Here is a 57,671-nt window from a genome sequence, read left to right on the forward strand (position 1 = left end):
GCAGGGGTCCCACCTCTTCCCATCCCGAACAGAGAAGTTAAGCCCTGCAGCGCCGATGGTACTGGGGTTACACCCGGGAGAGTAGGTCGCCGCCATATTATTGCAAACCTTTTGGTTCATTCCAAAGGGTTTTTTGCGTTTAGACCTTTCTGGTAAGATTAGCTCAGCCTAATTCCGTGTCCAATAATTTTTGTCTTGACCGATCAATATTTTTTTTTAGAAAACGACTCGTCACCGGGAGAAATGTGTCCGGGTATTCCATGCCTTGTTAAAATGCTGTAAATCAAGGGGATAAACACATCATGGATTTTTTTTAAACGTGAATCGCGCACGAGAGCGATTTATGAGGGTGTGTCGCTTTTTTCTCTTGCTGTTTTTGAAGGGATCAGTTAACCTGATTTATATCATACTTCGGTACCCGCATCCGTCAGGACTCTTCGAGAAATCAAGATTTATTTTTGAGTATACTTTTGATCATGGAGCTGAATTCCCCCTACATCCAGAGGTTTGAACTTCCCGAGGCAGTGCTTGGGGAGTTTTATGGCAAGGAGGTGCCCGAACCCTTTGTCCCTTCATTTACTGAAAATAGGTTCACCGCTGGTGAAAGCCCCTCGCTTATTACAGCAGATCTATCTGGGACGCTCACTTGGCTCCAACAGCTTGAATTGCCCAAGCCATTTGAGCGTGAGGGTGGTGCCATACCGTTTCTCCTCTTTTCACCTCATTTTTCAACGGGCCACCTACTGTTCCATTACGACGGGACTTCCAACTCTACGGAGCTGATTAAGAATTTCATTAGGCTCTTTGGCAACTCGATCCAAGACAGTAAAGCGACGATTATTTCGCCGAGTTTTATTCCAAAATCAAAAATACGGGAGGAGCAGGAAGTCATTGAGCTTGTTGCTTCCTCGACGAAGGAGACGAGTTTTATCAAATTCAATTTTGTGAACATTGGAGATTTTTGCTCCTATGGAATCGACCATAATTGCACTCTCTTGGTCACAACCAAGAATTATCAGGCAGATCTAGCCGAGGTACTTTTCCAGTTTTCTAGAAGGAAAGTTTGGGATGTCGGAATGTCATTTTACCTATCCCCTTAAAGGATTGACAAAAATCTGCATGCCATCGCTAGTAACGCTTGTATAAATAGGTGTAAAAAACCTACTAAAAATGAACCCAGACTTTCACACACAGCTTCGATCCAAATGCTACCATTGCGGGGAAGACTGCGAGCTGGAGCTTGTCAGTTTTGCAGAAAAATCCTTTTGCTGTCAAGGTTGCAAGCTGGTGTATGAGGTGTTAGCACAAAATGACCTCTGTGAGTACTATCAACTGGAGAGCAGTCCCGGCAAGAGTCAGAAGGCAAAATCCAAATTAGCAAATAGACTCGACTACCTCGATGATCCGGATGTGATCAAACAACTCATGGATTTTAGAAATGAGCGGGAAAGTCACGTCACATTTTATATTCCACAGATCCATTGCGCATCGTGTATTTGGTTGCTGGAAAACCTCTTTCAAATTAATGCAACCATTGTAGGAAGTCGCGTTGATTTTGTCAGAAAGAAGGTTCAGCTCAAGTTCCTGCACGAAAAACTCAGCCTAAAAGAAACAGTCAATCTCCTTTCGCTGTTGGGTTATGAACCCAGCATCAGCCTTTCGGACCTTGACCAAAAGTCTAAAAACGCAGTACACAAGAAAACGCTCAGCAAGCTCGCTGTTGCCGGATTTTGCTTTGGCAATATGATGCTTTTCAGCATGCCGGAATACTTTTCAGAAGCGGAGTTATTGGGGGAAGGCTTCAAGGGACTTTTTGATTACCTCAACGTGCTTCTTTCGCTCCCGGTGGTTCTCTATGCTGCAAGCGACTACTATCTGTCTGCTTGGAACGCTGTCCGAAAACGGACGGCCAATATGGATGTGCCGATTGTGTTGGGGATAGCTGCTTTGTTTTTATACTCTCTTTGGGAAATTTTCATGCAGGGGAATGCCGGCTACATGGACAGTTTGGGCGGACTTCTCTTCTTTTTGCTTCTTGGGAAAATATACCAAGAAAAGGCTTTTGCCGCACTTGAGTTTGATAGAGATTACAAAGCGTATTTTCCGGTCGCGGTGACCCGTATTTCCAAAGACGGTGAAGAAGTGATCCCATTAATTAAACTACGGGTTGGCGATGTGGTCTTGGTAAGAGACGAGGAACTGATACCTGCCGATTCCATGCTTCTGAGCGCGAAAGCAAGTATTGACTACAGCTTCGTGACAGGCGAAGAAGTGCCAGTACCCAAGCGTAAGGGTGAACTGATCTATGCCGGAGGTAGACAGAAGGGCGACCCCATTAACTTGACCATTCAGAAATCGCCTTCTCAGAGCTATCTGACTGATCTTTGGAACAATGAATCTTTTGATAAGTCTCCAAAGCAACTCCTGGAACCCTTGGCCAATCGGATCTCAGGCGTGTTTACCTGGACCGTTTTAGCCATTGCTGTTGTTGCGTTCAGCTTCTGGATCGGCACAGACGTCTCTCTTGCGGTCAAGTCTTTTACCACCGTTTTGATCGTGGCTTGTCCCTGTGCGCTCTCGATGTCCACGCCATTTACCTTGGGGAATGCATTACGGATCTTCGGAAAAGGAAAGTTTTATCTAAAAAATGCCTCCGTGGTGGAGCGTCTTGCTTTGATCGATACGGTGGTTTTTGACAAAACAGGAACTTTGACCGATCCTGCGAATGCATCTATCCACTATCTGGGCGAGCCTCTCTTGGCGGAGACCAAAGCCGTTGTCAAGGGAATGGTCGAACGCTCCACTCACCCGCTGAGCAACCGAATCAGGCTTTGGCTATCCGATGTCAATTCGGCAGATCTGGAGCAAGTCCTTGAGATGAAAGGAGAGGGAATAGAAGCTGTGTACAAAGATCAGGTGTTTCGGCTGGGCTCGAGAGACTTTGCCTCGGCAAAGAAAATGGAACATGTGGAAAGCGGAAATTATGTTTTCTTGAGTACAGAACGAGTTGATCTGGGCTACTTCCATATCCAGTCGGGGCTGCGGAAGAGCGCTCCTGAAGTGGTAAAAAAGCTATCGGGAGATTTTGATCTCCACGTGCTGTCAGGTGATCAGGGACATGAACAGGAATCCTTGGGCCGACAGCTTTCTGCAGATCTTCATTTTAGTTTCGATCAAAGTCCCGTCGACAAACTTAATTACCTGAAAGAACTCAATCATCAAGGGCAAAATACGCTCATGCTTGGAGATGGACTCAACGATGCAGGTGCGCTGCAGGAAAGTCAGGTAGGGGTTGCGATCACGGACCGGGTCAGCCATTTTTCTCCGGCAAGCGACGCGATCTTGGATGCTGAGTCTTTCTCTAAAATCCCGGCTTTCCTTGGCTTTGCAAGAGACAGCAGACTGATCATCAAGGCGAGTTTTGGACTCAGCTTTTTATACAATATTCTGGGCTTAAGTCTGGCGATTCAAGGCCTTCTGAGTCCTGTTTTGTGTGCGATTCTGATGCCCCTGAGTAGTATTTCCGTAGTGGTTTTTACCACCTTGGCGACAAATTTCATGGGAATCCGCAAGGGACTCATTCATCTAAATCACCCTTAAAATGGAAGTCATTTTTCTTCTCATCGGAATCAGTCTGTTACTCGCTGTGACGTTTTTATTCCTCTTTTTCAGAGCGAACAAAAGCGGGCAGTTTGACGACGACTATACGCCATCAGTGCGGATACTATTTGAAAGCCAGCCAAAAAAGTCAATAAAAGATCAACCAAAAAAATCCAAATCACATGAATGATTCTACTTTGGAACGGTTCCAGTATGACAACAAAATTGTCAAATATTTCGGAGCGGCGACCATTATCTGGGGTCTGGTCGGAATGCTGGTGGGGCTCCTTGCCGCCACACAGTTGTTCTTGCCCGAAGCCAATCTCGGCAACCCCTACACGACGTTTGGCAGGATTCGACCACTGCATACGAACGCCGTCATCTTTGCTTTCGTAGGAAATTCCATCTTTGCGGGAGTCTACTACTCGATGCCGAGGTTGTTGAAGACGCCCATGTGGAACACCATGCTCAGCTGGGTTCATTTCTGGGGCTGGCAATTGATCATCGTTGCCGCGGCTATTACGCTGCCCCTCGGACTGACGACCTCCAAGGAATACGCCGAGTTGGAATGGCCGATTGACATAGCCATTGCACTGATTTGGGTTGCTTTCGGAGCGAATGTGATCGGGACATTGATCACTCGCAGAGAGCGGCACATGTACGTGGCGATCTGGTTTTACCTTGGATCGATCGTGACAGTTGCGGTGTTGCACATCTTCAATTCTTTCGAACTTCCTGTGACTTTCTTCAAAAGTTACTCTGCCTATGCAGGCGTCCAGGATGCACTGGTACAGTGGTGGTATGGGCACAATGCGGTTGCATTCTTTTTGACAACGCCATTTCTGGGGATGATGTACTACTTTCTTCCCAAAGCTGCCAACAGACCGGTTTACTCCTATAAGCTTTCGATTGTCCACTTTTGGTCTTTGATTTTCATCTACATGTGGGCAGGACCACACCATTTGCTCTATACGGCTCTGCCGGAGTGGGCACAGGTGCTGGGTACCGCGTTTTCGGTGATGCTGTTGGCCCCTTCTTGGGGTGGGATGGTCAATGGTCTTCTCACGCTCAGAGGAGCTTGGGACAAGGTGAGAGTAGATCCGGTATTGAAATTCATGGTTGTTGCGGTCACTGCCTATGGAATGGCAACTTTCGAAGGTCCTTTACTTTCGCTTAAAAATGTGAATGCCATTGCTCACTACACAGACTGGATCGTAGGTCACGTGCACATCGGAGGCTTGGGTTGGAATGGATTTTTCACCTTTGGGATGCTGTACTGGATGTGGCCTAGATTGTTTAAAACCACGATCTATTCGACCAAACTCGCCAATACACACTTTTGGCTTGGGACCTTGGGGATCGTCTTTTACGCGCTTCCGCTTTATGTTTCCGGTTTGACTCAGTTTCTGATGTTGAAAGAATTCAATGAAGCCGGCCGCCTAGCCTACCCTAATTTCCTCGAGACCGTCATTCAGATTGTTCCGATGTACATGCTCAGAGCCTTTGGTGGTCTGCTCTACCTGAGTGGTGCTGTGATCATGGTTTACAACATGTGGATGACTTCCAAGCAAGGGGTCTTTCAGGAAACGGAGGAAGATCAAGCTCCTGCTTTGGCAAAAGCCTACAATCCTTCCGGTGAATTTTGGCACAGAGCCTGGGAGAGAAAGCCGATCTTCTTTACCATTTTGGCTACGCTCGCCATCGCCATCGGTGGTGCCATCGAGATTATACCAACCATATTGATTAAGTCTAATGTACCGACAATCTCAGCAGTGAAGCCCTATACTCCACTCGAACTGGAGGGCAGAGATCTCTACATCGCCAATGGCTGCGTGGGTTGCCATTCTCAGATGATCCGGCCTTTCCGATCCGAAACTGAGCGCTATGGAGAATACTCCAAAGCCGGGGAATATGTCTACGACCGACCTTTTCTATGGGGATCGAAGCGAACTGGGCCGGATCTGCATCGAGTGGGAGGAAAGTATCCCGACAGCTGGCACTATCATCACATGACAGATCCCAGGTCTATGTCTCCCGGCTCTTTGATGCCTCCATATCCATGGATGACGACCAATGTGCTGGATATATCTGATTTGCCTGCCAAAATCAGAACCCTTCAAAAACTGGGAGTGCCCTATGCGGTCGGCTTCGATCAGCAGGCGACCGCTGACTATGAAAAACAGGCAGCCAAAGTTGTCGCAAACCTGAAAGATGCCGGGGTAGAAGTAGCTCCAAATACAGAAATAGTAGCTCTGATTGCCTATCTCCAGCGATTGGGGACTGATATCAAGCAAAAACCAACCGCCACTAACTGATAAATCCTGAAGCCATGTATAAAGAAATTCTAAGATCTATCGACAACATTGAGATCTATCCGATCCTCTCGCTGATCCTCTTTCTGCTATTCTTCGTGGGGATGTTTATCTGGGTAGTGAATACTCCCAAAGCGCACATCGAACACATGGAGTCTCTGCCATTGGATGACGACGATGCAAAAAAAAAAAAGCCATGAAAAAAGCATTTTCACTACTCGCCCTCTTCGGGTTGACGGTATTTCCGCTGTTTGCCCAATCTTCCGAAACCCATTGGTATGCCAAGTTACAGGCGATGGATTCCAGTCAGCTGACGCTGCTTGTCCTGTTGGGAGTCGTATTGTTGGTTATCGTACTGCTGCTGATTCTGATGGCGTATCTCATGTCATTCATGTCCGCGGTGCTTCGCAAAGAGAATCCAAGTCTCGCGAATGAGCCGTCTTGGTGGGACAGCTTCAAGGAACGTTATGTGACCGGTAAAGTAGATGAGGCAGGAGGAAAGGAAGAGAAAGCCAAATTGATGAGCGATCACTCGTATGACGGAATCACCGAGCTGGACAACTTCATGCCGCCTTGGCTGCAATGGGTGTTCGTGAGTACTGTCGTCGTTGCGGTGATCTATTTTGTTCACTTCACCGTCTTGGGAAATGGCCCTACGAGTGTGGAAGAGTACGAAGAGGAACTTCGTGTGGAAGCGATAGCTGCCGTCGAAAGAAAAGCTACTCAAGCCGCAGGTATAGATGAAAATACCGTGGTATTCGATGAGTCTGCAGGGGCAATCAGCGCAGGGAAGACGCTTTTCGAAACCAATTGCGTGGCCTGCCATGCCGCTGATGGAGGAGGGGGAGTCGGACCGAACCTGACAGATGACTATTGGATCCATGGCGGATCGATCAAGGATGTTTTCACAGTGGTCAAATTTGGAGTGATCGAAAAGGGGATGATTCCCTGGCAGGATCAGCTAAGTCCTGAGGAAATGCAGCAAGTGTCGTCTTATATCTTGACGCTGAAAGGTACCACGCCTGCCAATCCGAAAGCACCTCAGGGCGAACCCTATTCTGCGACTCCGGCCGAGCCGGCACCAGCATCAGATACTACTGCAGTCGTAGCGTCAATCTAATTAGGTTACTGTCCGGGAGTCATTCCCCGGCAGTATTTCGATTACCCCATGGCCAAGAAAAATCAAAACCCCCATCTGAATCCGGAAACATTTCGGGACGCCTTAGCGAGCGTCGGCGACGACGGCAAGCGAAACTGGGTTTATCCGAAAAAGGTCAAAGGCTTTTACTTTCGCTATCGGACGTACCTTTCTTGGGTGCTGCTTGCGGTGTTGTTTGCTGGGCCCTTCATCCGAATCGATGGTCGGCCGTACATGCTGTTCAATATTTTCGAGAGGAAATTCATCATCTTCGGAGCGGTTTTTTGGCCTCAGGATACGATCCTTTTGATCTTTCTGCTTCTAATTTTGTTTGTCTTCGTGATCCTCTTTACAGTGGTTTTTGGAAGAGTGTGGTGCGGTTGGGCGTGTCCGCAGACGCTGTTTATGGAGATGGTTTTTCGAAAAATCGAATACCTGATCGAAGGCGATGCTAATCAACAACGCACGTTGAATGAGGCTCCCTGGACTGGAGAAAAGATTTGGAAGAAAGGTCTCAAAACGACCGTGTTTGCATTTATCTCCTTGCTTATCGGCCATTTGGTGATGGCTTATCTGATAGGAGTGGATGAGGTGAGAGAGATCGTGACGCGCCCGCCCTCGGAAAACATCGCCGGGTTCACGGGTGTGCTGGCGTTTTCGGGAATCTTCATGTTTGTATTCGCGTGGTTTCGGGAACAGGCTTGCATCGTCGTTTGTCCGTACGGCCGCCTTCAAGGCGTCCTTCTGGATGACAACAGTATCAACGTCATATATGACTATATCCGGGGAGAACCCAGAGGGCCGATACGAAAAAATGTAGTTGAAGAGCCAGCCAAGGGCGATTGTGTGGATTGTGGACTCTGCGTCCAAGTCTGCCCAACCGGAATCGATATCCGAAATGGTACCCAAATGGAATGCGTGAACTGTACCGCCTGCATCGATGCCTGTGACGAAGTCATGGTCAAGGTGGAGCGACCTACCGGTCTGATCCGATATGCCTCGGAAAACAGTGTGAAGGGCGGGGTTCAAAAGTTGTTCACCGGACGAGTCAGGGGATTCAGCCTAGTGCTGGTCGTATTGCTGGGCGCGTTTGTCGCACTGATCGCCACGAGAGATGAGTTGGCGGGAACGGTCACCCGTTTTCCAGGCATGACGTATCAGGAAAGAGAGGCTGGCAGGGTTTCAAATCTCTATAACATTACGCTGATCAACAAGACTTTCGAGCAGCAGCGGGTAGAAATTGACGTGCTGGCGGACGGAATGGATGTTGAGATTGTGGGAGCCAAGGAATGGGTATTGGCGCCGCAGACCAAGTTTGAAGGCCGTTTTTTTCTCGTGAGAAACCAAGCTGATGTAAAGGTGCCTCAAGAGAAAGTCACGCTGCAACTCTTGAATCACGGAGAGGAATTTGACGAAATAGAAACAAACTTCATGGCTCCGGTGGGAGCTCTAAAACAGTAAGACAGGATGGATTGGGGAAAGGGAATTTTGATAACGATCATTGCTTTCGTAGGGTTTATGATCACGTTGGTGGTGATATCAGTGAGGCAGGATGATATTCATTTGGTCGCTGAGAATTATTATGAGAAGGAGATCAAATATCAAGATCAAATCGAGCGCGAAAAGGCAACTGCAGGATTGGAGCGGGAAGTTTTGGTTTTTGATGCCCAGGGGAAGGCTCTACTGTTGGATTTGCCAGTAGGCACCAAAGGGAATATCCAGCTTTTTCGACCTTCGGATGCAAGATTGGATCAGGAGTTCCTGTTGGATATTACGGATGAAGGGAAGACGACCATCCCGCTTGATAAGTTGAAGTCCGGATACTGGAGAGTTCAGATGACTTGGGCCGAAAATGGAGTAGAGTTTTACCAAGAGAAGAAAATCGACCTCTGATGATCTGGACAGCTTTGGCTCTGGGATTTTTGAGTTCATTCCATTGCGTTGGAATGTGCGGCCCCATTGCGCTGGCTGTCGGAGGAAAGGGAGGTCAAACCTTTCTTTTCAACAAAATAATCTACAATCTGGGTCGAAGTCTCACTTACGCGGGACTGGGACTGCTGGTGGGGAGTATTGGGTTCTCGCTCTCACTGGCGGGAGTTCAGCAGGGTGTCTCAATTGTGGCGGGGCTGTTGATTGTACTTTTTTCGCTGAGCTACCAGAAGGCAGACAGAATATTGACGATTTCTGCGCTTTCAGGAGCAGTGACTTGGATCAAAAGAAAGCTTGCCCAGTACCTCAAGTCGGGAAGTAAGTTCGCTTTTTTCTCCACCGGACTGGTCAATGGACTCCTTCCCTGCGGGCTGGTCTATATGGCACTGGTGGTAGCGATAGGGATGCAGAGCCCAGTTTTGGGTGCCGCCTACATGTTTTTCTTTGGACTTGGTACGATTCCGATGCTGCTTGGATTGATGGTGTCTGGAAACTTATTACCGGCAATTCGTCGTCAACAAGTTCAGAAAATCATTCCCTATCTCGGGGTTTTCATTGGAGTGTTGATGGTCTTCCGTGGGCTGGGACTGGGTATTCCCGGGTTTAGTCCTGAGTTGGCTGTGTTTGATTACGGTACGCAGCAAGTGGAAATCACCATGTGCCACTGATCAAATCGCATTGCTGAAGAACGCTTTTTGCGCCTTAGAGGCATTCATTCTGAGGTCAAACTGTGAACAGATGTTTCGGACCAGTGCTTTGCCTTCGGCGGTCACCGTCAGCACAGATCCGGTCTTGGTGATCAGACCATCTTCCTCCAATAGGACAAGATTTTGAAGGTTTTCTGGAAGAAGTTCATCTAGGATAGGGTCGGGAATTTCTGCTTTTTCCCGGCAGATCAACTCCATGATCAGTTTTCTCGCGGCCCGGTCCATCTCAGTCTGGACATGTCCCCGGACGATGGGGAGATGGCGTTTCTGGATAAGCTCGAGGTAGGATTCGATGTTTTTTTCGTTTTGGGCAAAAGCAAGTCCGATGTCGCTAATGCTGCTAGCTCCCAATCCAATCAACATCTCTGAAGGTGAGGTCGTGTAGCCCATGAAGTTTCGGTGGAGATTTCCATCACGTTTCGCTGCGCAAAGCGGGTCATCTGCCAAAGCAAAATGATCCATTCCCACCTCCTCGTAGCCCATTTGGATCAGCATTTCCTTACCCGATTCATAGAGCGCCCTCTTCTCCTGATCTTTGGGAAGGTGGGATTCGAACCCTCGCTGAGCAGGAAATGCTGCCGGTAAATGCGCATAGCTATAGAAGGCAATCCGCTCTGGGCGCAGTTGGCCCACTCTATCAAAAGTTGCTGCCAGCGAAGTCAGGGTCTGATGAGGCAGTCCATAAATCAGGTCAAAATTGATCGATGAGTAGCCCAGTTTTCGGGCATTGTCTGTCGCTTCTTTGACTTTTTCGAAGGGCTGAATCCGGTGGATGGCCTGCTGGACACGCGGATCAAAATCCTGGATGCCGTAGCTCACCCGGTCAAATCCTAATTTGGCCAGTTGGTCAAGATGGTCAAACGTCGTATTGTTGGGGTGTCCCTCAAAACTAAACTCGGCATCAGGAAGGACCTCAGCTGAGCTCAGGATTTCGGAAATTAGAAGAGAAAGATTTTGGGGTGAAAAAAACGTCGGAGTGCCTCCGCCAAAGTGGATGCCTGAGATTTTTGGACTTTCCCCAAATAGCTCCAAGTAGTGCGACCACTCCCCGAGGACAGCCTCAAGATAGGGGACTTCTACGCTGTGATTTTTCGTAATTCGCTTGGTGCAGCCGCAATAGGTGCAGAGACTTTCGCAGAAAGGCAAATGAATGTACAGCGTCAGACCGTTCTTTTTGCCGGTCAGGTTGAAAGCCTTTTTGACCAAATACTCCCAGTTAGAAGGATCGAGGTTGTTTTCCCAGTACGGAACGGTCGGATAGGAGGTATATCGCGGAACGGGCTGATTGTACTTGCGGATAAGATCTGGAGAAAGCATCACTGGCGGGGATTTTCCCAAAAGTGACGTTCTTTCACTGGACTTTTTGTGACATTTTTATCGTGGAATCCTGATTTATGTCAGCCATTTCCTGATAGTTTTGGCATTCTGGATTTGGCTAGTCCAACAGGAAGTTATTGAAGAAAGTACTCTTCAGACCCATCCAGACTAAGAAAAACAACATGGCCCAGAACAGGTATACCCGGTAATAGTCTGCGGTTTCCTTGTATCTGTTTTCCAAGATCTCCGCTTTTTCCAAGGTGTTGATTCGCTCAAAAATCTGCTCCAACGTGCCTCCGTCCGATGCTCGGTAAAATTCCCCGTTTCCCACCCGGGCGATTTCCCGCAGGGTTGTTTCGTCCAGATAGCTTTCTACCATCTGCGGCCTTCCAAAGAAGTCGGTGCCGTAGGGAACCATCCCGTCTTTCCCGACGGCGATCGTGTAGATTTTGATGTTAAAGGCAGAAGCTAATTGTGCCGCGAAGAGCGGATCTACGTTTCCGGCATTGCTTTCCCCGTCAGAGAGCAAAATCATGACTTTGGACGGCGTGTCGCTCTCCTTCATCCGGTTGGTGCCGGCGGCAATTGCCGAGCCGATGGCAGTACCTTTTGGCTCGATCATATCAAAGGAGATCTCCGCGATCATCGAGGTCAGCAGCTCGTAGTCGTTGGTCAGTGGAGCTAGCGAATAAGCTTCTCCGGCAAAGATTATCATCCCGATGCGGTCTCCAAATCGCCCGTTTATGAAGTCGATTGCCGTGCTCTTCGCGGCTTCGAGACGATTGGGAGTGAAATCCTGCAGATCCATGGACTCCGAGATGTCAAGCACCAGAAGGATATCGATGCCTTCGGTGTATTGCTCTACGCGCTCGTTGCTGCGCTGTGGACGGGCGAGGGCGACGACGATCAGGATCAAAGCCAGGAAGAAAAAGCCCGTTGGGATCAGACGCAGGTAGGTCCAGGGGTTTCCCTTTGCAATGCGTTTAGGCAGGGAAAGCTCCAGAACAGGGTTTTTAAGGAATTTGATGCCCTTTCGGATCAGGATCAAAACCGAGATCATCCAAAGTAAATTAAGCAGGATTGGGTTTTCCCATTCGTAGGTTTTGAATGTCTCCGGCAAAAACCAAGACCAGCTAAAGAACTCAGCGAGTTGCTCTCTCATTTCTGATTTGGGTTAGTTTTTCCTGATATTTTGTCCTGGCCACTTCCAGCAGGTAGTTGGTCGTCTCTTCCGTTTTGGCTTCTTTGCCAGCATAGATGATCATATCGATCGCCCGCAGTGCTTTGAAGACTTCCTGATCATGCAATGCCTCGGCGATTTCGCTGGAAGTCCACTCTTGAACAGGAAGATCTGTGATCGATTCCATGTACCCTTTCCACAGGCCAATGACCTCATCGGCCAGCCCGAGAGCAGGGTTCTGCGCCAGGAGCCCGGACATTTTTTTGAATTTCCGTTCAAACTGAATCCAACGGAGTTTTTCGCGGTTTTTCTTGAAAATACCTTTGATGCGCTTCGCAAAAAGCAGGACCAAGCCTCCAAGCAGGATGATCACTCCTCCGGCAATCAAGGATGCCAAGAGCCAGTTGAAATTGCGCTCAATCGGCTGATAGATATTGTTGTCCTGAAATACCGGCTGCTCGGGAATCGAGTCTAGCGTCAGTTTCAATTTCAGTTCCGCTTCATTGGAAAAGTGCGTGACGCTGTCGTATCGGCTGAGCTCGTAGACAGGGAGGGAAAGATAAATGTTCGGCTCCAGGGAGAAGTTGGATACGAAATAGATGGTGCTGTCGAGCGTGACTCCTTCGCTTGTCTGGGAAATGAAGGTTTTCTTTTCCAGCAAAACCAAGGGGGAAAAGTCATAAGTTGAGTCGGGAAAGACCAACTGGGTGGCTTCCGGATAGCGGGCCTTCAGGACAAACCCGACCCGCTCACCCAGCCGTGCAGAATCTTGGCTGAAATAGCCTTCTATCTGTACACTTTGAGCCAAGGACGAGAAGCTCAATCCCAGAAAAAGAAGTAAAATACCGATTTTACCCACGCTTCATTCGTTTGTTTCGGTACTTGAATAGGTCAATTAATGGCGAGACAATGTCCTGAGTCGTGTCCAACGCTAGGTAGTTGATCTGGTTCTTTTTGCAAAGCTCCTTTAGATATTCCCGCTCGATGGTAAAGGTCTCTGATATTTTTTTGGAAAAGCTTCCAAAAGCTGTATTGACCCAAGTCGTCTTGCCTCGTTCCTTATCGAAGATTGGAATGATCCCCAGGGCCGGGAGGGCCGATTCTCTGGGGTCGGTAAGCTGAATGGCCACCAAGTCATGCCGCTCCGCCAAGGCGCGGAAGGACCGCTCGTAGTCCTGATCGATAAAGTCAGAGATGACGATGATGATGCTTCGCTTTTTGATCAGATTGAGGGCAAATGAGAACATTCCGTTTAGGTCTGTTTTCAGACTCTTGTTGGCGTGGTCAAAGATTCCCCGAATGATCTTGACACCCTGTTTGCTTCCTTTTGCAGGCAGGACCAATTTTTCCTGTTGATCAGAATAAGAAATCAGTCCGATCTGGCTTCCCTCATAGACTGCTGCTAGAGTCAATACTCCCGCAATGAGCTTGCCTTGGTCGATTTTTTTGTTGCCTTGCTGGCCGATGTCCTGACTGCCTGAAATATCCAGCAGAAAATAGACCGATTGCTCTTTGTCCTCTCTAAAGGTCTTGACAAATGTTCCGTGGCCTTTTGCAGACACTTTCCACTCGATCGTCCGCACGTCATCCCCGTATTGATAGGGCCTGAGGTCATCAAATTCGAGACCGGATCCTTTGAAAAGAGACTGGTATTCTCCTTGCAGGTGGTTATTGGCCACCTTTCTGATCATAATTTCGTACTTCCTAAGCTTACTGAACAGCTGATCCATGCGGGAGATTTGAATCGGCTAAGTTAAAGTCTTGAACCGAATTATAAAATTTGGGTTTGCTAATCGGTTCGGGCATTATCAGTTAAAAAAACCTAATTTTGACACGTGAAACGAATTCTTGTCCTTCTACTTTTCCTGTTTTTCCTTGGATCCTGCAACAGGAATTCCCCGCCTCCGGGGATTTTGCCCGAAGATAAAATGGTCAATGTCCTGATTGATATTCAATTGACAGAGGGAATTGTGAGCTCACTTCCCGTGGCGTATGATTCTTCGCAGGTGCTGTATTCACTCTTGGAACAAAATGTGTTTACCAAGCATGAGGTGCAAGACTCTGTATTCACCAAAAGTATGTTATTCTACCTGGAAGACGCCGGAAAGATGAACAGAATCTATTCAAGAGTGATAGATTCCCTCTCAGCTCACGAGTCTATTCCCGGGGACAGTTTGGATCTATTCTGATGTTATATCCTTCCAATCTTGATCAAAAAATAAATTTCGTCAAAATCAAAGACCTGCTCAAAGCGGAATGTACGTCGTCATTGGGTCGGGATTTTGTCGACAAAGTCTCCTTTTCGTCTGACTTCAATCTGGTGCAGCGACTGCTCGACCAGACGGACGAATTCATGAAAATCCTCATCTCCGGTGAGATTTTCCCCAGTTCCAACTTTACCAACCTCAATCCTTATCTCGAGAAAGCAAAACTTCCCGGAGCATTTCTGGATCAGGAGGAATTCTATGAGGTCAAGCTTGCACTGCAGACGCTGCGGTCCTGTGTGGTCTTTTTTCAAAAGAACGGGGAAGCTTATCCCACCTTGAGTGCGCTATTAGGCTTACTGATTGACTTGGACATGAGTCTCCTCAAGGGCATTGACCTGATCATCGATGAAAAGGGGAAGATGCGGAGCAATGCCAGCAAAGAACTGCAGCTCATCCGGACGCAACTGTTGTATGAAGAGGGAAGGCTAAGAAAGGTGATGGAGCGGATCTTCAAGGATGCACGGGCCAAAGGCCTGACTCCGGAGGATGCAGCCATGACGATACGCGGAGGGAGATTGGTGATTCCGGTCGCTGCCGAAAACAAGCGGAAACTCCGTGGATTTATCCACGATGAGTCAGCGACGGGCCAGACGGTCTTCATGGAGCCAGAGGAAGCGCTGGACATCAACAATGAAATCCGCGATCTGGAGTATATGGAACGTCGGGAGATCATTCGGATTTTGACCAAGTTGACAGATCAGCTGAGACCCTCGATTCCCGCTTTGCGAAAAGCCACCAATTTCCTTGGTCTGATAGATTTCATTCGTGCGAAGGCCAAGTTTGCTCAAAAGACAGAAAGCTGCAAGCCGGAGCTGGTCAAAGAACGAACGCTAAACTGGACACGTGCCCGGCATCCAATCTTGGAGATGGCGCTCAAATCCCAGGGAAAAAAGATCATTCCCCTGGACGTCAAGCTGGGCGGCCACGAGCGGTTGCTGGTGATCTCCGGGCCTAACGCCGGAGGGAAATCCGTGACGCTCAAAACCGTCGCTTTGCTTCAATACATGCTGCAATGCGGACTGCTGATTCCTGTCCATCCGGATTCCAAGAGCTCACTTTTTGACAATTTCTTCATTGATATCGGCGACGAGCAAAACCTGGAAAATGACCTCAGTACCTACAGCTCGCACTTGATGAGCATGAAGCGCTTCACTGAGTTTGCCAATAAAAAGACGATCCTTTTCATCGATGAATTCGGTACCGGGACGGAGCCGCAGTTTGGTGGGGCGATTGCAGAATCGATATTGCTATCGCTGAATAAGCTGGGCGCCTTTGGTGTGCTCACCACACACTACGGCAACCTGAAACAGATAGCGAATAAAAATCAAGGTCTGGTCAACGGAGCGATGCGTTACGACGTGGATCGACTGGAGCCACTTTACCAGCTGGAAATAGGCAAGCCGGGCTCTTCTTTTGCGTTGGAGATCGCGTCCAAAATTGGACTGTCAAAAGATATCCTAGCCTATGCCAAGGAACATATCGGGGAGGAACGGGTCAGATACGACCGGCTTTTGACCCAACTCGAAAACGAAAAGAATCAATATTCGGTCTTACTCCGGGATGTCAGGGAAAAAGACAAGCTGCTGCAGACAAGACTGAAGGAATATAACCAGCTAAAGGAGACCATTGAGCTGACGAAGAAACGCTATATCCAGGAAGCCAAGCAGGAGGCCAAGGCACTGCTGGATCAGACGAACAAGAAGATCGAGGCGACCATCCGTGAGATCAAGGAGAAGAAGGCTGACAAAGAAGTCACCAAGCAGGTGAGACAGCAGCTGGAGGAGTTTAAGCAGGAGGTGAAGCCGGAGAAGATTGCTGCGAAGGATCCCGAGATTCTGGTAATCGGAGGAGCGATCGAGCCGGGAGATTGGGTGCGGCTGAAAGACAATGGTGCAATAGCCGAGGTGGTGGCTATCAAAAATAAGGATGTGGAGGTGACCATCGGCGATCTCAAGTCCAATGTCAAAATCTCCAGACTGGAAAAAATCTCCAGAACCGAAGTCAAGAAAGAAATGAAGGCGGTAGATCGGCGGGGTAATTATAATACCAACGAGAAGATGATGGACTATTCGCCAAACCTAGATCTTCGGGGCAAGCGAGGTGAGGAGATATTGGCCCTGATCCAGACGTTCATCGACGAAGGATACATGCTCGGTGCCAAAGACCTCCGCATCGTCCACGGAAAGGGAGATGGCATCCTCCGTGAGATTACCAGAAACTTGCTTCGCAACATGCCCCAGGTCGGAAAGATGGAGGACGAGCACGCCGATAGAGGCGGTGCCGGAGTGACTCTAGTGAGTTTGAAATAAAAAAAGCCCTTAATCTTTCGAATAAGGGCTTTTTTGTTGGCCGACCAGGGCTCGAACCTGGACTCTTCTGAACCAAAATCAGACGTGTTGCCAGTTACACCATCAGCCAATTTTGTGTGGAACCGAAGCCGGTTTCCTTTAAAGTGTCACAAAGGTAGATTCTTGACTTATTTTTTCCAAATGGGACTTAAAAGATTTTTGCCATCGTCCTCTAATTCCCTTGCTTTCAGGTAGAAAAAGTGTTCTTGTTCCCGTTTTTCGAATGGAATGTTCAAACCCCTTCGAAGATTCCTTGTGAACCCGTTTCTTGTCTCAAGAAAAGCCAGTATTGCCTTTTTGTTAGTTTTCAGGCGGTTATGTTGTCTTGTTGGAAATATTTGCATTGCTTTGTTCCAAAATCTGAAACTGGACTAAAACTACCAAACACTATGAAGGCTGACAAAATGGAAAAACTGGTGGCGGATGTCATCGAAAAATTGGAGAAACTGAAGAATGCTGAACTGGCAGCAGAGCTGAGCTGGTGCTGGATAAGCTTCCAGAATGATCAGGTGTCTACAGGAGTGGTTGAGAAGGCGACGCTTGCCCTTGAGGCATTCAAAGAAGCCCGTGAGAAAAACTCAAAGGCTGTGTCTAAGAAGCTGGTAGAAGACTTGGAGAAAGCCCTAGCCTAATTTCTCCTTGAGTCACAAAAGAAAGGCCCGTGAAACTTAATTCACGGGCCTTTTCCAGTTGTTTGGTTCGGATTATTCTCCTACTACGACAAACTTCACTTTGGTTTTCACCTCTCTGTGAAGATCTACGTCCGCAGTGAATTCGCCAGCACCTTCTACAGGTGTGGTGATCGCGATTTTCTTTCTGTCGATATCGATGCCTTGCGCTGCAAGTGCGTCAGAGATCTGAAGAGTAGTCACTTTTCCGAAGATTTTTCCTGAATCGCCGATTTTAGCCTTGATCTCCAAGGTGATTTCAGCAAGCTTAGCAGCAAGATTTTCTGCTTCAGTCTTGATTTTTTCAGCTTTGTGAGCCGCCTGCTTGATGTTTTCAGCAAGGATTTTCTTGTTAGAGCCGGTAGCAAGTACAGCGAAACCCTGAGGGATCAGGTAGTTTCTTCCGTATCCTGGCTTTACGTCTACCAAGTCATTTTTATATCCAAGACCTTTGATGTCTGTTTTTAGAATGATTTCCATTTGTAATGATCTTTTGTGATTGAACGATACAAGACCGAATTATTTCAAACCATCGGTTACGAATGGCAACAAAGCCAAATGTCTTGCTTTTTTGATAGCCTGAGCTACTTTTCTCTGATACTTCGCAGAGTTGCCGGAAAGTCTTCTTGGAAGGATTTTTCCTTGCTCATTGACGAATTTCAAAAGGAAGTTTGGATCCTTGTAGTCGATATACTTGATACCGTGTCTCTTGAATCGGCAATATTTCTTTCTGATCTCGCCTCTGTTGATTGGTTCGTTTACTAGTGTCATTGCGCTGGCTCCTCCTTAGCTTCAACTTTTTTGTTAAATTCTCCTTTTCTTCTTCTATCGGCGTAAGCAATTGAATGCTTGTCCAATACAGTAGTCAAGAATCTCATAACTTTCTCATCACGTCTGAACTCAAGTTCAAACTTGCGGATGATAGTCGGATCAGCCTTGAACTCAACCATTACATAGAAACCAGTTGTCTTTTTTTCGATGGTATAAGCCATCTTTTTTAGACCCCAATTCTCCACATTGATCACGTCTGCCCCCTCTTCTTTTAACAAGTTCACGAACTTGTCGACAGTATCCTTCATCTGAATCTCAGACAAAACGGGAGTTAAAATGAATACCGTCTCATAATTTCTTTGGAACATTTTTTTAATGTGTTTAAGGAATTTGAATAAACAGACCGCAAAAGTAGAGTATTCTGCTCTGGAATCCAAATGTAAATCAGCAATCAAGACATGTGTATAACAAAAAAGGCCTCCCGGTCGAGGAGGCCTTGCTTGAATTGTCAGAATGACGATTATTTTACTGTAAAAGTCTTGGAGCCAACCTGATAGTTGTCTACAAAGATTCTCACCTCATGTGGTCCTGACGCGTAATCGGAGCCCTTTTCGTAGTAGAATACCAGATCTTGTCCGGTATTGTCGAAGATGATGTCTTGCTTGACGGTGTAGAATTGCTCAGCACCGTCTATCATAAAGGTGCCGGAGCCCTTGGCGACGTCAAAAATCGGTTGGGAATTTGGACCCAATACTTGCACGTAGATGTTTCTCGGACCTTTTTCAGCCACTTTGTTGTCAGCCATATTGAAGCTTACTTTCAACCGTTCCATCTGCCGGTTGCGGAAATCTTTCGTGGTCTCGATTCGTTCTTTCCCCTTTGAATTTACTGCTGCGATGCCGATGTTTTCTACCTTGAGCATGGAAGCGACATCCACCTTGGCTTGTAGGTCCTGTTTTTGGATGTTGAGTTGGGCTACTTCTTCTTCGATCACCGCCTGGGTGGTTTTCAAATCCTCATTTTCTGCGAAAAGCTGTTGGTTGGCAGCTCGGAGTTCCAGTATTTCTTGATCCTTTTGAGCGATCAGTCCATTCAGATTGGAGATTTTGCCATTCAACGAGGCGATTTCGGAGGAACTGCGCTGCTTGGTCGAGTTCCGCTCAGCGATCAGTTGATCTCTCACGGCTTCCAGCGCCTGAACGTCACCACCCAATTTCTCGATTTCTTTAATTCTGAGATCAAGCTGGAATGTGACCGAATCCAAGCGCATGTTTAGGTCGTTGTTTTCGGTGGAGAGGAGAAGGATTTCTTCAGTTTTCTTGGTGCGGTCTACGTAGTCGGTGTAGAGTTTGATGCCACTGATGATGACCAATAATATCAGGACAATGATGATGATGTTCTTGTTTTGGTCGCTCTTCTGACCTGATTCTTTTTCGAAATTAGTGCTCATGGTTGATTGTCTTTTTTGACTTTATGATATTCAAAGTTTAGACGAACACTATTGGTCTTCCCGGTGCCAAATCGACTACAGGATGGGACATTGGATACGTCTCTCCAACTAGTTTATCAATATCTTTGCCAAATTCATACTAGAACTGGGGACGTACTCGTTCCGAGGCGTGGCGAGGCTCAATGGGGGAGGTCAGAATTGCTTTTTGGGGCTTGAAATCCAGTAATTGTCTGCATCTCGCTTTCACCGAATTTAACTTTTGCAGCTCCGTGTAAGATCTCAGATTGGACGGATTCTGAGATTTTCACCCATCTCAGGAAGTCAGATATCAAGTACCAAATGTTTTTTCCCTCCCGGGAAATTGAAGAGGATAATTCCACATTCGAAAAAATCGAGCGTCAATCTTACGCTTGGATGTGCTTTGATTTTGTCCCAAGCCATCTCCATGCCAGCAGTCCAGTGAATATCTCCAATCGCGATAATGGTACCCGGGTGTACCTTGGGGAGTATCAGATCGAACGCGAGGAGTGTTCCTTCATACGTGTGGTTGGCGTCGATGAGTGCGAAGTCCACACGGGGGATCGACTCAAGCACCGAAGGAAGCTTTTCGCTGATCGGGCCCAGGATAAATTTCGTTTTTTGGGGTGATGGGGATCGTTGGGCTATTTTTTGAATTTCTTCTGAGCCTTCGAAGGTGTAAAGTTGGCCTAGGGTTTTGTAGGCAAGGTATCGTGTAGAGATGCCCATGCAAGTGCCCAGTTCGAGGACATTCTCAGCGGGTGTCAGTCCACAAAAATATTGGTAAAGCTGTGCGAATTTGATTCCGCTGGTGGAATGGCGGGTTATTTTGGCGATGGGACGGAAGGGGGCTGGTACTTTTTTCGAGCCGGCTCCCAAGTCAAGAACATGGATGAGAGTGAGATCTTTCAATAGCTTTTGTCGGAATTGCTCGATTTCCGGGTTTCCTTTTCTGTTTTCTTCCAAAAACAGAATCAGCTTGGAATAGAGCTCAAAAACCAGCGGGGACTGTTGGCTGAATCGGTCCTCTTTTTTTAGCCAATAGGAAAAATAGGCACCGATCGAGAAGAAATATTTCCTCAAATCAATTTTGAAAGATAGTGGCGATCATTTGAAATTCGGGGACAGTCACCTCGACGAGTGAGCCATCCATCAGCTTTTCCATGGTATAGGAGCCTTTCATTTTTCCCAGACCTGATTTGAGATTGCAGCCGGAGACATAGGTATGGGATTCACCGGGCTCCAGCACGGGTTGCTGCCCTACCACACCATCACCCTCGACGAGCTTTGGAGATTCAGCAGCGTCAAAAATCTCCCATTTCCTCCGCAATAGCTGGTGCGTGTGCTGACTTTTATTCTGGATCGTTACCTTGTAAGTGAAAACGTAATGGTGCTGATGCGGGCTTGAAAACTCCGCTTGATACGTAACATCTACGCTCACCTGAATGCCTTTTGTTTCTGCGATTACCATTGGGGCTGCGTTTAAAAGATAGATATTTTACAATTTTCTTAAACCAAATCGATAATCAACCTGCATGGAAGTTAAAATTGAAGATAGTTGGAAAAAACCACTTAACGCGATATTTGAAAAAGAATTTTTTAAGCGTCTGGTTTCTTTTGTCAAGTACGAGTATCAAAATCACTTGGTTTTCCCGCCCGGCAAAGAAATTTTCAATTCCTTTCAACATTGCCCATTAGATGCGGTAAAGGTAGTAATCTTGGGTCAAGATCCATATCACGGGCCAGGTCAGGCGCATGGCTTGTCGTTTTCGGTCAAGCCTGGGGTGCCTTTTCCACCCAGTCTGTTGAATATCCTGAAGGAAATCAAAGCTGACATAGGAACTGACATGCCGGCCAATGGTGATTTGACCAGGTGGGCCGATCAGGGTGTATTTCTTCTCAACGCGACGCTGACGGTCCGCGCCAATCAGGCCGGCTCTCATCAAAACCAAGGCTGGGAGGACTTTACTGACGAAGTGATTCGTGTGATCAGTGCGCATCGTGAACACGTCGTGTTCCTGCTCTGGGGTTCCTTCGCCCAGAAGAAAGCGGCACTGATCGACCCCAAAAAGCATCTAATCCTCAAAGCACCCCACCCGAGCCCGCTGTCGGCTTACCGCGGTTTTTTTGGTTGCCGTCATTTTTCCCAAGCAAATGAATACTTGGTCCAACATGGAAGTGAACCTATCAAATGGTAAAAAAAGAAGCCCCGGAGATCTTCGGGGCTTTTAATTAATTGATTCCTTTGAAGAATCGATTCCAGCGGATCTTACCAAACATCGATTCGTACTTGTCCAGCGACAGCCAGAGGAACCAAGCTTTGCCGACGATATGGTCTTCAGGCACAAAGCCCCAGAATCTTGAATCCAGAGAATCGTGACGGTTGTCCCCCATCATAAAGTAATAGTTCTGTTTGAAGGTGTAGCTTTCTACTTTTTGTCCATCGATGAAAAGCTCTCCCTCACGGATGTCTACCTGATCGTGTCCTTCGTAGTGTTCGATCGTAAAACCGTAGCGGAGCACGTTATCGGCATTCATTTCGATCGTCCAGTCTTTGGCGGGGACTTGTAGAGGGCCAAAGTTGTCTACGTTCCAACCGTAATTGGAGCCGCCCGGGAATATCTTGGGATCATTTACACCCGGTCTCTCGATCCGCTTCATGACTGAGACGACGACAGGCGAAGACTTGAGTCGCTCGATCGTCTGATCTGTGCCAAATACCAGATAGGCGCCGTTGCTAAATGTCATGAAGCTCTCTGGGTTCACGCCATATTCGGCGAAGAAGTCAACTGTCAGAGGGCGGTTTGATACTAAGTCGTAGGAATACTGCATCTCCTCCGGTTTGGGCGATGGTGTCCCATTCACGACCAATTCACCTTCTTTGACTTCGACAATATCTCCCGAGATTCCGACTGCACGCTTGATGTAGTTGGTTTTTAGGTCACTTGGATATTGGAATTCCACTGGATAGTTGAATACCACGACGTCATTTCTCTCGACGTCGCTGAAGCCGGGAAGGCGGTAGTAAGGCAGTTGGATCGCTTCAGAGTAGGAGGGGATCTCAGTTCCCCAAATCTTCTGGTGAGTCAGGGGTACTTGAAGAATGGTTTTTGGGACGCGAGTCCCGTAGTGCATTTTACTTACAAAAAGGAAATCACCGACCAGCAGCGACTTTTCCATCGAAGCTGTGGGGATTGTAAAAGGCTCCAGCAACAGCCAACGGATTAAACTTGCTGCTACCACTGCAAAAACCAGCGCGTCCAGCCATTCGCGGGTCGCTGATTTCTTTATTTTAGTTTGACTCATGTTCTAATATTTGATTCAGAAAGATAGAAAATCATCCATGGAAAGCACGCCTTTTCTGCCTTGGATCCACTCCGCGACTAAAACTGCGCCAAGGGCAAAACCCTGTCTGCTGTGGGCGGTGTGACTGATTTCAATTTGGTCGATTTCAGAGCTATAGCGCACAATATGCGTCCCCGGAGCAGGATCGATTCGCTTGGCAGTGATTGGTAGCGAGTGTTCGGATTCGGCCGACTGTCCGACCAAGTGCCAGTTGTCGAGTTTGTCCACGTTTTTGAAAATACCTTCGGCAAGTGTAATCGCTGTGCCGGAAGGAGCGTCTTTTTTCTCCGTGTGATGGACCTCTTCCATAGACGCCTGATAGCCGTTGGTTTCGTTCATCAACTTCGCGAGAAACTCATTGACTTTGAAGAAAATATTAACACCGATGCTGTAGTTGGAAGCGTAGAAGAAAGCGCCGTTTTGGGCAGCTGTTAATTTTTCGATTTCGGCTTTGCGTGAAAGCCATCCGGTGGTGCCGGATACGACTGGGATGCCGCGCGCCATGGCCCAGGAAATATTCTCGACAGCTGACTCTGGCTGGCTGAACTCAATGGCCACGTCAATGGTGGACGGATCCAGACTGCTCAGTTCGTCCCGGTTGTCAATGTTGATTTTGGCAGAAAGGGAATGGCCTCTGGACTCGGCGATTTCGCCGATGATCTTGCCCATTTTGCCGTATCCAAGGATAAGAATGTTCATTATTTGAATTGAAGTTTCAGGCTCAGCCCCATTGAATTACTTGAAGCTGCGAAAGTACCGACATTTGGTTCAAATTTAAGAGTCAGATCGTCGGAAATGTTAAATCCAGACAGATGGGCATCCACGTTGGCGTCGATCAAGTTGAGCGCATAGATGGCACCAAGGAGGAGGATCACGAGGTCCCGGTTTTGTCGCCAGTAGTCTACGTTTCTCACTAGTGCTTCCCGATTAAGCGAAGGGAACTGACTTTGGTCTCCGTCGTCGTATGCAAACAGCGCCGTCCTGAAGGTTTGATAGCGCTTGTTGTTGTACCCGATGAAATAGATGTCTGTCATGAAACCAGCGTAGAGCAGGGGGACTTTCCACGCCTTTCCATTGTAGACTTGCCCGGCTCCCGGCAAGATTGCAGATAGGATGGTTGCCTTCTTTGGATTTTTGGGAAGGGATGAGTAGTCCGGTTTCTCTTTTTTCTCTTGCTGCAGCGAATCGGTCTTTTCTGTACCTCTCTCTTCTTCTTGGGAAAATGCAGGATTGGACAGCAGAAATACGAAAAGCAAAAGCCCCAGGGAAATCCATGGGGTCTTGATTTTTGATCCAGTATCGGAAAACGAAGCGTTCAATTGTTCAGATGATTTCGAGGATTTCGAGAATTCTGTTGAGATCAGTGGCCGAATTAAAAGGAATCTTGATTTCACCGCGGTTTTTCTCATCCGTTTTCAAAGCCACCTTAGTTCCAAAATGAGAAGCCAGACGTTGTTGGATTTTGTTGATTTCATATTTGCGAACCGGATCGAGTCCTTTTTGAGGCAACTCCTTTTGCTGCTTGCCTTCGTTCAGTGCTTTGACGAGCGCTTCGACCATTCGGACGCTGAGTTCTTCGTCAATGGCTTTTTTGAAGATAGCCAATTGCTTGTCTACGTCTTCGATATTAATGAGCGCGCGGGCGTGTCCCATGGAGAGCTGCTGATCCCGAATCGCCGCTTGGATCGTAGGAGGAAGCTTGAGAAGACGCAGGTAGTTATTGACGGTGGTTCTGTTTTTGCCAACCCGATCGCCGAGCTCTTCCTGCTTGAGGTTGCATTCTGCGAGGAGCCGCTGATAGGAGTGCGCGATTTCGAGCGCATTTAGATTTTCCCGCTGAATGTTTTCAATCAAAGCCATCTCCAGCATTTGCTGGTCATTGGCAGTGCGGACGTAGGCGGGGATTTGAGTCAGTCCGGCGATCTTGGAGGCCTGAAAACGGCGCTCACCAGAGATCAGTTGGTATTCGTTGGGAGCGAGTTTCCTGACGGTCACGGGCTGTATGATACCCTGAACGAGGATTGAATCAGCCAATTCCTGAAGGGAATCTTTGTCAAAGTGAACTCTGGGCTGAAAGGGGTTTACCTGAATTTCTGATAGTAGAATTTCAAAAATGCCGGTTTTGGCTACTTCCGGCAGGATCTCCGTGGATTTGTGCTTGGCGGGACTGTCTTCCAGCAGCGCTCCAAGTCCTCTTCCTAATGCGCTTTTTCGATTGGGTTTATTGTCCGCCATGCTTAGTTGTTCATTTGTTGGAGGCCGTTTTTCTGGGCTATTTCCCCGGCCAGATTGAGATATGCGATGGATCCTTTTCCTTCGGCATCAAATGCGATGACCGGTAACCCAAAGCTTGGAGATTCTGAAAGTCGGACATTTCTTGGGATGATTGTGTTGAAAACCATACTCTTGAAATGCAGTCGGACTTCTTCTACCACTTGGTTGGAAAGTCTCAGACGTACGTCGTACATCGTCAATAGGATTCCCTCTATTTCCAGATCAGGATTGAGGCGCGTCTGTATGATCTTGATGGTATTGAGCAATTTACCCAAGCCTTCCAAGGCAAAATATTCACACTGAACGGGGATGATTACCGAGTTGGCCGCCGTCAGGGCGTTGATGGTGATCAGACCCAAAGAAGGTGAACAGTCGATGATGATGAAGTCATAGAGGTCCTTGAGCGGAGCAATGACTTCTTTCATTTTCTCCTCCCGGTTATCCATGTTGATCATTTCCACTTCGGCGCCGACCAGATCGATGTGGGATGGTACGAGCTCCAGATGGTCAATGGAAGTCTTTCGGATGATTTCTTTGACGTCGGTTCCATCTACCATGCATTCATAGATGCTGGTGTCGATTTCCTTGGGATCATGCCCGAGGCCGGAGGTCGTGTTAGCCTGTGGGTCCGCGTCGATGACCAGGGTTTTAAACTCCAATACAGCCAGGCTTGCAGCCAGGTTCATCGCGGTGGTGGTTTTACCCACTCCGCCTTTTTGATTGGCTATGGCGATTATTTTTCCCATGGTTTAGTTAGAGGGTAATTTGACTTCAATATTAATCAAATTCAGGTCTTTTCCTTTGGTAGGTTTTTCTTTTTTTGGCCCGTAGCCTTGGTGAAAAAAGGTTAAAATATTTAGTGGCAGCGGATTGTACGGATTCAGTCGCTCCTTTTCCGTGAGTTGCTGCGCAAAAAAAAAGGAGCTTTGCTAAAGCTCCTCTTTCCTTATTTTTTCCTGTTGGTGTCTGCGGCTTTCATCGCATCCTCCAGTTTTTGCTGAAACTTGGACTTCTTCTTGTTAACGTTTTTAACCTTGCTTTCATCTACTTTCGCGCGGATTTTTGAATCGTCCACAAAGAGCTTGATGAGCGATTGCTGTCCGAATGTCACCACGTTGGACACCAAATAGTAGAAGCTTAGACCAGCCGGATAGGAGTTCAAGATGAACATGAACATCACCGGCATGATGTAGCCGAGGTTTTTCATCGGGCCTGTCACGGTCGTCATCTGATTGTTGAAGTGCGTGATTCCGATTTGAGACACGGTCATCAGCAACGTGAACAAGCTGACGTGAGATCCATAGAACGGAATCGTAAACGGCAACTTGATAAACTCATCGTAGGTGGAAAGATCGTTTGCCCAAAGGAATGATTCCTGACGGAGCTCGACAGCATTTGGGAAAAAGAAGAACATCGCAAACAGAAACGGCATCTGAAGCAGCAGGGGAAGGCAACCCGATATCGGACTTACGCCTAATTGCGAGAAGAGCTTCATCTGCTCCTGCTGCATCTTGGTCGCGTCATCGCCGTATTTCTCTTTCAGCTCATCAATCTCAGGCTTGATTACCCGCATCTTGGCCATCCCGATGTAGGACTTGTAGGTCAGCGGAGACAGCGCCAGCTTGATCATCAATACGATCAGGATAATGATGACGCCGTAGTTGCTGAAATACTTCTCGAGGAATGAGAACAAGTGAACGACGATGTACTTGTTGACCCAGCTGACGAAAAAGTAGCCCATGTCGACGTTTTTTTCGAAGCCATCAGTGACTGTTTTCAGCGTTTTGTATTTGTCTGGGCCGAAGTAGAAGCTGACGTCGGCCTTCCCATTTTCCATGGGAATAGCAAAAGCAGCAGTCATCGATCTGACCACCGAGGAATCGTTCGCCGGAGTGGTTTGTGCCAGACTTACATTTTGGAACAGTGAATCTGCTATGATACCTGCGGTGAAGAAGCGCTGGCTAAAGCCAACCCATTTAACCGGTTCAGCAATTTGCTCTTCTTCAGGATCATTGCCGGCGCCCAGATTTTCGTAGGATTCTGAGGCGAGGTAATAGTTGAGTTGGGTCTGTCTTCTGGATTCGTTGAGGTCTTTTTCCTGGGCCTTGATCTGGTCATCCCAGGTAAAGTTGAGTGCGTCTCCTGTGAAAAATCCCTGAAAGCGATCAATTGCCAATCCTTTTTTCACCACATAGCTCCCGTCTTCGAGGGAAAACGTCTGAACAATCTGTCCCGATTCCGCGCTGGCAGTAAGGGTCAATACCTGCGTATTCACTCCTTCGGATGCTACCTCAGTCAGTTTAGGGCTAAAGTAGAGCTCGGACATGTTTACATTTCCCTTGGTGCTTTCCAGCGAGAAATTCATGATGGAACTTTGCTCATCCAGCAAGGCCAGGGGCTGTTGATCCCAGCTTTTATACTCTTTGAGGATTACCTTCTTGATAGCTGCACCTTTGGTAGAGAGGGTGACGATGATCTTGTCGTTTTCCAGGACCACATCCTCTTCGACACCCGCGGTAAGAGGGGCAATCACACCATATCTTGAAGTACGCTGAGCGTCTATCAAACTGTCAGGGAGAGTTTCTGCAAGGGATTCCTGGACGTTTTCCGAAACTTGTGCTTCGGTCTGAGGAAGGGTCTCTTCTACAGCTGGGATTTCCGGGCTGCTCGCAAAAAAGAGCGAGTAGACCAGGATGACCGCAGCAAAGAGTATCAAACCAGTTGCTTGATTTTTATCCATAGGTGTTTTTTTCCTAGCTAAGTAGCTTAGCGCAATTCAATTACTTTACTTTTTTTTGTTGTCGATCGCTGCTTGGATGAACTTGACAAACAGCGGCTGGGGATTCAAGGCGGTGCTTTTGTACTCTGGGTGGAATTGTACGCCGACAAACCAAGGGTGGTTTTTCAGCTCCATGATTTCCACCAGTCCGGTATCGGGGTTTTTGCCGGTGGCAATCAATCCTGCATCTTCCACTTGCTTGAGATACTCGTTGTTAAACTCATATCTGTGGCGGTGACGCTCCTGGATTTTAGTTCTTCCGTAGGCATGTGCGGCCTTGCTTCCTTTTTTGAGGTCGCAAGCATACGAACCCAATCGCATAGTTCCGCCCATTTGGACAATTTTCTTTTGGTTCTCCATCAGGCCGATGACGGGATGAACTGTCTTCGGATCCATTTCAGTGGAGTTTGCGGTCTCGAGATGGAGTACGTTTCTGGCAAATTCGATGACCGCAACCTGCATTCCGAGGCAGATTCCGAAGAAAGGGATCTTGTTTTCCCTCGCGTATCTGACGGTTTCGATCTTGCCTTCAAATCCTCTCTCTCCAAATCCTGGTGCTACCAAGATGCCATCGAGTTCGTTGAGTTTGGATTCAAAGTTGTCCATGTGAATTTCCTCCGAAGAGATGAGTTTCAGGTGGACCTTGCATTCCACCGCAGCACCCGCGTGGGTAAATGACTCGATGATAGACTTATAGGAATCTGGCAGAGAGACGTACTTGCCAATGAGGCCTATTGTGACTTCCTGAGTTGGATTTTTAAGCTTGCCCAAGAAATCTTTCCAGTTCTCGAGGTCGGTGTTTGATTTGGAGGTGAGCTTCAGTTTGGTCATCACCCGCTCATCCAGCTTCTCCTTTTTCATCAACAGCGGCACGTCATAGATGGATTCTGCGTCCATTGCTTCGATCACGTTGTTGAGTTGGACGTTGCAGAAGAGCGCGAGCTTTTTCTTGACGTCCGCTGGCAGATGATGCTCGGTACGGCACACGAGGATGTCAGGCTGGATCCCCGCTTCCAGCAGTTGCTTCACCGAGTGCTGGGTCGGTTTGGTTTTCAATTCCTTGGCAGCACTCAGATATGGGATTAGTGTCAAATGGATCACTAAGAAATTGCTCGGACCCAAATCCCAACGTGCCTGGCGCACTGCCTCGATAAACGGTAGAGATTCGATATCTCCGACGCATCCGCCTATTTCGGTGATGACGACATCGTACTTGCCTTCCTCACCGAGTTTGTAAAAGTTGGTTTTGATCTCGTCGGTAATGTGCGGAATCACCTGTACAGTTTTCCCAAGAAACTCACCCTTGCGCTCTTTGGTGATCACGTTGTTGTAAATCCTGCCGGTGGTGATGTTGTTGCTCTGAGACGTGGTGACATTCAAAAATCGCTCGTAATGTCCCAGATCCAAGTCTGTTTCGGCACCATCATCTGTCACGTAGCACTCGCCGTGTTCGTAGGGATTGAGTGTTCCCGGGTCAATGTTGAGGTAGGGATCGAACTTTTGGATCGTTACGGAAAACCCTCTGGCGAGCAGCAGCCTGCCCAATGAAGCAGCGATGATGCCTTTTCCGAGGGATGAGGTAACGCCTCCGGTGATGAAAATGTACTTGGTGGATGAGCCCATAAGAATGGATACGGATGATTTTGATTGGAATCTTATGGGGCTCAAAATTAGGGAAATTTCCTGACTTGGCTTTCGTTATGCGATTTCATTTTTGAGCAAACTCTGACTTTTGACAGGGCAAGTGAATTTCGGGGAGAAAAGTAAATAGCGACAATATCTGTCAATTGTGTTTTTGAGTGTTCTGGCTTGCCTACTTTAGCATGGTGATATCAAATGACTTATACGAGTAATAGAATGCAGTTCGGGATTGCACTACGGTTGAAACACCAGCATGGATTCTCCCATGTCTGAAACATAGACACTAACCACATTAAATAAGATAAGCATGAACTTAAGAAACAAAAGTATCGTATTGGTCGATCAACTGATGGACCCAAACTCCGAAACCTTAACGATTCTAAAATCTGAAAAAAGTAAAACTGTATTGTTGGATCCTGTCAAATTGTTTTCCGAATCAGATTGGACTCGATTTGAAAAAGACGTTGATGTGATCAATAAGATCTACTCGCGGGTTTTTGAAGAAGTGGTCATAGCTAATAAAAAGCTGGTGTGTTTTTGGCCTCTTTCGGAGCAGTTTGGAAGTGATTGGTTTGACTTGACCTCTTTGTGTAAGATCAATAATTACGAACTTGAAGTTTATAAAGGTGAATTTTTTGAAACGGATAATTATGGGCTCAATTCAGAGATACTCCATGCATGGAAGCGATTTGTTTTTTTTCTAATTGAGTCGTTGTTGGAGGATGTTGAGTTAAATGAAGAGCTCGAAGAGATTGCTACACTTACCTCTGGTAGGGAAGCTATTGTTTTATTCAAGATGGAGCAAGAGGGGAAGACACGCTACACATTTGCTCTTAATTCTGAATCACTCGAATTTACTTCGACCGGGGAGCTGACCCGTGTGAGACATGACAGTTGGGAAAGATCGTTTGAGTCTTTTCGCGAGATGCTGGTGGGATTGTCGCGTAGCAAAGACTTGACGGACTATCAAACAACCTTTGTTGATCCAACGTTAGAAAAAGCTTATTTCAATATTCTGGCACGGGAATTCAAGACAAGAAATCTAATTGAGTCGTGGATATTGACCTATTCTTTAAACTAGAAAATGAAATAGCCAAGGATTCGGAAATTATTTTGTGAATAATTATTAAACATATTAATGAGATTGAAATCTATTTATATATTGCAGAGATTTTTATTTACACAAACAAATTTCCACAGAAATGAGAGAACTAATCAAAGAAGCTATTGCTGATCTAAAGAGAACGGACGGCTTCATCTATGTAACTGCAGACGGAAAAAAAATTGACCTTCATGAGGCAGCCGCTAGAGGAATTGCAGTAACTCCTGTAAATCCAAAAGACGAGGTGATCAAGAAACTCGAAGGAGCTGGTTTGTTTTTGACAGATGGAAAATTTGTCAACGAATTGAACGATCTTATTGCAGCACTGAGCGGTGGTTCTTCATCCAAGGGTGCCGGTAAAAGGAGATCTTTTACAGACTCTGAAAAAAGCAAAATAGTAGAAGAGTGGCAAAAAGTAGAAGCTGCCGGTAAAAAGACAAAAGCAGCTTTCGCTAGAGAAATTGGTGTTGGCTATCAGACCTTTATTAACTGGCTGAAGAGCTAATTAATCTAAAAGTGACTAAACAAAAAAGGCAGCCGATTGGCTGCCTTTTTTGTTTACAGTTCCGCCTGTTTGTTTCGAAGTGTATTGACGATCAATAAGAAGCCCATTATAGAAAACGCAGCAATTCCCAGCAGAAGGTTTGGACTCAAATCGGGGCTTGGAAGTGCAAGATTGTTTAACGGAAGATTAAACGCCGGAAGTTTTAGCTTTGGAAGCTTGTCGAATAGAGAGCTGTCTGTTGCTTGTGCGGGTACGAAAAACGCACTCCAGACAAAGATTGACGTGATGAATCCGAGAATGATCTTCCATCCCAGGGGAGAAATGACAGGGCTGTAGACGTCCTTTGCCTGCGGAAGGGCTTCGATTTTTTTCAAAACTGACAGATGGAACTGATCGCCTGGAGTGTCGGTCCCGGCTTCGGATATCCATCTTTTCATCGGATCGAGCGCCTTGCTTTCTTCGTTTTTCATAACAGTCCGATTAATTCTTTGTTACCTAATTTTTTCAGATTATTCTCCAGATGCTTTCTCCCCCTGAAAAGCTGGACTTTAACGTTGGATTCGGAGCTGCCGGTGATCGCGGCAATTTCTTTGATCGACTGATCCTCGTGATAAAACAAAGTCAACGCCGCAGCTTCGGCCGGGTTGAGCATTTCGATTCCTTTTTTTACCAACGCTGCCCGCTCTTCCCGATGCAATATCTCCAACCCATCCAGAAAATCCGCTGGCTCCTCCGGGTTTTCGACGATATCCTCCACCAGGGAAAAGTGCCTTTTGGTTTTTCTTAGCCTTCCAAGGCACTCATTGTACACGACTCGATACATCCAGGTGGTGAATTTGGATTTCCCTTCAAACCCGGATAGCGACTGATAGACCTTTACAAAGGTGTCCTGCGCCGCTTCCTCGGCTTCTTCCTGATTTTTCAGCATACGCAAAGCCAAGGTATAGACGAGACGTTGGTGCTTTTGAACCAATGTTCCAAAAGCCTGCATGTCGCCCGCGCGGGTTAGCTTGATGTAATGAGTGTCTTCCAGGAATTGCATTCGGAGTTTAGATGCAGGTAGCGTTACAGAAGTTACAATTTATTTTTTCAAAAGATTTTTGTAACCTTTCTCTCTGACCCTGCATCCAAAGGACAAACAAAAATAAGATCCTCATGCAATCACAAATCTTAATTCCACTAATTATCTTCTCCGCCATTTTTGGAGTATTCTATGTGTTCTTAACTACCCGCAACAAAGAGCGCCTTGCGCTCATCGAAAAGGGTGCCGACGCCTCTCTTTTTAACACCGGGAGAAAAGGAGGATTTGGCCTTGTTGTCCTCAATTTAGCTTTGTTGGCCATCGGTATAGGTCTTGGAGTTTTGGCAGGTGCCGGCTTGGCTCAGTCGGGAATGAACGAAGATGTGTCCTTTCCTGCCTGCATTTTCATCTTTGGCGGTTTGGGATTGCTTACCAGCTTTTTCGTCAGCAGAAAATTGGAAAAAGAGTAAGTTAAAGCGCCTTTCCATTGAAATCTGCCTCCCCGATTCCCGGGGAGGTTTTTTTGTGTTTTGGATTTTAGCCGTGTGGGACGGGATAATCTGCTTATTTTTACACCAAAATTTGAGATTTTGGATCAGAAAGCAATCGTAAAGACGCTCCGGGACAAGGGAGAAGTGACTATCAAAGAGGGGAACGGCAAAACCCTCACGCTTTTGAAGATGGACTCGTGGAAGCCGGAGATGGGGACCGACTGGATTGTCCTCTTATTTGACCTGTTTCAGATCCGCGCCATCTGTGTGCCTTTTTCTGAGGTGTCTTTGGATATCGTGGAGTTTGGGAGCAAGCCGACGATTTTTCACAGTCCGGTGAATTCCGTGATCAAAAACTGTCCCAGCGAAAAGGGAAATGTTCAGTTTTCGCTGATAAGAGAGCCCAACTGGAACAAACTGTTATTCGCGATTTCCCAGCCGATTCTTTCCAAAGTTGAATCCAAAACGGAACCGGCGGATTTTGAAACTGAGCTGTATTTCCCTCTTTTGGGGCCATCAACCAAAGAAATGTTTTTGGGCCCCGAGGGCGATGTCAAAATTATCAACCGATGAATTTTAAATCACGGCTAGACGAGCATTACATATTTGAAAAAGTGGCGGCGGCAGGTTCACGCTTGGGCATTGACACCTATGTGGTGGGCGGATTTGTCCGTGATCTGATCCTAGGCCGACCGAGCAAAGACATCGATATCACCTGTGTGGGCAGTGGAATCAGTCTGGCGCAGGAAGTTGCCAAGTCTTTTGATACGCATGTACCGCTTTCGGTTTTTAAGAACTTTGGCACAGCCATGCTCAAGCTGGACGATGGCGAGTTGGAGTTTGTCGGGGCCAGAAGAGAGTCCTACCGATTGGAATCCAGAAAACCCATCGTCGAAGACGGGACGCTGGAGGAAGATCTGGAGCGGCGCGATTTCACCATTAATGCGATGGCTATCTCTCTCAACGGGAAAGACTATGGGGAACTCATTGACCCCTTCGACGGGATCGGAGACATCAAGCGGAAGCTTATTAAAACGCCCCTCGAACCGGGAATCACCTTTTCAGACGATCCGCTTAGGATGATGCGCGCGGTCAGATTTGCATCCCAGTTGAACTTTGATATTGATGCGGATACTTTTTTTGCCCTAGCGGAAAACGCGCCAAGGCTACAGATCATATCTGCCGAACGGATCATCGACGAACTCAACAAAATCATCGCAACTCCAAAGCCATCTTACGGGTTTAAGTTGCTTTTCGCTTCCAAATTGCTTCACGAGTTTTTTCCTGAAATGGTCGAGCTCCAGGGCGTAGATTCCGTGGATGACAAGTCTCACAAGGATAACTTCTACCACACACTTCAGGTGTTGGACAATGTCTGCCCTTTCACAGACAACCTTTGGCTTCGCTGGGCGGCGATCATGCATGACATTGCCAAGCCGGCGACCAAGCGTTTTAATCCCAAGGTGGGTTGGACGTTTCACGGACATGAGGATCGGGGTGCCCGGATGACGCCGACGATCTTCAGGCGCTTGAAGCTGCCGATGGATGAGCGGATGAAATATGTGCAGAAACTCGTGAGGCTACACTTACGCCCGATCGCGTTGGTGAAGGAAGAGGTGACCGACTCGGCGCTGCGAAGGCTGCTCTTCGACGCTGGAGATGATATCGACGATCTGATGAAGCTTTGCCGGGCTGACATCACTTCCAAAAACGACAAGAAAGTCAAGCGCTACCTCGAAAACTTCGCCAGAGTAGAGGAGAAGTTGAAAGAAGTGGAAGGGAAAGACCAGATCCGGAACTTTCAGCCACCGGTAAGCGGCGAGGAAATCATGGGAATCTTCGGACTTTCGCCCTCTAAAATCATCGGGGAAATCAAGGAAGAAATAAAAGAAGCTATATTGGAGGGGAAAATTCAAAACAATCCAGAAGCTGCCCGAAAACTGATGTTTGACATCGCCCGTGACAAAGGCCTTGCTCCTGTCGATCACAATTCAAATCACCAAGAAAACAACGATTAAACAATGAAGCGCACATTCCTACTGCTGCTACTGGCCTTCTGTGCCGGAAATCTCGCTGCCCAAACGGCAAATGACTCCCTCCCCAAACTGGATCCAAAGCTGAAAGCGACGCTCAATGCGACCGATCAGGCTGCCTACCAAATCGCCATGGCCTACAGCGATCCTTCGATAGCGAAGGCGAAACTGTTTGACCTGATGGTGCGAAATCCGGATGATGTCCGCTATCGTGAGGCGCTGGCCAATCTATACTTCGATGCCCAGCAGTATCCATCTGCAGCTTTGGTTTCGATGGATCTTCTGCAAATCAACGACAAGAATGTCGCTGCGCTGGAGATTGCAGCTTATTCCTTGGAGCAATTGGGAGCTTTGGATCGCGCATTGCCGCATTTCGAAAGCCTCTATCTTTTGACCGGGGATAATTTCAGCCTTTACAAATCTGGCTTTATCCAATATAACTTGAAGCGATATGATGAAGCTATGAACTCCGTGACGATGCTGGTGAAAAATGCAAAGGCGGATGAGAAAATCGGCTTCCCAAAATCCCAGACGGAGACTCAACAGATCAGTATGAAAGCTGCTGCGTTGAATCTAAAAGGTCTGATCTATCTGGACCAAAACTCGAAGGCCGAGGCAAAGACGGCCTTTACCGAGGCGATAGCCTTGGATCCTGCCTTTGATCAGGCCAAAGAAAACCTGACGAAGACCAATTGATCAGTAGCTGAAAAGTTTACGAATATCAGAACCGGCCTTGTGCCGGTTTTTTTTTGCTGTCACACAGTCCTCGACGGCATCCCGAAGCTGCCCTACATGAAAAAAGGCGACCGATGGGCCGCCTTCATATCTTCAAAAGACTGGTGATTACTTAGCAAAAGAAGCCTTAAGCGCTTCGATGTCTACGTTTTTAATCACTGGCTTAGCGCTCAACTGCTTGATTTTGATCACGCGAGCGGTCTGACCTTGTCTTTTTCTTTTCAGTTTTCTCTTTAATGTAGTAACGGCCATGGCTGTATATGTTTATATTTTTGAATTCGAAACGAAGCGCAAAAGTAAGGAAACAAATCTTTTCTGCCTACAATTCTTCTGATTTTATTCAGGAGTAAAACCCGAGTTTGGGCAGGTGTTTGTTGATTTTTGAATAAATTTGGCTTTCAATTACCAAAAATCACCCATGCAAAAGCCGAGTTTGCCCAAGGGCACCCGAGATTTTGGCCCCGTGCAGATGGCCCGAAGAACCTACATCCTGGATACGATCAAAGAAACTTTTCAGCTCTTTGGCTACCAACAGATCGAAACTCCGGCCATGGAAAACCTCAATACCCTGACCGGAAAATATGGGGACGAGGGTGATCAGCTGCTGTTTAAAATCCTAAACAGCGGTGATTTTATCAAAGATGTGAAAGCGGATGATTTGGAAAAGGGCTCCGGTGCCATTCTGAACAAGGTTTCTGAGAAAGGATTACGCTACGACCTCACGGTTCCCTTTGCCCGGTACGTGGTGATGAACCGTAATGAACTGACTTTCCCCTTTAAGCGCTATCAGATCCAGCCGGTCTGGAGAGCGGATCGGCCGCAAAAGGGTCGCTACCGCGAATTTTATCAGTGTGACGCGGATGTGGTCGGGACGGACAGCTTGGTGTGTGAAGCCGAAATCATTCTGATGATCCGACGGGTTTTTGAAAAACTGAGCCTGAAAGAATATAGCATCAAGATTAATAACCGAAAGATCCTGACCGGAATCGCTGAGGCAATCGGCGAAGCGGGAAAAGAAGGTCCGCTATGCGTAGCCATCGATAAGCTGGACAAGATCGGCTGGGAAAAGGTAAAAGAAGAACTGACTCAGAGAGGTTTTGGCGCTACTTCCCTCGAAAATCTCGCGCCGCTGGTTTCACTGGAAAGTGACCTGACAGGCAAGCTGGACTTTCTGAAAGGCTTTTTGAAAAGCTCAGAGACGGGACTGAAAGGTGTCGGGGAGCTTGAGGAGGTTTTTTCTATACTGGAGAAGATGGGAGTCGATCTAGATCATGTCGATTTTGATATCATGCTGGCACGCGGCCTTTCCTACTATACGGGGGCGATTTTCGAAGTGAAAGTCCATCATGTGTCCATCGGATCCGTGAGTGGAGGTGGCCGATACGATAATCTGACGGGAGTCTTCGGTTTGCCGGGAGTGTCGGGAGTGGGATTTTCCTTTGGAGTGGACAGATTGTATGATGTACTGGATGAATTGGGGATATTTCCAACCGAAAGCCACACCAGCACCCGACTGCTTTTGACTTATTTTGATCAAGCGGGATTTGGCTATGCCTTGAGTTTATTGAGTCAGTTCCGAAATGCCGGCGTCAAGACAGAGATTTACCCCAACCAGGTTAAGATTCAGAAGCAGTTTGATTTTGCCAACAAGAAGGGGATTCCTTTCGTGGGAGTCTGTGGGGATGAAGAAATGAAGGCCGGAGTGATTTCGGTCAAGAACATGGTTTCCGGCGAACAGATGAAGATGACTGTGCCAGAAGCTGTAGCCATAGTGGGTTAATCTACGTGGAGAATGGAATGGATAGGAAGATAAATTCCACCCTTCAGCGAAATGAAACCGTCACCTACCGCCCAGACAGTCGTATCTACCAGATAGACTTGCTCATCGGCTGCTTCAAAGGTGATCTTGACTTTGGTCTGAAGGAGATTTCCAAGAGTTTGTGAGCGAAAGAGACTGGACATGCGCGCTACACGTTCATTGGGATTGGCGATCACCTCTTTTTTCGCAAAAGAAAGCAGGGGGATTTCTTCTTTCGATATTAGTACGATGGTTTTCATGTAGTTAGAGGGTTTGATTACTTCTGTTTACTGGTTAGGCTTGAAAAAAGTTACTCAAACAGTTGACCATTCTTGTCGATTTGACCGCGGGCATATCTTTATATTTTGCCCAGAATAGGGTACGGGTAGTAAGTATTTGGAGAAAAAGTGAAGTTTATAAAGAGTTAATTTTGAGCTAAATAAAAAACAAAAAGATATGTTTGACATAATGGGTATGATGGGCAAAGTGAAAGAAGCCCAAGCGAAGATCAAAGAAGCTCAAGGTAGACTGGTGCATCTGACAGCGGATGGCGAAGCCGGAGCGGGCATGGTGAAAGTTTATGTCAATGGAGAACGAAAAGTCCTGAAGATCGAGATGGACGAGTCTCTTTTGACGCCGACAGACAAGGAGATGCTGAGTGATCTGATCGTGGCAGCAACCAACAAAGCCATGGAAGCTATCGAAGTGAAGATCAAAACAGAGATGAAATCTGCCACTGAGGGAATGCTGCCAAATATCCCCGGGATGGACCTGGGAAGCATGTTCGGATAAAGTCAGATCTACTTCAAGCGAACTTTCGTGGGATGATTATTCAGAACATTCCATTGGCCGCTAAAAGCTAATTGTAAACAGATGAAAAAAGCGGCAATAGTCATCCTCAATTACAACGGTAGGCAGGTAATGTCTACCTTTTTGCCCTCTGTACAGCAGAACAGCAAGTTTGACTGTTGGGTGATTGACAATGCCAGCACCGATGATTCCGTAGATTTCTTGAAGGCCGATTTTCCGGGGATTCAATTAATTTCTCTCCAGTCCAACTTTGGCTACGCTGGTGGTTACAACTGGGGTCTGGAGGAATTGAGAGGAAAATACGAGTATTTCATCCTGCTCAATTCCGATGTAGAAGTCACCGCGGACTGGGACGCTACGATGGTAGACTGGCTGGATCAGCACCCAGACTTTGCCGCAATTCAGCCGAAGATACTATCCTGGCAGGATCGCCGTTTTTTTGACTATGCAGGCGCCGGTGGCGGGTATCTGGATGACCTCGCCTATCCCTATTGCCGCGGTAGAATTTGGGATACGCTCGAGGAGGATCATGGACAATATAACAATGCGGTTGAGGTCGATTGGGCTTCGGGAGCTTGTCTGGCTATCAGATCAACCGATTTTTTTGATCAGGGTGGGTTTGATGCACACTTTTTTGCCCACATGGAGGAGATTGATCTGTGTTGGAGACTGAGAAGGTCTGGCAGGAAGATCGGATATCTGGGTGAGGCTACTGTTTTTCATCAAGGCGGAGCAACCCTAGATCGCTCCAGTCCCAACAAGCTTTACCTGAATATCCGAAACAACCTAAGCATGATTTACAAGAATGTCGCGGGCATGCGGTTTTTTGGAATAATTGTGGCTAAGGGAATCCTGGAGATGGCTGCTGCCTTAGGCTATCTGATTAAGGGGAAAAAGGACTTTGCGCTGGCAGTATGGAGAGGCTATGCCGACTTCTTTGAGCGGATGGATCAGTTGGATAAGCCAACGAAAAAGCCGGAGATGGACAATTCCACCGCCGGCCCGATACGTTTTCTGTTTTGGAATTATATGGTTTTGCGCAAGCGAACCTTTGACAGGTTCTAGTCAAAAAGTACCGGGTTGTTCATTTTTCGGAAATACTTTCGGATTTTCATCATCATCGCCATGCTCACATAGAGGATGATCGGAGAGCCCAAAGTCACGAAAGACGAGTAAATAAAGAAGAGCCGGATACTGTCTATCGGGAAGTGGAGTTTTTCTCCCAGTCGAGAACATACCCCGAAGGCGCTCTCTTCGAAGAATAGTTTCAGTTTTTGCATCTTGTGGTAGTATAATCGGTTTAAAATTAGCAGAAAATGAGTTTGAATTCTAGAAATCAATTCAATAACAGCATGTTTAACATCCTACTCATCCTCCTTTTACTTTTAAACGGGCCTGCTTATTCGAAATCAATAATAGCGCCAGAAAACAAATTTTTGAAAGACGTCCAGCTCACTCCGGCCAAACTAAAATTGGAAGGTGACTCAGTTCGCTTTACGCTGAAGGGTTCGATCCCGATCGAATCGGTGCTGTCTCCGAAAAACCCATCTATTCGCCTCGCTTTCAATGCAGAGGACACGAAGCTTGACTTGGGCGGCGTTGAACTCAAAAGAACCGTCTCTGCCTATGAGTATGAAAAAAGATTTGCGCTGAAATTTGAGCCATGGATGCTGGGGGCGGTATTGGAGGTTTCTTTTTTTCAGGGGAAAAAGGAAAGTCAGGCCGCCTATGAGAAGCAGACCCTTGCCAGAGGAATCATAGCGCCTCAGCTGATGGTGAAGTTGGGAGATGTGTACCCGGACGAGCCGATTCCGGTCGTGGGCTTGTACATTACTTCCGGCGCCCTGGATCGGGAGACTCTCCGAAAAGAGGAGTTTACAATTGAATTTGATCCTGGATCGGCGAACTATAAGAACAGCGCCGCAAATCTTGCGGCGCTCAAGCAGATCGATGCATTTTTGGAATCGAATCCAGACGTGCAGGACTTCAGAATCACCGGTCTCCAATCTCCAGAGACCACGGAGGGGAAGAGCAGCGCATTGGGAATGAGCCGGGCCGAATCCGCGAAAAAAGCCCTTGGTTCCCGCGTCAGCTCACTGTCGAATTCACAGCTGAAATTAAGTTCCAGATGGAACGACTGGTTTGATCTCAGGCTATTGCTCAAAGATTACAAGGGAATCTCCACCACCCGGAGGGACGAGCTGTATGCCATTCTGATGAGTCAGGAGAGTTTTGTCGAACAGCGTGAGCGGCTGAAGAAAGTTCCCGGATTTTCGCAGGTGTCTCAGGATCTTTTCCCCCGACTTAGGGTCGCAAAAGTGGAGATCATCTCCAAACCCCGGGCGGGCCTGGATATGAATCAGTCCGTGAAGCTAAAGGATGCATTGTCCAGAAATGACGGCACCAATGCGCTCTCGTTAGCAGAATGGGCGCTCGCCGCCGAGTCAACGCAAAGTATCGAAGAAAAGGCTGCCATCTACTCCAAGATGACCGAGTTTTTCCGATCACCGATGCCATATAATAACATGGCGGTGGTGCGGATGCGGCAGGCTCAGCGTACCCTGGATAAGGAGTCCAAGGAAGTATTGTGGGCAGAAGCGCTTAGACTACTGAGCCAAGCCTATCGGATCGAGCCGACCCCACAGACCGTTCACAATCAAGGCCAAATTTTTGCCTTTCAGCGGAATTATTGGGAGGCCTATAAGAAACTGTCTGATGCTTCCACGATGTCGCAGAATCCTGACTTTCTACAGCACAATGAAGCGCTTCGTGGTGCTCTCGATATTTTGCGAGGCGACTACAAGCTTGCGACTTTGAGGTTTGATTACAAATTTACCGATCCGAAGGATTATTTTAACAAAGGCCTGGCTTACTATATGGTGTCTGACTATACGAATGCAAACATGGCTTTTGAAGAGTCGGTGGTGCAGGGCCGGGCGTTTGGATATGGGTACTATGGCCTCGCGATGATTGCCGCAGCGGGTGGGCAAGAAGAGATAGCGATGATCCAGTTGAAAAAGGCGATAGCTGCAAACCGGCAATTGTCTGATCGGGCTTTTAGAGACCCGCTTTTTGAAGAACTTCGAAATAGCCCAGCATTTTTCGCCGAAATGGAATCGGATCGGAGTCAGTAAATATACCAATGTGGTTAGTACAGAAAGATCGTCCGTGAATCGTATTGTGTCTGCGAGGATTGGAAGCAATGGGAAGCAGTGAGCTTGATTCCTTTAGCGACTTTGTTTGCTATTTGCAAAAGAAGTGTAAAATAGATTCTGGGTTTATCTTCTTCTTTCTCAATAGAATAGATTTAAATCGGACCTGAGTAGACGATTGTGTCTCCGTTCTGGTTGGAAGCCTGTGCATGCCTACTGACAAATTTGGGGGAATCACACACTGCTCGATAGAAAGGCTACGAGCCGGGTTAAAATTTTATTTTTCGGAGAATGCAAGAGATTGAATATTATTTTGCTGGGTTTTCAACAAATAGGCTACTAATTTTTTGAATTGCTAACATTACGCACATTTATAGAACTCCGACGTAAAAAAATATATTTAAAAAGCTGGTCCTGAGCCGAAATCCAAAATTTAATTAGGTATCCGGGTTTGAAATTTGTTTTAGATTATTTAACATTGACGGTTAACAATTAATAATTAAACCCAAAATTCAAGCCTATGATCTATTTTACTTAGAAAACTTACCCTTCCCTCAATCAGCATCATCCGATGCGCTCAAACCTACAGGTTTATTCTAGTCGGTCATATGACCAAGGTGTAGCAGCAATAATATCTTGATAATCAAGCGTATAACTATTGCTATTAATTTGAGAGTGATCGAAATCGATTGCATAATCAATTAACTAACAAGTTTTTGAGATTAATCTTGTTACCCAATCTATCTATGTTTATGAAAAATGTTTACAAAATTCTAAGTGTGTGTCTTACGCTCTTAGTCCTATCCGCCGGTAGTGCCTTTGCGCAGAAAGCCGTGACGGGTACGGTCCTAGACGAGTTCGGGGTAGGTCTTCCGGGGGTTTCGGTCCTTGTGAAAGGCACTACTACCGGAGCCGCTACCGACATTGACGGGAAATACTCCCTCAGCGTCCCCAATGACCAGGCTACCCTGGTATTTTCTTTTATCGGCTATGCTGCTCTTGAGCAGGTGGTGGGAACCCGAAGCATCATCGATGTGACCATGGCTCCTGATGAGAGAACGCTTACCGAGCTGGTAGTAACTGGCTACACCATTGACTCCAGAAGAGAGACAACCGGTGCGATTGCGACAGTGGATCCGAGGGATTTGACTGTGATACCTACCGGTAACGTCGAGCAAACGCTGCAAGGCCGCGTTTCTGGTGTGACTGTAATTACCAACGGTCAGCCAGGTACGCAATCGATCATTCGTGTTCGTGGTTTTGGTTCCTTTGGCGGTAACTCTCCGCTGTACATCGTTGACGGCGTGCCGGTAGGAGACACCAACTTTCTGAATCCGGAGGACATCGAGTCTACCACAGTTCTGAAGGATGCTGCGGCTGCATCTATCTACGGTGCCCGTGCTGCGAGTGGGGTGATTATCTACACCACCAAAAAAGGAAGTAGAAACAAGAAAATGCGCGTGGACTACAACGGCATGTTCGGTACCACGACTCCTGGGAATGGTTTGGATATGATGAACCCTCAGGATTTTGCTGACTACACGTGGCTTGCTGAAACTAACGCAGCAAAAGCTGATGGTAGAGCTCCAAAATATGAGAACTCTCAGTTTGGAAATGGAACTAGCCCTGTATTGCCCTATTACCTCAATGTGATCAGCCAAGACCCTGTAACGGGAGCTCTTGGTAAATCGCCAGGTCAACCAGGCCCGTTGTCAGCTGACCAAATCGCTCAGCAACAGGCTTGGTACAATGTAGATCCTTCAAAAGGCCCAATACTACAGCTGGTAAGAGCCGCGACAGGTGAGGGAACGGATTGGTACGGTGCAATCACCCGAAACGCGCCGCTCAACAGACATTCGATCGGCTTGAACGGTGGGGGAGAGACCAGCCGCTATTACATGGGCGTCGGCTACCAGGATCAGGCCGGTATTTTAACTGGGAACAGCTTCAAGAGGATTACCTTCAGAGCCAACTCCGAATTTGATGTAACCAAGAAGCTCCGTATCGGAGAGAACTTCCAGGGCACCTACCTTAGCGTACTGGGTCAGGACGGCGATGTCGGAGGTCAGGGAGTCTCTAGAAACGAAAACGATATCTTGGGTGCTTTCAGAATGCCATCGATCATCCCGATCTATGATGAGTTTGGAGGATATGCGGGCACCAACGTGGGGTCATTTAACAACCCAAGAAATCCGGTAGCAAGCCGTGAAGGTCTTGAAAATAATCAGGATTACAATACCAACCTGTTTGGGAACCTCTACGCGGAATATGACATCCTTGATGAATTGACTTTCAGGACATCGATCGGGGGTCGCTACAATACCCGCTTTTATAAGAGCTACACCAGATGGCAGTACGAAAACTCTGAAAACAACTCCGCTTTTGGATATTCAGAGGGATCGTCCAATGTGTTCTCTTGGACCTTCACCAATACCTTGGCTTGGAAGAAGAAATTTGACAAGCATGCATTTGACGTGATCCTGGGTCAGGAATCACTCAATGACGGCGCCGGCAGAAATCTGGATGCTTCAGGGCAAAATCCGTTCTCCCAAGATCCGGATTTCATCACGATCTCTAACCTTCCGGTATCTACCCGGGTGGTCAACTCTGGCTTCTACAACGGAGTAAATTTCTATTCCCTATTTGGTCGTGTAAATTATGCATATAACGATCGATACCTGTTGAGTGCTGTATTGCGACGGGATGGTTCTTCCCGTTTTGGTGTCAACAATCGATACGGCGTGTTCCCTGCATTCTCGGCTGCTTGGAGAATTTCTTCCGAGTCCTTCCTTCAGGGAACCTCCTGGATTGATGATCTGAAGATCAGGGGGGGTTGGGGTCAGATGGGTAACTCTAATAATGTGAACCCAAATAACCAGTATTCACTCTACGGCGGTAACGTGGGATCCTCTTCCTACGATATCACGGGTTCTAACTCCGGGGCAATCATCGGTTATAGAAGATCCCGTATCGGCAACCCTGATGCGAAATGGGAGACTGCCGAGACGACTAACATCGGCTTTGACGGTACCTTCTTCAACGGGCGCCTGGATGTGATCTTTGACTGGTGGAAGAAAGAGACAAAGGATTTGCTTTTCCAATTGCCTATTCCAAGTACTGCAGGATACAACGCTGATGCACCGTCGGTCAACATCGGGAAGATGCTCAACCGAGGTTTGGATCTTTTGGTCACCACCCGTGGCAACCTGACCACTGACTTGACCTATGAAGTCACCGCAACTGGCTCACTTCTGAAGAATGAGATCACCTATTTGGCACCTGGATTGGATGTAATTACTTCTGGCGATGCCAACCCAAGCTTTAGGGGGATTACTCCTATCCGAAATCAAGTGGGGCAATCACTGTCTTCCTTCTATGGATACGAAGTTGTGGGTCTTTTCAGCAGCGCTGAGGATGTCGCAAATCACGCGACTCAGAGAGATGCGGCTCCGGGACGTTTCAAATTCAAAGATATTGACGGAGATGACGAAATCACCACAGCTGACCGAGACTTCATCGGTAGCCCGGTTCCTGACTTCACAGGAGGGGTAACCATTGTCTTGGGCTACAAGGGCTTTGATTTGTCAGCCTATTTCTACGCCTCTGTAGGAAATGAAATTTGGAACCAATCCCGTTGGTTCACCGACTTCTACTCAACATTCGAAGGTGCGGCAATCTCTGAGCGTCTGAAGGATGCTTGGACTCCGGAAAATCTGGATGCTGAGATCCCTATCGTGGAGAAAGCGGCAAACTTCTCTACCTCCAATGAAGCCAATTCATTTTATGTAGAGGATGGTTCCTACCTGAGACTGCAAAACCTAACCTTGGGTTACAATCTGCCAACTTCATTGTTGACCAAGTGGAACATGGAGCGATTCAGAGTGTTTGCATCTGCAAATAACCTGTTTACGCTGACCGGGTATTCTGGTCTGGATCCGGCTGTAGGCGGTAACGCCGATCTTACCTTCGGTATCGATGTTGGAAACTATCCGGTGACTAAAGGTTATACTTTTGGTTTGAACGTAAGCTTCTAATGAAAATTGACAGGCAAATACTAGCATGAAAAAAACGAAGCATATGAAAAATATAAAAATAAAAATCGGTGTACTGGCGGTAGCAACCATGGTGACTGTTGCCGTAAGTTGTAGCGAGGACTTTCTTGAGGTTCCACCTACAGGCCAGCTAGCGCAAGCCCAGCTGACAACGGTGCAGGGCTTGGATGCAGCTTTGATCGCGGTGTACTCCCAAGTCAATGGACGAGACGTGCGGATGGCTTCTCCGTCCAACTGGGTTTGGGGAAGTATTCGTGGAGGTGATGCAAACAAAGGTACGGATCCCGGCGATTTCAACACGATCAACCCGATTCAGCGGTTTGAAACAGACCCTACCAACGTAAACGTGTATGATAACTGGCGAGGTATCTACGAGGGAGTCGCCAGAGCGAATAGTGTGTTGGCTTTGCTCAATACTCCGGCTGCCGACGTGACTCCTGAGGACATCAAGCGAATTTCCGCACAAGCGAGATTTCTGAGAGGTCACTTCTACTTTCAGCTGGTGAGAAACTTCAAGATGCCAACGCTGGTAGACGAAACGCTTGACTACGGGACTGGATTGGAAGATGTGGTCAACAATCAGGATATTTGGCCTTTTATTGAGGCTGACTTCCAGTTCGCGGTAGACAACTTGCCAACAAGCCAGCCGCAGGTAGGGAGAGTGAATTCTTTCGCAGCAAAGGCTTATCTCGGCAAAGTATATCTCTACCAGAATAAATTCGCGCAGGCTAAAACGCTGTTTGATGACGTGATCGCCAACGGTATGACGAGCAAAGGAGAGAAATACGGATTGGTGGAGTACTACGACAACGCGTTTAGAGGTGCATTCGACAACAGCAAAGAAACCGTATGGGCCTATCAGGCCGCTGCAGGTACTGGATCTGTCAACAATGCAAACCCTGAGTTTGACTTGAACTTCCCGTACAACTCAGCTGCTCCGGGTGGATGCTGCGGTTTCTTCTCGCCGAGCTTTACCTTCGTAAACTCCTTCAGAACAGATGCCAACGGTCTTCCACTCTTGGATGAAAGCTACAACACCGGTGCCAATCAGGTGAAAAATGATCATGGCTTAGTAAGCAGTGATCCTTTTACACCGGACACAGGAAATCTGGATCCTAGATTGGATCATACGGTAGGTAGGAGAGGAATCCCTTACCTGGATTGGGAGGATCATCCGGGTGCATCTTGGATCAGAAAGCAGGATTGGGCAGGCCCATATAACCCTAAGAAGTATGTCTATCAAGAGTCCGAAAAGGGAACCTTCCAGGATAACTCCACTTGGACTCCTGGCTATACCGGAATGAACATCTACGTCATCCGATTCGCGGATGTGTTGCTGATGGCTGCTGAAGCTGAGATTGAAGCAGGTAGCTTGGAAAAAGCCAGAGAGTACGTCAATATGGTAAGAACGAGAGCCATGAACTCCAAGCTGATGAGAGAGGGTGGAGCCGAAGCGGCCAAGTATGTGATCGACATCTACAAGTCTCCTTGGGCAAGTGCTGACGCCGCCCGTACGGCCGTTAGATTCGAGAGAAAGCTTGAGCTGGGTATGGAAGGCCACAGATTCTACGACTTGGTTCGTTGGGGAATTGCAGAACCCGTCTTGAACGCCTACCTGGCTTACGACGGAGCGATCCTTACGAACGCCTTGGGTGGGGCTAAATACACCGCTAAGCACGCAATTTTACCTATCCCGCAAAACCAGATAGATCTCTTAGGTCCGGATATTCTGATTCAGAATCCAGGTTTCTAAGAGCATCAATTTGATGATATTAAAAGGGAGGCAAATGCCTCCCTTTTTTCGTTGTGTGCCAGACATGGCGATAACTCTAGGATCATAAGTGAGGCAATACCTTTAAAACTCTTAATAAGCTTATCTTCTTTTTTGATTCCGATAAAAGCTCCACACCTATTCGCGGTTTTATGGGTCGACTATAGAGTTAACGAAAACTAGCGGAATTTTTGTATTCATTACTTCAAGCTCAACTCTTGGTGAAATCCTTTTCCACATTTAAAATCTCCAAGTAGGCAACCCTTAGGTTCTATCCTGGACCAGCAATGATCCTCCCCGAACCGACTATCATTTCTGGTTGAAGTCTGTACGCAAGTGCCACGGTAGTAGTAATATCAAGTATCGGACTACCTTTTAAGAAGATCATCAACATCTGTTTAAAGAATGATGGATTGAAAAAGACCCCTTCGTTGGGAGCCTTCTAACGACTCGGCAATATGCGAGGAAACTAGATGTAAAATAAGCTAGGATATGTAGGCCTTGCTTGGCAATGGGTAGAACAGTTTTAAAGTATGCTGAATTAAATTATCGAATTTATTTATAAATCAGTGATTGCAGCCCTCAGTCTCGTCGAAGGATTCGCTGATAGTCTGAGGATTAGAAGCCAAAGTTGCTTCTAATTTCCGAAGAATCGTAGCTGAGACTTACTGGAATTTAATTAGCTTACATCTGATGTCAGACTGTGCCGATAGGTTGAATCAATTCTACATTAATTACATTGAATAAGATTCGGTTTTTGGCCAAAAGGCTTGTTAAAAGATTATAACAGCTATTAGTCAGAATCTTCTTTGAGAAAGGCTAGCGTGATTTTTATCAAGCAAAAATCTCGTTCAAAAAAAAATATTATGTCCTCAACTCCCCTAGTATCAGCAATTGTTCCATGCTATAACCACGGCCGGTTTATAGGCGAAACGATTCGATCGATTCAATGTCAGACTTTCGCTGCAATAGAGATCATTGTGGTCGATGACGGTTCTACAGATGCCGAGACAAGACAGGTACTTGAAAACATTAAAGAGATGGGCATTTTGGTTATACGTCAGGAGAACTCAAAAACAGCGGTCGCTCGCAATACGGGTTTTAACCACGCTAGTGGTGACTATCTCCTTACTGTTGATGCTGATGATTTAATTGCGCCTACTTTCGTTGAAAAAGCTATGTCCGTGCTGGAACGTTACCCGAAAATCGGTGCTGTTTCTTCTTGGGTACGCTGTTTTGGAAGTCAGAATTATAACTGGATGCCTACAGGCGGAGGAGTACAAAACTTTGTCTTAGATATTAACTGTTCGTCATTTGCTCTAATCCGGAGGGCCTTGTGGTCTAACAACGGGGGGTTTGATTCTGGAATGGTTAATGGGTATGAGGATTGGGAGTTCTGGGTTAACGCCACCAAAAAAGGATGGATTATCCACATCCTGAAAGAATTTTTGTTTTTCTATCGTCATCGTTTTGCAACTCGTGCCGGCGAGGCCATTGCCAACAGGACGGCTATTTTGAGATACATGAGTTCGAAGCATCCAGAGGTTTTTCTCGGCAAATCGATTGGTCGTTAAATTTAATATTTGGACACTTGTCGAGATAATTTTTTTTTAGTTTTTGTTTCAAATAAAATTATTAGGTACTATATTAATGGAACAAAAAAAAATATATCGTTTATGAAAAAACTAAAATTAAGCGAACTTAAAGTTCAAAGCTTTGTGACCTCTTTAGAAGATGCTCACAAAATGGCGCTAAATGGAGGATCACTAACAACGGGGGACTGCGTGACACGTGGCCCAACTGGTATTCCCTCTGCCCAGTGTGGTACTTATGAGAATACCTGTACCACCAATACGTGCTACTATCCATGCGGGGGAGCCTATTTTACCTATCCTGGAGGTCCCAACGGACAGACTGGCACTTGCTAAACTATTTGAGCACTATGCACAAATCGATCATCAAAAGTGGCTGACGTATTATCAGCCACTTTTTTTTCACTATCCTTCACCAATGTTTTTAGACGAAGCCATTCAGTTGGGAGATCGGCTACTAGGCAAAGCTAAGGAAGACGAGAATGGCATGTTTTGGATGACAGTGAGCAGTGATCTTTCAAACAAGGAATTTCAAAGTTTCACCATCTACAATGGAGCATGTGGTTTCGCTCTTCTTTTCCTTGAGCTCTATCGAGTTACCAAACGGGAGAAATACCGAATCGCAGTAGAGAAGGCACTTTCATGGTCAATCCATGAAGTGCGAAAGGATTCAGGAAACAATTTTGCTTTTTATACTGGCAAAATGTCGGTAGTGTTTACATTGATAAAAGCTAATGAAATGTTGTCCAAAAAAGAATATTTGGATGAAGCTTTGTCAATAAGTCGTGGAGCACGAAGCTTTGTTGATTTTGGGATTTCTGATCTTCTTAACGGTACATCGGGTACACTACTGGTTTTAATTCATTTATATGCCGCGACGCAAGACCTCAGCGTTTTGTCCGATATAGAGGTATTTGCAAAAACGCTATTGCGCAGAGCAAACTTAAGTCGGCAAGGCATATATTGGGACCGTATGAACATTAATATTGCCGGTCTATGTGGATTATCCCACGGAGCTTCTGGCGTTGCCCTAGCTTTCCTCGAATTAGGTGCATATTTCGGTAATGATGCAATTATTTCCGTTGCACGATTGGCGATGGAATATGAGGAGCAATTTTATGAATTGGAGAGAAAGAACTGGTCGGATCTCCGAACCTTAATTCATATAGATGAATTTTACAACGAATATCGGAATGCCTATGATAAAGGGCTACACATAAAGTTTGAGGAGACTAAGTTTGTTCTAGGTTGGTGTCATGGCGCTCCAGGTATCGGCCTTGTCAGACTTCGCGCCTATCAATTGCTTAAAGACGAGCGCTATTTGGAGCAGGTAATTAAAGTGATTGATACGGTTCAAGATTCATTATTCGACAGAAGTTTATGTAACAATTTTTCTCTTTGCCACGGTGTAATGGGCAACGCTCAATTACTATTAGCCGTCGCAGCTATCAAAGAGGAGCCCGAATACCGGGACGCAGTGCTACGTGCTTCAGCTCATGTAATTGAAGAGAAAGTTAGGCGGGGGTATTATCTTTCTGGAATGTCGAATTGGCAAGAAGACGACAGTCTTTTGCTAGGGAACGCTGGTATCGCTTATTCATTTCTTCTTATTTCAGAACCAAAGTATGAGAACTCAATCTTGCTTCCAGAAGTCGCTCGCTATGCGAAAACCGACTCGCAATGTATCGACCTTCCCAACTGGTATGTTAAAGAACAAATCATTCGTCTTCGTTTTCCGAGATCATTGAACATTATCTCGAAAGTATTCCCCGACAAGGCAAAGAACTACTTTAGCCAAAAGGTTGATTTAGGATTGGCCGAAGACTGGAAACATTGGGCTCATAGCCTTGCTCAGGACAATTCTCAAGTTGCCCCATTTTTAACGGATGTTATAGATTTTGAAACTTTTGTGTTTAACCTTGATCTAAGTACAAAATCAAACGCTTACCTCTATTTTAAAAGTGAGATCGTGCGTAATGAGGCGAGTGAACTTCTTCAAATGAAGGAAGAAGAGTTTTTGGGCAGGCATGTAGAGAAATGTACTGATATAGTCATCAGGGAATTGAAATGGAACTTAAAGCCACTGCTGGATCAAAATTATTCTAGTCATCACTCACTAGAAGGAGAATGCACAGTGGTACTTATACCGCGGTTCTGGGGTGTGGAGGAGCAGCTCATTGAATCAGATCTTCTACTCGAAGTGCTGAGGGTTTTTTCGACTCCTAAGAAAATTTCACAAGGTATATTAGAAATCGTTACTTCATTCGAGGATATAGATTCACAAATACAAATGTATGAGGTAGAGCACATCATTTGCGCTCAGGTAAAGGAAGCTTTGGTAAAAGGATTACTTGCGCCAAGCCCATTAAGTAACATTAAGAAATGAAGAAATTTCCATTTTATCGCCAACTCTATCAAATGGATTGTGGCCCTACATGCCTTATGATGGTGGCCAAATTTTATGGAAAAACTTTGCAACTGGCGAAGCTCCGGGAACAAACTGAAAATACAAGAGCCGGGTCGACACTTATGGGCCTAAGCGCTGCGGCGGAGTTAAATGGCCTAAAAACTTTGTCTATTCAGATACCGTTCGAAAAATTCAAGGAACATGTTCCACTTCCAGCAATTGTTTACTGGAAAAAAAGACACTTTTTAGTAGTTTATGAAATCACACGTAAGGATGTGCTTGTCGCTGATCCAGCACACGGCTTATTAAAATATTCTCATGACGAGTTCAGAAAGGGTTGGTTAAATGTACAATCAAGTCATGGGCCCACCGGAGTCGTTTTGGTTATTGAACCTACTCCTGAATTCTACACAACACCTGACGAAAAACTAGACAAAGGAACATGGACCTTTGTGTTTCGGTATCTCAAACCCTACAAGAAACATATCTTCCAGTTAATATTAGGGATGATTCTGGGAAGTCTTTTGATGCTAGTCCTGCCGTTTCTTACGCAGGCTATTGTTGACGTCGGCATCAATACAAATAATCTAGAATTCATTCATCTAATGCTATTTGCGCAGCTAATGTTGACACTTAGCCGGACGAGTGTGGAGTTCATTCGAGGTTGGATCCTACTGTTCATAAGTGCGAGAGTCAATATTTTTATTCTGTACGATCTGCTTGTGAAACTGATGAAGCTTCCAATGTCATTTTTTGATACAAAGAAATCCGGGGACATTCTCCAACGGATGGGGGATCAAAAGCGTATTGAGACATTCTTGTCGTCTTACTCATTAACATTTATTTTTTCGCTGGTTAATCTGGCAGTATTTAGCGCAATTCTTGTATATTATAATAAAACTATTTTTGCAGTTTTTTTTATTGGTAGTGTGGCCTCGCTCTCCTGGGTGTTTATGTTTCTTAAAAAAAGAAAAGACCTTGATTACCGCTTGTTTGACCAAATGTCTTCTAGTCAGACAAGTTTGATCCAATTGATTACCGGAATACAAGAGATTAAGTTGCATAACAGCGAGAAAACAAAGAGATGGGAATGGGAACGCATTCAGGCACAGCAATTCAAATCTACCCAGCGAGCACTGGCCTTAAGCCAATACGAACAAGTGGGTTCTGTTTTCATCAACGAACTTAAAAATATTTTAGTCACCTACCTAACTGCTAAGGCTGTGATGCAAGGTGATATTTCATTTGGAGTTATGTTGGCGATCCAGTATATCATTGGTCAGTTAAATGCACCTGTCAATCAGATGGTCACATTTATTCATTCAATACAGGAAGCAAAGATCAGTCTAGAGCGTTTGAATGATATTCATCAACTTAAGGATGAAGAGCAGGACGACGCGTCAAAAACATCTGATCTACCAGTAAATAGGACAATAACTTTTGAGAAGGTAAGCTTTTCTTATGTGGGAGGTACGAAAGTCCTTGACGGTATCAATCTAACCATCCCAGAGAACAAGAAGACCGCTATCGTCGGGGCTAGTGGTAGTGGCAAGACAACTCTCATCAAGCTATTGCTCAGATTCTACGAACCGCAAGAAGGCTCAATTCGAATCGGCCAAAATAAATTAGGAGGTTTAAATCTTCGAAGATGGAGGGACTTTTGTGGATCTGTTTTGCAAGATGGGTTTATTTTCAGCGATACAATTTCGCGGAATATTGTGGTAAGCGATGAATTCATTGATAGGAAACGAATGAAGTATGCCAGTGACATAGCCAACATAAGTGGCTTTATTGAATCTCTTCCACTTGGGTTTCAGACGATAATTGGGCCGGATGGGCAAGGTTTGAGCCAGGGGCAAAAGCAACGTATTCTAATAGCTCGAGCTGTATATAAGGACCCAGAACTTATTTTTCTAGATGAGGCAACAAATGCTTTAGACACTTTGAATGAGCGCGTAATTGTTGAAAATCTGAATGGGTTTTTGAAAGGGAAGACTGTCGTGGTTGTGGCCCACCGTCTCAGCACTGTCATGAATGCAGACGTTATTGTAGTAATGGACAAGGGAAAAATTGTTGAACAAGGTACTCACGAAGAGTTATCGCGCAGTCGTGGTCACTATTTTGAACTCATCCGCAATCAACTCGAACTCGGTGAAGGTTAACCGGCATTATGTAAAACGATGAACGAACACGACTCTGAAATAATCGACTCGTATAGCGAGGAAATTCATGAGGTTATTGCTCAAGTCCCCTCGTGGACGATTCGCTGGGGCATTACCATTCTCTTTGCAGTCGTGTTGTTGGCGCTGTTTCTTTGTATGTTAATCCGCTATCCGGATGTGATTCTTTCGAGGGTTATAATTACAACGGAAGTGTCGCCAGTTAATGTCGTTGCTAATAGTTCTGGGAAGATCGAGATACTTGTTAAAAATGAACAGTCGGTGAATAAGGGAGATGTTCTGGCTTTTATAGAGAGCATCTCGGATAAGGAGGAGATTTTTCTGCTCCAACAAGAAATTGATCGGTTGGAGGAAAGCTTACAAGGGGCGTTTTCATCCGAAATTATTGCATTGAATAGTAGCTTGGAAGTTGGTGAACTACAAAATAGCTACACAGAATTTCTGGCAAGCGTACAAGAGCTTCGTACAGCGGAAAAGTTGGCGCTGCCTGGAACTAGACTGAAATCGATTGAAAGTAAAATTCTGCAATACAAAAGGCTAAATGAGCATCTTGAAAAACAGAAAGTGCTTCAAAAAGAAGAATTAGAAATAAGAAGTCGAACTTTCGAGATTGACAAGAAACTTTACACTGAAAAGGTGATAGCGGAAGTGGATTTTAATAAAATACAAGCAGCTTACTTGTTGAACATCAAAGACTATCAAGCTTCTGAAAATCAAATGTTAGCTAATGACATAGTGATTGCTGAACTCACAGCGCAGCTTGAACAGATTAAGTGGGAGGATATGCAGGAACTCGAACAAAAACGCAATGCCTTGGTAAACAGCCTTAGAAGACTGGAAGGACAAATACAACATTGGTACCGACAATTTATAATTACTGCGCCTATGGCAGGGCGCGCGGCCATCCTCAAATTTACTACGAACAATCAGTTTGTAAGAGAAGGCACTGAAGTGATTGCGATCGTACCAGAATCCCAGGAAATCTATGGGCAATTGCTTGTCCCCGTTGCAGGCTCTGGAAAAATCCTGGTCGGTCAGCAAGTGAATATTAAGCTTGACAACTTCCCTTATATTGAGTACGGTATTGTGACGGGAAGAATAAAAGAGATTTCTCCGATACCAAATGAAAATTTATATACCGTTTCCGTAGCACTTCCGTATGGACTTCGAACCAGCTTTCAGAAGACACTCCCATTTACTCAGCAACTATCTGGAAGCGGCGAAATCATTACCCGTGATATGAGTGTCTTTGACCGAATCTTTAATCAAGTGCATTCTATTTTAGACGGCAGTCCTAAGATTACAAATTAAACTTTTAATGAGAAAATAATACCCATGGTTCATCTTTTCCCTCACATACTTTACCGGGTTGCCGGGAGTTCAATGAAACCTCTAATGAGCTTCGGGAAGCACCCAATTGATGGGCGTATCCAAAACATCGAGGCCCACAAAGTTGCCCTGGAAAGGATAAGGGAATCAGTTAGCAAAAAGCTTTTTGAATTTATTCAGCATCAGTTCGACCCTGTTGTTCAGAATAAAGTACAAAATTTCCGTAGGAATTTTTACAACGGTAGAAATGTAAAACAAAGAGACTTTGATGCGGTATTGGAAGTGTTACCGGAATCATTGGTTTTGGATTTAGAGGATGTCAAGCATATGGAAGCTGTGCTTCGAGATGAGGAGCAGCACTTCACTGAAGAGATTCAGTCAATAACTGCTACTGAATGGAGAGAGTTACAGGTTGCAGCTCAGAACCAACTCCTGCAAAAAGGGATTGTACTTTCGGCTTTTGACTTTTTGAACGAAGTAATTGAGTTCTCTAACCGAAAAATTGATCGGATTACCAAAAGAGATCTACAGACTGGATTTGGTATTCTAAAGTATGTTACACGGTTTTCCGCAAAAACATCACCTTTCAGTTTTTTTACCAGCCTATGGTGTAGTGAACATCAGCGTACAGGCGGATGTAATTTAGATATTGAAGAGCCAGACGAGACAGTTATCGGTCACACCAGGTTGAACAACCTGCTTTTCAAATATTTGAAAGACCTTCTTACAAACTATCCTGAAGTATGCTTACGCTTGAGAATTCGACTAAATCCAACGGTTGTTTTCAATACTACATTTTTTAGCTACCTCGTTAACAATAACAACGTTGAGTCCTTTCAACAACTTGCCTCAGACCCCATTCTTAACCGAATTGTGGAGATACTCAATGGGGCTCAAAAAACCACGCTGGGTGAATTTGTAATGGTGCTTATCGAAGAAGTTGAGACTTCACAAAGCGATTTAGAGCAGTACCTTAAACAATTGATCGACTACGGATTTATAGAGTATAATTTGGGTATTTCTGGATTGGATCCCGAATGGGATGTCCGACTTGTTGAACTTGCTTCAACAGATCTCGCTGGAGTGCCTTGTATAAATGAGTTGTCTGATGTACTAGTTGAAATGCGGAAAACGGCTTCTGTATTCCATGAATTATCTCCAGTGCAAAGAAAGACTACGCTTACCGCCGTTAGTCAGTCGTTTCAAAATGTTTGTCAAAAAATTCAGTCTGCATCGGGCCAGTCTGAAGTAGGAAGTGCTTCCGATTCACTTAGTGCGGACCCTCAGGTCGACCAGCCCTTTCGTATCAGGACTTTCACACAGTATTTCTTTAAACCACGGCAGATTTTTTACGACGATTCTGTAAGGAAAGTATCTGCATTTCCCCCCCTATCAGAGCCGGTAGAAAGTCTTGCTTGGCTATGCCAGAATATAGACTCCATGAATCACTCTAACCGCGAAATGCGAAGACTACGAAACTACTTTGTGGATCGGTACGGAGTTGATGCAGTAGTTCCATTTTTAAAACTTTACCAAGATTATTATCGCGACGTAAAGAAAGCCATTGAGGCATTTGAGAAAAGGACCGAAATCAACTCAAATGGTTCTCCCGGTTCTGAAGGCCATGGAGAGGATAGTGCTCCGCCATACTACTTTTTGCCGGAGTTTGATCATAAGGATGCATCAGTCTTAGAGTGGCAGCATGCTCTTGGCCGGGAGGTCCTAAAGGATAATAAGGATCAGTCCTTTATTGAAATAACGCCAAGACATATTGAAGCTGTTAATAAGGAACTTGACTTTGCTCTCCCTGACTATAAACAGAATTCGTTTGGGGCATTTGTCCAATTTTACGTTGAGGGTGGTAAGGTGAACGGTGTGGTCAACTCTGTTTTTGCAGGCTATGGTAAATTACTTGGTCGTTTTCTCCATATCCTGCCAGAAAAGGCACTAAAAGACACCCGGCTATGGAACATGCAGTTTTCAGAACAAGATGTTCTTCATATTGAGAATACCGATGCATCATGTTTTAATGCCAATATTCATCCGGCAATGATGCCTTTTGAAATTCAAGTTCCAGGCGGCCAGAATAATCTTCCGGAGTCCGGGCAAATAAAAGTTGCTGAATTTGTCGTTAAGTTAAATGAAGCTGAAGACGAACTTGCCCTTGTTCATGCTCCATCCGGAAAGCGAAGCTTTATATATGATTTGTCTTTTCAAGGCAGCAAGGGTCGCTCCAATTTGTTTCAACTACTTAATAATTTTACTAAAATTAAGTATCCTTTGTTAAATACAGTTACGGCGGGGGTCAATCAGCATGTTGTCGCCAATAACACAAAAGAAATTGGCTGTAAAAAATATCCACGAATCACGTTTGCCGGTAATGTGGTTCTGCAAAGAAGAGCTTGGTTTTTGAACAAGTCAGAACTCCCGTTCCGACAAAATGCTGAGGACGACGGGAGCTATTTTCTAAAGGTGCGAACTTGGGCCCGCCACTTTGAACTACCTGATCATGTCTTCATCTATGTAGATCCGTTCCACTTTAATAGAGCTCCAGGATTACAGGGAGGGAGAGAAAAAGCAGCGACTGACGATTATAAACCTCAATACATTAATTTTAACAGCCCGGTAATGGTTCTTTTTTTGGAGAGGATTATACGGAAGGTGCCGACCGCTTTGAAGATAGAGGAAATGCTTCCTCAACCTGACCAGATCAAAACTAGGCAAGGAGATCCTTGGGTTACCGAATGTTTAGTTCAGTGGTACAACGATGACTGTTTGTGATATATGAAGATCTGGTTAGGCTTTTACTACTACTACACTGGCAATTGGGAACACTTTTTACGCACTTCCGTTTTTGATACTGTAAGGCAGGTGATGGATGAAAATCTTGCTGAGCAGTTCTTCTTTGTGAGATATTGGGAGAACGGACCACATATCCGGCTAAGATTT

Annotated in this window: 54 protein-coding genes, 1 tRNA gene and 1 rRNA gene (1 of these 56 running past the window's edge); 33 read left to right on the plus strand and 23 right to left on the minus strand. The window is 46.2% G+C overall.

Going from position 1 to position 57,671, the window contains the following annotated elements; all coding sequences use genetic code 11:
- The 10 genes from rrf to G459_RS0121185 form a co-directional block, all read left to right on the plus strand.
- Positions 1-98: ribosomal RNA gene (gene rrf / locus G459_RS0121140) — 5S ribosomal RNA — on the plus strand; the annotation flags it as partial.
- Positions 99-458: 360 nt separating this feature from the next.
- Positions 459-1,100: a restriction endonuclease subunit S domain-containing protein gene (locus G459_RS0121145; RefSeq protein ID WP_245588223.1), complete on the plus strand. Its 642-nt coding sequence runs from the start codon at positions 459-461 to the stop codon at positions 1,098-1,100.
- Between the two features lie 70 nt (positions 1,101-1,170).
- Positions 1,171-3,600 (plus strand): heavy metal translocating P-type ATPase, encoded by a 2,430-nt coding sequence (locus tag G459_RS0121150; RefSeq protein ID WP_026969411.1) that lies wholly within the window; start codon positions 1,171-1,173, stop codon positions 3,598-3,600.
- A 1-nt stretch (position 3,601) separates the two neighbouring features.
- Positions 3,602-3,790, plus strand: a complete 189-nt coding sequence (gene ccoS / locus G459_RS0121155) for a cbb3-type cytochrome oxidase assembly protein CcoS (RefSeq protein WP_026969412.1) — start codon at positions 3,602-3,604, stop codon at positions 3,788-3,790.
- A complete protein-coding gene (gene ccoN, locus G459_RS0121160; RefSeq protein ID WP_026969413.1) occupies positions 3,783-5,915 on the plus strand; it encodes a cytochrome-c oxidase, cbb3-type subunit I in 2,133 nt (710 codons plus the stop codon). The genes ccoS and ccoN overlap by 8 nt, the downstream gene beginning before the upstream one ends.
- A 14-nt stretch (positions 5,916-5,929) precedes the next feature.
- On the plus strand, positions 5,930-6,112 hold the full coding sequence (locus G459_RS0121165) for a hypothetical protein (protein ID WP_026969414.1): 183 nt from the start codon (positions 5,930-5,932) through the stop codon (positions 6,110-6,112).
- Entirely contained in the window at positions 6,109-7,032 is a 924-nt protein-coding gene (locus G459_RS28180; protein WP_035456603.1) for a cytochrome c, read from the plus strand. The genes G459_RS0121165 and G459_RS28180 overlap by 4 nt, the downstream gene beginning before the upstream one ends.
- 48 nt (positions 7,033-7,080) lie before the next feature.
- A complete protein-coding gene (ccoG, locus tag G459_RS0121175) occupies positions 7,081-8,511 on the plus strand; it encodes a cytochrome c oxidase accessory protein CcoG (RefSeq protein ID WP_026969415.1) in 1,431 nt (476 codons plus the stop codon).
- Positions 8,512-8,517: 6 nt separating this feature from the next.
- Complete coding sequence (locus tag G459_RS0121180; protein ID WP_026969416.1) at positions 8,518-8,943, plus strand: FixH family protein; 426 nt, start codon at positions 8,518-8,520, stop codon at positions 8,941-8,943.
- Positions 8,943-9,647 (plus strand): sulfite exporter TauE/SafE family protein, encoded by a 705-nt coding sequence (locus tag G459_RS0121185; protein ID WP_026969417.1) that lies wholly within the window; start codon positions 8,943-8,945, stop codon positions 9,645-9,647. The genes G459_RS0121180 and G459_RS0121185 overlap by 1 nt, the downstream gene beginning before the upstream one ends.
- On the opposite strand, the gene hemN is transcribed toward G459_RS0121185, so the two are convergent.
- The 4 genes from hemN to G459_RS0121205 all read right to left on the minus strand — a co-directional run bounded on the left by hemN (position 9,648) and on the right by G459_RS0121205 (position 13,913).
- Entirely contained in the window at positions 9,648-11,003 is a 1,356-nt protein-coding gene (hemN, locus tag G459_RS0121190) for an oxygen-independent coproporphyrinogen III oxidase (protein WP_035456605.1), read from the minus strand.
- Positions 11,004-11,121: 118 nt separating this feature from the next.
- Positions 11,122-12,165, minus strand: coding sequence for a vWA domain-containing protein (locus G459_RS0121195; RefSeq protein WP_026969419.1), 1,044 nt, complete (start codon positions 12,163-12,165; stop codon positions 11,122-11,124).
- Positions 12,146-13,042, minus strand: coding sequence for a hypothetical protein (locus G459_RS0121200; RefSeq protein WP_026969420.1), 897 nt, complete (start codon positions 13,040-13,042; stop codon positions 12,146-12,148). Before G459_RS0121200 ends, G459_RS0121195 begins: the two co-directional genes overlap by 20 nt.
- Positions 13,035-13,913: a DUF58 domain-containing protein gene (locus G459_RS0121205; protein ID WP_026969421.1), complete on the minus strand. Its 879-nt coding sequence runs from the start codon at positions 13,911-13,913 to the stop codon at positions 13,035-13,037. Before G459_RS0121205 ends, G459_RS0121200 begins: the two co-directional genes overlap by 8 nt.
- 105 nt (positions 13,914-14,018) lie before the next feature.
- Between G459_RS0121205 and G459_RS0121210 the strand changes: the two genes are divergently transcribed.
- Both G459_RS0121210 and G459_RS0121215 read left to right on the plus strand, forming a co-directional pair.
- Positions 14,019-14,372, plus strand: a complete 354-nt coding sequence (locus tag G459_RS0121210; RefSeq protein WP_026969422.1) for a DUF4296 domain-containing protein — start codon at positions 14,019-14,021, stop codon at positions 14,370-14,372.
- The gene (locus tag G459_RS0121215) at positions 14,372-16,759 is read left to right on the plus strand and encodes an endonuclease MutS2 (RefSeq protein ID WP_026969423.1); all 2,388 of its coding nucleotides are present in this window, start codon (positions 14,372-14,374) and stop codon (positions 16,757-16,759) included. The genes G459_RS0121210 and G459_RS0121215 overlap by 1 nt, the downstream gene beginning before the upstream one ends.
- Positions 16,760-16,795: 36 nt before the next feature.
- On the opposite strand, the gene G459_RS0121220 is transcribed toward G459_RS0121215, so the two are convergent.
- Positions 16,796-16,868, minus strand: a tRNA-Gln gene (locus tag G459_RS0121220).
- A gap of 319 nt (positions 16,869-17,187) precedes the next feature.
- Here G459_RS0121220 and G459_RS0121230 point away from each other — a divergent pair.
- On the plus strand, positions 17,188-17,430 hold the full coding sequence (locus G459_RS0121230; protein ID WP_026969425.1) for a hypothetical protein: 243 nt from the start codon (positions 17,188-17,190) through the stop codon (positions 17,428-17,430).
- Positions 17,431-17,502: 72 nt separating this feature from the next.
- Here the strand turns inward: G459_RS0121230 and rplI are convergent, their stop codons facing one another.
- From rplI to apaG, 6 genes are all read right to left on the minus strand, one after another.
- Complete coding sequence (rplI, locus tag G459_RS0121235) at positions 17,503-17,946, minus strand: 50S ribosomal protein L9 (protein ID WP_026969426.1); 444 nt, start codon at positions 17,944-17,946, stop codon at positions 17,503-17,505.
- Between the two features lie 39 nt (positions 17,947-17,985).
- Entirely contained in the window at positions 17,986-18,237 is a 252-nt protein-coding gene (rpsR, locus tag G459_RS0121240; RefSeq protein WP_026969427.1) for a 30S ribosomal protein S18, read from the minus strand.
- On the minus strand, positions 18,234-18,605 hold the full coding sequence (rpsF, locus tag G459_RS0121245; RefSeq protein ID WP_026969428.1) for a 30S ribosomal protein S6: 372 nt from the start codon (positions 18,603-18,605) through the stop codon (positions 18,234-18,236). The genes rpsR and rpsF overlap by 4 nt, the downstream gene beginning before the upstream one ends.
- Positions 18,606-18,757: 152 nt before the next feature.
- Complete coding sequence (locus G459_RS0121250; protein ID WP_026969429.1) at positions 18,758-19,687, minus strand: hypothetical protein; 930 nt, start codon at positions 19,685-19,687, stop codon at positions 18,758-18,760.
- 321 nt (positions 19,688-20,008) lie between these two features.
- On the minus strand, positions 20,009-20,788 hold the full coding sequence (locus tag G459_RS0121255) for an O-methyltransferase (RefSeq protein ID WP_026969430.1): 780 nt from the start codon (positions 20,786-20,788) through the stop codon (positions 20,009-20,011).
- A gap of 1 nt (position 20,789) precedes the next feature.
- Entirely contained in the window at positions 20,790-21,176 is a 387-nt protein-coding gene (gene apaG, locus G459_RS0121260) for a Co2+/Mg2+ efflux protein ApaG (protein WP_026969431.1), read from the minus strand.
- A gap of 64 nt (positions 21,177-21,240) precedes the next feature.
- On the opposite strand from apaG, the gene ung reads away from it, so the two are divergent.
- Positions 21,241-21,903 (plus strand): uracil-DNA glycosylase, encoded by a 663-nt coding sequence (ung, locus tag G459_RS0121265; protein ID WP_026969432.1) that lies wholly within the window; start codon positions 21,241-21,243, stop codon positions 21,901-21,903.
- Between the two features lie 34 nt (positions 21,904-21,937).
- Here the strand turns inward: ung and lepB are convergent, their stop codons facing one another.
- From lepB to G459_RS0121300, 7 genes are all read right to left on the minus strand, one after another.
- Complete coding sequence (gene lepB, locus G459_RS0121270) at positions 21,938-23,011, minus strand: signal peptidase I (protein WP_026969433.1); 1,074 nt, start codon at positions 23,009-23,011, stop codon at positions 21,938-21,940.
- 15 nt (positions 23,012-23,026) lie between these two features.
- Complete coding sequence (dapB, locus tag G459_RS0121275; protein ID WP_026969434.1) at positions 23,027-23,749, minus strand: 4-hydroxy-tetrahydrodipicolinate reductase; 723 nt, start codon at positions 23,747-23,749, stop codon at positions 23,027-23,029.
- Positions 23,749-24,369 (minus strand): DUF5683 domain-containing protein, encoded by a 621-nt coding sequence (locus G459_RS0121280; protein ID WP_245588224.1) that lies wholly within the window; start codon positions 24,367-24,369, stop codon positions 23,749-23,751. Before G459_RS0121280 ends, dapB begins: the two co-directional genes overlap by 1 nt.
- Before the next feature lie 4 nt (positions 24,370-24,373).
- Entirely contained in the window at positions 24,374-25,285 is a 912-nt protein-coding gene (locus G459_RS0121285; protein WP_026969436.1) for a ParB/RepB/Spo0J family partition protein, read from the minus strand.
- Positions 25,286-25,287: 2 nt separating this feature from the next.
- On the minus strand, positions 25,288-26,070 hold the full coding sequence (locus tag G459_RS0121290; protein ID WP_026969437.1) for a ParA family protein: 783 nt from the start codon (positions 26,068-26,070) through the stop codon (positions 25,288-25,290).
- Positions 26,071-26,270: 200 nt separating this feature from the next.
- Positions 26,271-28,064 (minus strand): membrane protein insertase YidC, encoded by a 1,794-nt coding sequence (gene yidC / locus G459_RS0121295; protein ID WP_026969438.1) that lies wholly within the window; start codon positions 28,062-28,064, stop codon positions 26,271-26,273.
- A 45-nt stretch (positions 28,065-28,109) separates the two neighbouring features.
- Complete coding sequence (locus tag G459_RS0121300) at positions 28,110-29,726, minus strand: CTP synthase (RefSeq protein ID WP_026969439.1); 1,617 nt, start codon at positions 29,724-29,726, stop codon at positions 28,110-28,112.
- A 325-nt stretch (positions 29,727-30,051) separates the two neighbouring features.
- Between G459_RS0121300 and G459_RS0121305 the strand changes: the two genes are divergently transcribed.
- Positions 30,052-30,825: a hypothetical protein gene (locus tag G459_RS0121305; protein ID WP_026969440.1), complete on the plus strand. Its 774-nt coding sequence runs from the start codon at positions 30,052-30,054 to the stop codon at positions 30,823-30,825.
- A 121-nt stretch (positions 30,826-30,946) separates the two neighbouring features.
- Positions 30,947-31,351, plus strand: coding sequence for a hypothetical protein (locus tag G459_RS0121310; RefSeq protein WP_026969441.1), 405 nt, complete (start codon positions 30,947-30,949; stop codon positions 31,349-31,351).
- A 53-nt stretch (positions 31,352-31,404) separates the two neighbouring features.
- On the opposite strand, the gene G459_RS0121315 is transcribed toward G459_RS0121310, so the two are convergent.
- Together G459_RS0121315 and G459_RS0121320 are read right to left on the minus strand one after the other, a co-directional pair.
- Positions 31,405-31,821 (minus strand): hypothetical protein, encoded by a 417-nt coding sequence (locus G459_RS0121315; RefSeq protein ID WP_026969442.1) that lies wholly within the window; start codon positions 31,819-31,821, stop codon positions 31,405-31,407.
- Positions 31,818-32,393, minus strand: a complete 576-nt coding sequence (locus G459_RS0121320; protein ID WP_026969443.1) for an RNA polymerase sigma factor — start codon at positions 32,391-32,393, stop codon at positions 31,818-31,820. Before G459_RS0121320 ends, G459_RS0121315 begins: the two co-directional genes overlap by 4 nt.
- Positions 32,394-32,506: 113 nt before the next feature.
- Here G459_RS0121320 and G459_RS0121325 point away from each other — a divergent pair, with 113 nt between their 5' ends.
- From G459_RS0121325 to G459_RS0121340, 4 genes are all read left to right on the plus strand, one after another.
- A complete protein-coding gene (locus G459_RS0121325; RefSeq protein WP_026969444.1) occupies positions 32,507-32,842 on the plus strand; it encodes a DUF6249 domain-containing protein in 336 nt (111 codons plus the stop codon).
- A 120-nt stretch (positions 32,843-32,962) separates the two neighbouring features.
- Positions 32,963-33,436 carry a hypothetical protein gene (locus tag G459_RS0121330; RefSeq protein ID WP_026969445.1) on the plus strand — a complete coding sequence of 158 codons (474 nt, stop codon included), beginning with the start codon at positions 32,963-32,965 and terminating at the stop codon, positions 33,434-33,436.
- Positions 33,433-34,881 (plus strand): CCA tRNA nucleotidyltransferase, encoded by a 1,449-nt coding sequence (locus G459_RS28185; RefSeq protein ID WP_051315355.1) that lies wholly within the window; start codon positions 33,433-33,435, stop codon positions 34,879-34,881. The genes G459_RS0121330 and G459_RS28185 overlap by 4 nt, the downstream gene beginning before the upstream one ends.
- Before the next feature lie 3 nt (positions 34,882-34,884).
- Complete coding sequence (locus G459_RS0121340; protein WP_026969446.1) at positions 34,885-35,592, plus strand: tetratricopeptide repeat protein; 708 nt, start codon at positions 34,885-34,887, stop codon at positions 35,590-35,592.
- Between the two features lie 147 nt (positions 35,593-35,739).
- Here the strand turns inward: G459_RS0121340 and G459_RS30215 are convergent, their stop codons facing one another.
- Positions 35,740-35,883 (minus strand): hypothetical protein, encoded by a 144-nt coding sequence (locus tag G459_RS30215; protein WP_169725056.1) that lies wholly within the window; start codon positions 35,881-35,883, stop codon positions 35,740-35,742.
- A gap of 166 nt (positions 35,884-36,049) precedes the next feature.
- Between G459_RS30215 and hisS the strand changes: the two genes are divergently transcribed.
- Complete coding sequence (gene hisS / locus G459_RS0121355) at positions 36,050-37,411, plus strand: histidine--tRNA ligase (protein ID WP_026969447.1); 1,362 nt, start codon at positions 36,050-36,052, stop codon at positions 37,409-37,411.
- On the opposite strand, the gene G459_RS0121360 is transcribed toward hisS, so the two are convergent.
- Complete coding sequence (locus tag G459_RS0121360) at positions 37,408-37,689, minus strand: hypothetical protein (protein ID WP_026969448.1); 282 nt, start codon at positions 37,687-37,689, stop codon at positions 37,408-37,410. The genes hisS and G459_RS0121360 overlap by 4 nt on opposite strands.
- Positions 37,690-37,885: 196 nt before the next feature.
- On the opposite strand from G459_RS0121360, the gene G459_RS0121365 reads away from it, so the two are divergent.
- Together G459_RS0121365 and G459_RS0121370 are read left to right on the plus strand one after the other, a co-directional pair.
- Positions 37,886-38,221: a YbaB/EbfC family nucleoid-associated protein gene (locus G459_RS0121365; RefSeq protein WP_026969449.1), complete on the plus strand. Its 336-nt coding sequence runs from the start codon at positions 37,886-37,888 to the stop codon at positions 38,219-38,221.
- Between the two features lie 81 nt (positions 38,222-38,302).
- A complete protein-coding gene (locus G459_RS0121370; protein ID WP_026969450.1) occupies positions 38,303-39,304 on the plus strand; it encodes a glycosyltransferase family 2 protein in 1,002 nt (333 codons plus the stop codon).
- Here G459_RS0121370 and G459_RS0121375 read toward each other — a convergent pair.
- Entirely contained in the window at positions 39,301-39,519 is a 219-nt protein-coding gene (locus G459_RS0121375) for a PspC family transcriptional regulator (protein ID WP_026969451.1), read from the minus strand. The genes G459_RS0121370 and G459_RS0121375 overlap by 4 nt on opposite strands.
- Positions 39,520-39,555: 36 nt before the next feature.
- Between G459_RS0121375 and G459_RS0121380 the strand changes: the two genes are divergently transcribed.
- The 10 genes from G459_RS0121380 to G459_RS0121425 all read left to right on the plus strand — a co-directional run.
- The gene (locus G459_RS0121380) at positions 39,556-41,373 is read left to right on the plus strand and encodes a tetratricopeptide repeat protein (RefSeq protein ID WP_157373403.1); all 1,818 of its coding nucleotides are present in this window, start codon (positions 39,556-39,558) and stop codon (positions 41,371-41,373) included.
- A 764-nt stretch (positions 41,374-42,137) separates the two neighbouring features.
- Positions 42,138-45,425, plus strand: a complete 3,288-nt coding sequence (locus G459_RS0121385; protein WP_026969453.1) for a SusC/RagA family TonB-linked outer membrane protein — start codon at positions 42,138-42,140, stop codon at positions 45,423-45,425.
- A gap of 43 nt (positions 45,426-45,468) precedes the next feature.
- Positions 45,469-47,196 carry a RagB/SusD family nutrient uptake outer membrane protein gene (locus G459_RS0121390; protein WP_026969454.1) on the plus strand — a complete coding sequence of 576 codons (1,728 nt, stop codon included), beginning with the start codon at positions 45,469-45,471 and terminating at the stop codon, positions 47,194-47,196.
- A gap of 827 nt (positions 47,197-48,023) precedes the next feature.
- Positions 48,024-48,788, plus strand: coding sequence for a glycosyltransferase family 2 protein (locus tag G459_RS28190; protein ID WP_157373404.1), 765 nt, complete (start codon positions 48,024-48,026; stop codon positions 48,786-48,788).
- Positions 48,789-48,890: 102 nt separating this feature from the next.
- On the plus strand, positions 48,891-49,142 hold the full coding sequence (locus tag G459_RS30655; protein WP_211234413.1) for a pinensin family lanthipeptide: 252 nt from the start codon (positions 48,891-48,893) through the stop codon (positions 49,140-49,142).
- Positions 49,045-51,192 carry a lanthionine synthetase LanC family protein gene (locus tag G459_RS0121405; RefSeq protein ID WP_026969455.1) on the plus strand — a complete coding sequence of 716 codons (2,148 nt, stop codon included), beginning with the start codon at positions 49,045-49,047 and terminating at the stop codon, positions 51,190-51,192. Before G459_RS30655 ends, G459_RS0121405 begins: the two co-directional genes overlap by 98 nt.
- The gene (locus tag G459_RS0121410) at positions 51,189-53,375 is read left to right on the plus strand and encodes a peptidase domain-containing ABC transporter (RefSeq protein WP_026969456.1); all 2,187 of its coding nucleotides are present in this window, start codon (positions 51,189-51,191) and stop codon (positions 53,373-53,375) included. The genes G459_RS0121405 and G459_RS0121410 overlap by 4 nt, the downstream gene beginning before the upstream one ends.
- Positions 53,376-53,393: 18 nt before the next feature.
- A complete protein-coding gene (locus G459_RS0121415) occupies positions 53,394-54,704 on the plus strand; it encodes an HlyD family secretion protein (RefSeq protein ID WP_026969457.1) in 1,311 nt (436 codons plus the stop codon).
- Between the two features lie 24 nt (positions 54,705-54,728).
- Complete coding sequence (locus tag G459_RS0121420) at positions 54,729-57,503, plus strand: lantibiotic dehydratase (RefSeq protein ID WP_084454616.1); 2,775 nt, start codon at positions 54,729-54,731, stop codon at positions 57,501-57,503.
- A 3-nt stretch (positions 57,504-57,506) separates the two neighbouring features.
- Positions 57,507-57,671 carry the start of a thiopeptide-type bacteriocin biosynthesis protein gene (locus G459_RS0121425; RefSeq protein ID WP_084454617.1) on the plus strand. 810 nt of this gene lie beyond the right edge of the window, so the window shows 165 of its 975 coding nt (coding positions 1-165); its start codon is at positions 57,507-57,509; the stop codon falls past the right edge of the window.

The organism is Algoriphagus terrigena DSM 22685, from assembly GCF_000429445.1.
In the GTDB taxonomy this organism is placed as follows: Bacteria; Bacteroidota; Bacteroidia; order Cytophagales; family Cyclobacteriaceae; genus Algoriphagus; species Algoriphagus terrigena.

What these genes read in the sequence shown, in the direction of transcription:
- G459_RS0121325 (WP_026969444.1), top strand. Translation starts at nt 32,507, where the DNA reads ATGCAATCACAAATCTTAATTCCACTAATTATCTTCTCCGCCATTTTT.
- G459_RS0121415 (WP_026969457.1), top strand. Translation starts at nt 53,394, where the DNA reads ATGAACGAACACGACTCTGAAATAATCGACTCGTATAGCGAGGAAATT.
- G459_RS30215 (WP_169725056.1), bottom strand. Translation starts at nt 35,883, where the DNA reads ATGGCCGTTACTACATTAAAGAGAAAACTGAAAAGAAAAAGACAAGGT.
- G459_RS0121315 (WP_026969442.1), bottom strand. Translation starts at nt 31,821, where the DNA reads ATGAAAAACGAAGAAAGCAAGGCGCTCGATCCGATGAAAAGATGGATA.
- G459_RS0121410 (WP_026969456.1), top strand. Translation starts at nt 51,189, where the DNA reads ATGAAGAAATTTCCATTTTATCGCCAACTCTATCAAATGGATTGTGGC.
- apaG (WP_026969431.1), bottom strand. Translation starts at nt 21,176, where the DNA reads ATGGTAATCGCAGAAACAAAAGGCATTCAGGTGAGCGTAGATGTTACG.
- G459_RS0121285 (WP_026969436.1), bottom strand. Translation starts at nt 25,285, where the DNA reads ATGGCGGACAATAAACCCAATCGAAAAAGCGCATTAGGAAGAGGACTT.
- ccoN (WP_026969413.1), top strand. Translation starts at nt 3,783, where the DNA reads ATGAATGATTCTACTTTGGAACGGTTCCAGTATGACAACAAAATTGTC.
- G459_RS0121385 (WP_026969453.1), top strand. Translation starts at nt 42,138, where the DNA reads ATGTTTATGAAAAATGTTTACAAAATTCTAAGTGTGTGTCTTACGCTC.
- dapB (WP_026969434.1), bottom strand. Translation starts at nt 23,749, where the DNA reads ATGAACATTCTTATCCTTGGATACGGCAAAATGGGCAAGATCATCGGC.
- G459_RS0121250 (WP_026969429.1), bottom strand. Translation starts at nt 19,687, where the DNA reads ATGAGCACTAATTTCGAAAAAGAATCAGGTCAGAAGAGCGACCAAAAC.
- ccoS (WP_026969412.1), top strand. Translation starts at nt 3,602, where the DNA reads ATGGAAGTCATTTTTCTTCTCATCGGAATCAGTCTGTTACTCGCTGTG.
- G459_RS0121215 (WP_026969423.1), top strand. Translation starts at nt 14,372, where the DNA reads ATGTTATATCCTTCCAATCTTGATCAAAAAATAAATTTCGTCAAAATC.
- lepB (WP_026969433.1), bottom strand. Translation starts at nt 23,011, where the DNA reads ATGAGTCAAACTAAAATAAAGAAATCAGCGACCCGCGAATGGCTGGAC.
- rplI (WP_026969426.1), bottom strand. Translation starts at nt 17,946, where the DNA reads ATGGAAATCATTCTAAAAACAGACATCAAAGGTCTTGGATATAAAAAT.
- G459_RS30655 (WP_211234413.1), top strand. Translation starts at nt 48,891, where the DNA reads ATGAAAAAACTAAAATTAAGCGAACTTAAAGTTCAAAGCTTTGTGACC.
- G459_RS28180 (WP_035456603.1), top strand. Translation starts at nt 6,109, where the DNA reads ATGAAAAAAGCATTTTCACTACTCGCCCTCTTCGGGTTGACGGTATTT.
- G459_RS0121380 (WP_157373403.1), top strand. Translation starts at nt 39,556, where the DNA reads ATGAGTTTGAATTCTAGAAATCAATTCAATAACAGCATGTTTAACATC.
- G459_RS0121310 (WP_026969441.1), top strand. Translation starts at nt 30,947, where the DNA reads ATGAGAGAACTAATCAAAGAAGCTATTGCTGATCTAAAGAGAACGGAC.
- hisS (WP_026969447.1), top strand. Translation starts at nt 36,050, where the DNA reads ATGCAAAAGCCGAGTTTGCCCAAGGGCACCCGAGATTTTGGCCCCGTG.
- ung (WP_026969432.1), top strand. Translation starts at nt 21,241, where the DNA reads ATGGAAGTTAAAATTGAAGATAGTTGGAAAAAACCACTTAACGCGATA.
- G459_RS0121305 (WP_026969440.1), top strand. Translation starts at nt 30,052, where the DNA reads ATGAACTTAAGAAACAAAAGTATCGTATTGGTCGATCAACTGATGGAC.
- rpsF (WP_026969428.1), bottom strand. Translation starts at nt 18,605, where the DNA reads ATGTTCCAAAGAAATTATGAGACGGTATTCATTTTAACTCCCGTTTTG.
- G459_RS0121405 (WP_026969455.1), top strand. Translation starts at nt 49,045, where the DNA reads ATGAGAATACCTGTACCACCAATACGTGCTACTATCCATGCGGGGGAG.
- G459_RS0121150 (WP_026969411.1), top strand. Translation starts at nt 1,171, where the DNA reads ATGAACCCAGACTTTCACACACAGCTTCGATCCAAATGCTACCATTGC.
- G459_RS0121370 (WP_026969450.1), top strand. Translation starts at nt 38,303, where the DNA reads ATGAAAAAAGCGGCAATAGTCATCCTCAATTACAACGGTAGGCAGGTA.
- yidC (WP_026969438.1), bottom strand. Translation starts at nt 28,064, where the DNA reads ATGGATAAAAATCAAGCAACTGGTTTGATACTCTTTGCTGCGGTCATC.
- G459_RS0121165 (WP_026969414.1), top strand. Translation starts at nt 5,930, where the DNA reads ATGTATAAAGAAATTCTAAGATCTATCGACAACATTGAGATCTATCCG.
- G459_RS0121205 (WP_026969421.1), bottom strand. Translation starts at nt 13,913, where the DNA reads ATGGATCAGCTGTTCAGTAAGCTTAGGAAGTACGAAATTATGATCAGA.
- ccoG (WP_026969415.1), top strand. Translation starts at nt 7,081, where the DNA reads ATGGCCAAGAAAAATCAAAACCCCCATCTGAATCCGGAAACATTTCGG.
- G459_RS0121340 (WP_026969446.1), top strand. Translation starts at nt 34,885, where the DNA reads ATGAAGCGCACATTCCTACTGCTGCTACTGGCCTTCTGTGCCGGAAAT.
- G459_RS0121390 (WP_026969454.1), top strand. Translation starts at nt 45,469, where the DNA reads ATGAAAAATATAAAAATAAAAATCGGTGTACTGGCGGTAGCAACCATG.
- G459_RS0121180 (WP_026969416.1), top strand. Translation starts at nt 8,518, where the DNA reads ATGGATTGGGGAAAGGGAATTTTGATAACGATCATTGCTTTCGTAGGG.
- G459_RS0121420 (WP_084454616.1), top strand. Translation starts at nt 54,729, where the DNA reads ATGGTTCATCTTTTCCCTCACATACTTTACCGGGTTGCCGGGAGTTCA.
- hemN (WP_035456605.1), bottom strand. Translation starts at nt 11,003, where the DNA reads ATGCTTTCTCCAGATCTTATCCGCAAGTACAATCAGCCCGTTCCGCGA.
- G459_RS0121320 (WP_026969443.1), bottom strand. Translation starts at nt 32,393, where the DNA reads ATGCAATTCCTGGAAGACACTCATTACATCAAGCTAACCCGCGCGGGC.
- G459_RS0121185 (WP_026969417.1), top strand. Translation starts at nt 8,943, where the DNA reads ATGATCTGGACAGCTTTGGCTCTGGGATTTTTGAGTTCATTCCATTGC.
- G459_RS0121195 (WP_026969419.1), bottom strand. Translation starts at nt 12,165, where the DNA reads ATGAGAGAGCAACTCGCTGAGTTCTTTAGCTGGTCTTGGTTTTTGCCG.
- G459_RS0121230 (WP_026969425.1), top strand. Translation starts at nt 17,188, where the DNA reads ATGAAGGCTGACAAAATGGAAAAACTGGTGGCGGATGTCATCGAAAAA.
- G459_RS0121365 (WP_026969449.1), top strand. Translation starts at nt 37,886, where the DNA reads ATGTTTGACATAATGGGTATGATGGGCAAAGTGAAAGAAGCCCAAGCG.
- G459_RS28185 (WP_051315355.1), top strand. Translation starts at nt 33,433, where the DNA reads ATGAATTTTAAATCACGGCTAGACGAGCATTACATATTTGAAAAAGTG.
- G459_RS0121360 (WP_026969448.1), bottom strand. Translation starts at nt 37,689, where the DNA reads ATGAAAACCATCGTACTAATATCGAAAGAAGAAATCCCCCTGCTTTCT.
- G459_RS0121375 (WP_026969451.1), bottom strand. Translation starts at nt 39,519, where the DNA reads ATGCAAAAACTGAAACTATTCTTCGAAGAGAGCGCCTTCGGGGTATGT.
- rpsR (WP_026969427.1), bottom strand. Translation starts at nt 18,237, where the DNA reads ATGACACTAGTAAACGAACCAATCAACAGAGGCGAGATCAGAAAGAAA.
- G459_RS0121300 (WP_026969439.1), bottom strand. Translation starts at nt 29,726, where the DNA reads ATGGGCTCATCCACCAAGTACATTTTCATCACCGGAGGCGTTACCTCA.
- G459_RS0121290 (WP_026969437.1), bottom strand. Translation starts at nt 26,070, where the DNA reads ATGGGAAAAATAATCGCCATAGCCAATCAAAAAGGCGGAGTGGGTAAA.